We start from the raw sequence: 47,267 nt of genomic DNA on the forward strand, positions 1-47,267 counted from the left end.
GTCGCTTTTTTTAATATTTCACGCTCCATTTCTAAGCGTTTTACTTGAGCTTTTAATTTTCGGATTTCTTCCTGCTCAGGTGTCAGCTTGCCGTTCCCTCTAAATGCATGACCATCATCATTTTCGGCTTCTTTGATCCAGCGACCAAGAATCTGAGCGCTAACCTCTAAGTTTCTTGACGCTTCTGCAATACTGTAATTTTGCTCTCTTACCAGTGAAATGGCATCAAGTTTGAATTCTTTTGAATAGGTTTTACGTTTTTTCATTTAAATCTCCAGTTAAATCAATTATGTCTTAACTGGGTTAGTCGTATCAATTAAACCACGTCACAAGCCACAGATGACGATAAACTTACCATACTAGATATTTCTATGGAAAAGAATATCAATGGGTTAGAAAGTGTCTTAGATAACGGGGCAAGTGTATTTTATGTGGATCATCATCGCGCTGGTGATATTCCACAGCATCATAACTTACAAGCTCACATCGATCTTGATGCAAATATCTGTACCGCGTTGATTGTTGATAAGCAGTTAAATGGTCAATTCCACGATTGGGCTATTACGGCTGCGTATGGTGATAATTTAATAGCTAAAGCGGGGCAGTTAGCAAAGCAGGCTGGGTACTCAGCAGAGCAGGCTGAGCAGCTTAAAGAACTAGGTACGTTGATTAACTACAATGGTTATGGTGCAAATGTTAATGATCTTCATTTTTCGCCGGCTGAATTATTTAAAGCGTTATTAAAGTACTCATCCCCTTTTGAGGTCTTTGCGGATAAGACATCTCCTTTTTATACCTTACAGCTGGTATATCAGTCGGATATGGATAATGCGCTAGCTGCTGCCGCTAAGCATCAAAGTGAAAAACTGAGCGTGTTTGAGCTGCCTAATGAAGCCTGGTCTCGTCGTATTAGTGGTGTATACGGTAATTTATTAGCCAATCAATACCCAAATTCGGCTCATGTTGTATTAACGAAAAACCGCGATGGTTCTTATCTTGTCTCTCTTCGGGCTCCGCTCAATAACAAGCAAAGTGCAGATGATATCTGCAGCCAGTTTGCAACTGGTGGTGGACGCGCAGCGGCCGCTGGAATCAATCAGCTTCCTAATGAAGAGTTAGCAAACCTGATTTCGGTTATTGAAGAAACCTATTAGTGTTAGCCTTATTGTTGGTAAGCTGTTGATTTGTAATGCTCTTTCGTTCTTGTGGCGTTTTTCTATATGTTTGGGCTGAGGTTTTAACCTCGGCGTTTTGAGGTTGTACTTTCAGAGCAATGCCGGAGCTCGGTTCTGCAAGAGAGGGGCTCTTTTTAAGAGCCAGGTGTTTTTTTGGTTGTTTTGTGATTTAAAGTGTGATTATGTCGATTTAATCGGGTTATATTGGTTTTGTTTATTTATTCTTGGAATAAAAAATGTGAAACTTATCAATAGCGACTTTGTCTTAAAGTCTCATGATGGACAGAAAGATGTCACAGGCTCTTGTTATGAGTTAAGTGCTGATGGTAATCAGTTTATTAGTGGTTTGCGCTCTGTTCCAGTGGTAGGGAGGTCATAGTTCTGAGTACCCCTGTTAGATTAATTTTGATATCACCCACATTAAAGCGCTATTGAACACTCATTGCCATATCGACCTCCTGCACTATTGGTGATTGTTTCTGACGGCCCTATCTATTGCACTAAGGCAACTGTACTTTTCTGCGAATGCGTTCGCGAAGTAGATTTTATAAAAACAAGAGATATAGTTAAAGGTAAAAAAGTGGAATCAAATTTTTAGTGTTATGTTTTTTGATATACTGAATATTTATCAGAGAATACTTGTTTAAAAGATTGAAAATTTGTTGTAGTTTTGTCGTGCCTACTATCAGTTAATACATTTTCCTGTTCTATTTTGTTATTCAGATTGAATTATTTATGGCGGTATTCGGTTATTCATTTTAGGAATTATTGGTTTTATGATTTTTGCTTTTTTTCTTCTTGTTATTGCATTTTGCAGTTCGTTGACCGCAATTATAATGTTACGTCCCTTGGGAATAAAAATAGGGCTTACGGATAGACCTAACGCGCGAAAAAATCATGTCGGGCATATTCCATTAATCGGCGGCATTTCTGTATACATAGGCTTGTTTGTTACCAGCCTAATCATCCTTGTTTTTTATCCGCATCATGTCAGTGAGTTAATGACTTATCTGTTTGCTTCATTACTGATAGTTCTTACCGGCGTATTAGATGATCGTTTCGATTTGAGCGTTAGAATCCGTATTATTGTTCAAATAGTGATCACTTCAATTATGATGTTTGTTGCTGGTGACGCCCTTTTTAATGTGGGCAATTTATTTGGTTTTGGTGATATTAATATGGGCTATTTTGCTTATCCGCTTACCGTTATCATAGTTATAGGCTCAATTAGTGCCTACAACATGGTTGACGGCATTGATGGTTTAATTGGTGGGATAAGTGTTGCGACCTTTATTCCTTTGTCGGTTTTGTTTTACCTTTCTGAAGATATCCATGAAATGTTTTTCTGTTTATTATGCTTAGCAGTTTTAACGCCTTATCTTCTGTATAATTTACAGCTAACTAAGTACTGTTCTAAAAAAATATTTATGGGTGATGCCGGAAGTATGTTTCTTGGTTTGACCGTCGTGTGGTTGATCGTTATCGGAGGTCAAAAGCACTCATCTGGTTTATCAGCAGACACTTCGGCTTTTTCTCCCATTATAGGAGTCTGGATCCTTGCTTTACCTTTATTGGATATGATTTCCATTATGCTTCGCCGCATAAAAAAAGGTTTTTCTCCTTTCAAACCGGATCGAGACCATTTACACCATATATTTATGAGGGCTGGTTTTAGTTCAAGAGAAACCCTGATAATAATTACCATTATATCTTTACTGCTAAGTTCGATTGGTGTTTTAACAACACTTTACTCGGTTCCTGACTATTTACAGCTAGGTGCATTTTTAAGTTTATTACTTGCCTATAATTATTCACTCTCTCGCGTATGGGTACTGGTGACTATTTACCGCGGAGGTACAACGGTCAATCGATTATCCAGATAAAACAAGAATAAAAGACAGGTGATAGATAAAATGTAAACGACCTGATTATGTGAAATGGAATAGTGTTCTACGAAACTGGAGGGGATAATCCTAGCGTTTTTATTTTGTACTTTCAGCACACCCCTGGAGCTGGCAATTATTCTGATGCTGAGGAGTGTGTTACACATTTTAAAAGATATTCATAAGTTGTAAAGTGAGTTAGTGATAAATTATTCTCCTATTATGCTTAAATGTAGCGCTGGATATTGGCCGGGCCACATTGGTAATGCTCTAAAAGCAGAACTAATGATAACTTTCAAATCTTCGATTTTTCACCTGAATAATTATGGGTAGATATGTGATAGACTTTAGCAATTTCTATTTTTAATTTTTTAACTCAGGAATAATTATGATTTTAATCACCGGTGGTGCCGGCTTTATAGGCAGCGCAGTTGTGCGTCATATTATCGGCAACACAAATGATTCTGTTGTTAATGTGGACTGTTTAACTTATGCAGGCAATGTTGAGTCTGTTGCGACTGTTTCTGACAGTGACCGTTACCATTTTGTACAGGCAGATATTTGTGACGCTAAAGCTATGGCGGACGTTTTTAAACAATATCAGCCAGATGCAGTAATGCATTTAGCGGCCGAGTCACATGTGGATCGTTCAATCGATGGTCCTGCGGATTTCATGCAGACTAATATTATCGGTACATTTACCTTGTTAGAAGCTGCACGTAGTTATTGGACTATTTTGCCTGAAGACAAAAAACAGGCTTTTCGTTTTCATCATATTAGTACTGATGAAGTTTATGGTGATTTAGAAGGTACGGATGATTTATTCACCGAAGAAACGCCTTATGAACCAAGCTCACCTTATTCTGCTTCTAAAGCTTCAAGTGACCACTTAGTCCGAGCATGGAACAGAACTTATGGTTTACCGGTTATTGTGACTAACTGCTCGAACAATTATGGGCCGTATCATTTTCCTGAAAAATTGATTCCACATATTATTTTAAATGCACTAGGGGCTAAATCGTTACCAATTTATGGTGACGGCAGTCAGATTCGTGACTGGTTGTATGTAGAAGACCATGCTCGCGCGCTTTATAAGGTTGTGACTGAAGGTATTGTTGGTGAAACCTATAATATTGGTGGCCATAATGAAAAAAAGAATATCGAAGTCGTGCAGACCTTATGCGAATTATTAGATGAATTAGTGCCAGCTAGAAGCAATGCCGCCACTAGTCATTTAACTTCATATAGTGAGCTGATTACTTTTGTAAAAGATCGGCCAGGTCATGACGTTCGTTATGCTATTGATGCTTCGAAAATTGATAAAGAGTTAGGCTGGACGCCGAAAGAGAGTTTTGAAACAGGTATTCGCAAGACTGTTGAATGGTATTTAAATAATGAAAACTGGTGGAAGCGCGTGTTAAGCGGCGAATATCAACTAGAGCGTATTGGGGATAAATAAGCATGGCTAATTATAAAGGCATTATTTTAGCGGGTGGCTCAGGCAGCCGCTTATACCCAATTACACTAGGTACTTCTAAACAGTTATTACCTATTTACGATAAACCGATGATTTTTTACCCGCTTTCTGTTTTGATGTTGGCAGGTATTAAAGATATTTTAATCATCTCAACACCAGAAGACTTACCAAACTTTGAGCGTATGTTAGGTAATGGTAATCAATTTGGTATTAAAATTAGTTACAAAGAACAGCCAAGCCCTGATGGATTAGCACAAGCCTTTATTATCGGTGAAGAGTTCATCGGTAATGATAATGTCGCTTTAGTTTTAGGGGATAATATCTTCTATGGTCAACATTTTTCTGACAAACTACTTGCTGCAGCAAAAGTCGAAAAGGGGGCTTCAGTATTTGGTTATCATGTCACTGATCCTGAGCGCTTTGGTGTGGTTGGATTTGATGAAGGTGGTAAAGCATTAAGTATTGAAGAGAAGCCGGAACAACCAAAATCAAATTATGCAGTAACGGGTTTGTATTTTTATGACAATGATGTGGTTGCTATAGCAAAATCTATTAAGCCGTCACTCCGTGGTGAGTTAGAGATTACTGACGTAAATATTGCGTATTTAGAGCGTGGTGATTTAAATGTTGAGTTACTCGGGCGTGGTTTTGCTTGGCTTGATACAGGTACACATGATTCACTCTTGGAAGCGAGTCAATTTGTGCAGACTATTGAGCATCGCCAGGGGTTCAAAGTAGCCTGCTTAGAAGAAATTGCCTATGTACAGGGCTGGTTAAGTAAAGATGAACTACTTGTACAGGCAGAAAAACTGAAGAAAACAGGTTACGGCCAGTATTTATTTGATATTGCAAATGGAATAATTTAATGAAGTTTATTGACACTGAGATCGCAGATGTAAAAATTGTTGAAGTCAATGTGTTTGGCGATGAGCGTGGTTTTTTTATGGAAACTTTTCGTGCAGATAAGTTTATGAAACAAACGGGTGCAAAACCATTTGTACAAGATAACCAGAGCAAGTCAACTAAAGGAATTTTACGTGGTTTACATTATCAGCAAACACAAACACAAGGTAAGTTAGTGCGTGTTACATCAGGCAGCGTTTATGATGTTGCTGTGGATATGCGTCAGTCGTCTCCTACTTTTGGTAAAGCGGTTGGGGTTGTACTTTCGGCTGAAAATAAACGCCAGTTATGGGTGCCAGAAGGGTTTGCTCATGGCTTCTATGTAATGACTGAGTTGGCCGAGTTTGCTTATAAATGCACTGATTATTACCATCCTGAGTCTGAAGTGTCACTGCGTTGGGATGATGCTGACATTGCTATTGAATGGCCGTTAGCTGATGGTGAACTGCCGCAATTATCTGAGAAAGATGCAAGCGGTTTGTCATTTAAAGATGCTCCTAAATTCGGTTAAAGAGTCGATTAAGTATGAAAGTATTAATTACAGGTAAAGGCGGGCAGCTTGCTTGGGAGCTTGAGCAATTAGCGCCTAAAGAGTTTGATGTTATTAGTGTTGGTATTAATGAGTTAGATATAACGGATGAGCATTTAGTCGCGCAATATATTGCGGCAACGAAGCCTGATTTGGTGATCAATGCCGCTGCTTACACGGCTGTAGATCAAGCAGAGAAAGATGTTGAGGCAGCTTACGCAGTGAATGAATCAGGTGTTAAGTATTTAGCACAAGCCTGTAAAAAGATTAATGCGCGTATTTTACATATATCTACAGACTTCATTTTTGATGGAACCAGTACTAGCCCGTATAAAACTGATGCCAAACCTAATCCGGTAAATGTGTATGGCGCTTCAAAACTAGCTGGAGATGCAGCGCTTCAAGAAATATTGCCTGAAGCAAGTGTGATTGTTCGTACTGCTTGGGTTTATTCGGTCAATGGTAATAACTTCGTAAAAAGCATGTTGCGTTTAATGCAGGAAAAACCACAGCTTGGCATCATTTATGACCAGGTAGGCACGCCGACATGGGCAAAAGGCCTCGCACAATGGTTATGGGCAATTGCAGATAAATCTAAAGTAAAAGGTATTTATCACTGGACGGATGCAGGTGTTGCCTCTTGGTATGATTTTGCGATTGCGATTCAAGAATTAGGTTTAGAAAAAGGTCTGCTCACTGAAGCGGTTCCTGTGTTGCCAATACCAAGCTCTGCTTATCCTACGCCTGTAGCAAGGCCTGCATTTTCAGTGATTGATAAAGCAAGTGCAGAAGCCGTTTCTGGGTTGAATACTGTGCACTGGCGCAAGCAGTTATCTGCTATGATGGATGGGTTACTTTAGTTGTATTATAAATTATGACTCTGCCCAACCGCATGAGTAATGACTTAAGCGATGTGGCAGATAAAGTTTAGGTACGTTATTTGTTTGGTAGTGATTAGTGTTGATGCATATTTGAAACGAGAGTTTTAACCTCTGCTTTTTTTGCTTTGTATTTTTATGTCTTCAATATGGTCTCGTTTTACTGACTCCTGCTTCAAGTGGTTTGGGTATATACCTCTTGCTTAATTCTTCCCTGTTTACAACGTAATAAAATAATACTGAAATGAAGTCATTATCAGCCTTACGTTTTATTGTAGCTGACTTAAATGTTATGTTTTGCGGTGAGTCTGAAAAATTATAGACATTTTTTTTCAGATACAGGTAAAATTCTGCTCTTTGACCTTGTGAATAAGTGACATGCTCCCATTAAGTACGTTTAAAACAGTTATTGCTTCAACCCCTTTGGTTTCTATTGATCTGATCGTTAAAAATAAAGACGGCAAGGTGCTGCTTGGAAAACGGACTAACCGTCCTGCTAAAGGTTATTGGTTTGTACCCGGTGGCAGAGTACTTAAAGATGAATCTTTAGACCTGGCATTTAATCGCCTTATAAAAATTGAGCTTGGCTTATCTGGCGTAAAAGCAGGTTTTAAAGGTGTTTATCAGCACTTTTATGAAGATAACTTTTCAGAAGATAACTTTACGACTCATTATGTTGTTTTGGCTTATGAAATCATCTTTAATGGTGAGTTATCTTCATTGCCAGATGAGCAGCATTCTGGATATAGCTGGTTTAGCGAATCAGGTTTATTAGAAGATAGCGACGTTCATACTCATACAAAATGGTATTTTCAGGCTGATAAGCAAGCCGATTTTTTGTTCAACTAAAATTAACACTCCGTTTTACTACAAAATGGAGGGAATTCAAAATCACAAGATTGGATAAATATTAATATGATCACTCCTGTTATTATGGCCGGTGGCTCCGGTTCTCGTTTATGGCCCCTAAGTCGTTCTTTATATCCTAAACAGTTTTTAGCCCTGACGGGTAAACAGACAATGCTGCAGGAAACCGTGCAGAGATTAGTTGGATTAGACGTTAGTACTCCAGTGGTTATTTGCAATGAAGAGCACCGCTTTATTGCTGCTGAACAGTTGCGGGAAATAAATAAGGTGGGTTCAATTATATTAGAGCCAGTAGGGCGCAATACGGCACCGGCTATTGCATTGGCTGCTGAGGTGCTTCAAAGCCAAGAGCAAGGCAATGATCCGTTGCTGCTTGTTTTAGCGGCTGACCATGTTATCCAGGATCAGGTTTCGTTCAGAGAAGCGGTAAAGAACGCTATCCCATTAGCAGAGCACGGGAAATTAGTGACCTTTGGTGTCGTGCCGACAGAGGCGCATACAGGTTATGGATATATTAAACGTGGTGACAGTGTCCCTAATTCAAACGGCTACGATGTAAATAAATTTGTAGAAAAACCAGATGCTGAAACGGCTTCAAACTATTTAGAAAGTGGTGAGTATTACTGGAACAGCGGCATGTTTTTATTTAAAGCAAGCCGTTACTTGCAAGAATTAGAAAAATTTCGTCCGGATATATTCACAGCCTGTAAAAAATCGCTTGAAAACCGCTCACAAGATCACGATTTCGTCCGCCTTGATATCGCTGAGTTTAAAGCATGCTCTGATGAATCAATTGATTATGCCGTGATGGAAAAAACTGATGATGCAGTGGTTGTGCCGTTGGATGCAGGCTGGAATGATATCGGTTCCTGGTCAGCGCTTTGGGAAGTGAATGTCAAAGATGCAAACGGCAATGCATGCAAAGGTGATGTTATGCTGGAGGACAGCAAAAACTGCTTGGTTCATGGCGGGGAGCGCTTAATTGCAACGGTTGGTCTTGAAGATATTGTTATCATTGATACTAAAGATGCGGTCATGGTTGCTCATAAAGATAAAGTTCAAGAAGTTAAACAAATTGTAGAAAAATTAAAAGCGGATGGTCGAGATGAATTCAAACTTCATCGCGAAGTGTACCGACCTTGGGGGAAATATGACTCCATTGATAACGGCCCTCGCTACCAAGTGAAAAGAATTACTGTGAAAGCCGGCGAAAAGTTGTCAATGCAAATGCATCATCACCGTGCAGAGCATTGGATTGTCGTGTCAGGTACTGCGAGTGTCACTAATGGTGATAAAACTTTCTTAGTAACAGAAAACGAATCAACTTATATCCCAGTCGGCACTATTCATGGGTTAGAAAATCCGGGTAAAGTGCCTTTAGAAATGATTGAAGTGCAGTCAGGCTCGTATTTAGGTGAAGACGATATTGTTCGTTTTGAAGATCGTTACAGTCGAGTATAAGGATTCAGCATGCGAGTCAATTCAAAATTAGTTAGTTCAACAGTTATTGCTGAAAGTGGAGTTGCTTTTGGTACCAGCGGTGCGCGTGGTTTAGTTACGCAATTTTCCCCTGAAGTCTGTGCCGCATTTACTCATGCATTTATTGCCGGTATGAAATGCGGCTTTAGTTTTAATCAAGTCGCCATTGCAATTGATAACCGTCCGAGTAGTTACGCTATGGCGATGGCTTGCGCAGCCGCCTTACAGCAGTTAGATATAAAGGTTGTTTACTACGGGGTGGTACCAACGCCTGCTTTAGCTTATGTTGCTCAAGAAGATGCGATTCCTGCCATTATGGTAACAGGCAGTCATATTCCCTTTGATCGAAACGGACTTAAATTCTATCGCCCAGACGGTGAAATAAGCAAGGCTGATGAGCAGGTGATTATCTGTGAGCAAGTTGAGTTTGCAAAACTTGATGAACTACCTGAATTAACTGTGAGTAACCGAGCCACTGAAACATATATTACACGTTACACCTCACTGTTTGCGACATCTTGTCTTACTGGTAAGCGCATTGGTATTTACGAACATTCAAGTGCAGGCCGAGACCTCTACTACCGTATTTTTGAAAAACTAGGTGCTGAAGTTATTGCGTTAGAGCGTAGTGATGAGTATGTACCCATTGATACCGAAGCTGTTTCTGAAGAGGATAAAGCTAAGGCGATTACTTGGTCCAAAGAACATAACCTTGATGCTGTTTTCTCAACTGATGGAGACGGTGACCGTCCGCTTATCTCCGATGAAAATGGAAATTGGTTACGCGGTGATATTCTTGGTTTATTGAGTGCAGAAGCCTTAAATATAGAAGCGCTAGCTGTGCCTGTTAGTTGTAATGCGGCCATTGAGTCGTGCGGACGTTTTACTTATGTAGAGCGCACTAAAATCGGTTCTCCTTATGTGATTGCTGAATTTTCTGATCTAGCCAAGAAATTTAATTCAGTTGCCGGCTTTGAAGCAAATGGTGGGTTCTTGCTGGGGAGTGATGTGCAGCTGAACGGTCAATCGTTAAAAGCGTTACCGACTCGTGATGCGATTCTTCCTGTCATTATGCTGTTAGCTGCTGCAGGCGAAGGAGGCATTTCAACATTAGTTAATGCACTGCCGCAGCGTTTTACGCATAGTGACCGCATTCAGAATTTTGCTGCTGAAAAAAGCCTGGCGATTCTCACACAAGGTAAACAGGAGCCGGCAAACTTATTAACTCTACTGGATTTTGATGATGTTGTGATAAAAAGTATTGATGAAACTGATGGTTTAAGAATTACATTAGCAGATCAGCGAGTTGTTCATTTACGTCCATCAGGTAATGCTCCGGAACTGCGCTGTTATGCCGAAGCAGATAGTTATACTAAGGCTGAAAGTACAGTTAAATTAGCATTACGAAATATTCAACAGTTATAACTTCGCCATGATTACTGGAATATATTTTGATTCAGATAATTGTGAGTTTAATGTATATTGCGCTGTTTAAATTAAAATAATTTAAAGGCCATTGAGCAATAATGATGGTGAAAAGAACTCCTTAAGGAACATAAAGAATGACAAAGAATAAAGTTGCATTAATTACAGGTGTTACCGGTCAAGACGGCTCGTACCTTGCTGAGTTATTGTTAGAAAAAGGTTATGAGGTTCACGGTATTAAACGTCGTGCGTCGTCATTAAATACAGAGCGTGTTGACCATATTTATCAAGATAATCATGAAAAAAACCAGAAGTTCTTTTTACATTACGGTGATTTAACAGATTCTTCTAATTTAACGCGAATTATTAAAGATGTACAGCCTGACGAAGTTTATAACTTAGGGGCTCAGTCCCATGTCGCTGTTTCTTTTGAATGCCCGGAGTACACTGCTGATGTCGATGCAATGGGAACATTGCGCTTACTTGAAGCTATTCGTTTTCTAGGCTTAGAAAAGAAAACCAAATTTTACCAAGCTTCTACCTCTGAATTGTATGGCGAAGTACAAGAGATTCCGCAAAAAGAAACTACACCATTTCACCCTCGTTCACCTTATGCTGTGGCTAAAATGTATGCCTACTGGATAGTGGTCAACTATCGTGAATCTTATGGTATGTATGCTTGTAACGGTATTCTATTTAACCATGAGTCTCCTCGTCGTGGTGAGACCTTTGTTACTCGTAAAATTACTCGTGCCATTGCTAATATTTCTCAAGGTTTAGAGAAATGTTTATACCTTGGTAATATGGATGCTCTGCGTGACTGGGGACATGCGAAAGATTACGTGCGTATGCAGTGGATGATGCTGCAGCAGGATAAAGCCGATGATTTTGTCATTGCAACAGGTAAGCAGATCAGTGTGCGGGAGTTTGTGACCTTATCTGCTAAAGAAGCGGGTATTGAGCTGGAATTCAGTGGTAAAGGTGTCGATGAAGTTGCTGCTGTTAAGTCGATTACTGGTGATAACGCGCCGGCTTTAAAAGTAGGTGATATCATCGTTAAAGTTGACCCGCGTTATTTCCGCCCGGCAGAAGTCGAAACACTGCTTGGTGATCCGTCTAAAGCAAAAGAAAAACTTGGCTGGGTTCCTCAAATTACCGTTGAAGAAATGTGCTCTGAAATGGTTGAAAACGATTTAAATAAAGCCAAGCAGCACGCAGTTTTAAAAGAGCACGGCTTTGATGTTTCTGTCACAATTGAGAGCTAAATGATGGGAAATACTATGAAACGTGTATTTGTTGCTGGCCATAGCGGTATGGTTGGATCCGCTATAGTTCGTCAATTAGGTCATGAAGATAATGTTGAAATTATAGTTAGAACTCGTAAAGAGCTGGATTTAGCTAATCAGCAGGCTGTTTTTGAATTTTTTAAAAATGAAAAAATAGATCAAGTTTATTTAGCCGCCGCTAAGGTGGGAGGTATTGTTGCGAACAATACCTATCCGGCTGATTTTATTTACGAAAACCTAATGATTCAGTGCAATATTATCCACAGTGCACACTTGGCTGGCATTCAGAAGTTACTGTTTTTAGGCTCATCATGTATTTACCCTAAATTGGCAGAACAGCCGATGTCAGAATCAGCACTGTTAACTGGTACGTTAGAAGAAACTAACGAGCCTTATGCCGTTGCCAAAATTGCAGGTATTAAGCTTTGTGAAAGTTACAATCGTCAATATGCTCGAGACTACCGTAGTGTGATGCCAACAAACTTATATGGTGCATTTGATAATTTTCATCCAGAAAATAGCCATGTTATTCCCGCATTATTACGCCGCTTTCATGAAGCAAAATTAAATAACGACAAAGAGGTTATTGCCTGGGGGAGTGGTAAGCCAATGCGTGAGTTTTTATATGTAGATGATATGGCTGCGGCCTCGATCCATGTTATGGAGCTAGATAAAGTAATTTACGACGAAAATACGGAACCTATGTTAAGCCATATTAATGTTGGAACAGGTGTTGATTGTACAATTCGAGAATTAGTTGAAACTGTCGCTAAAGTAATTGGTTTTGAAGGTGAAGTTAAATTTGATACCACTAAGCCGGATGGTGCACCTCGTAAGCTGATGAATATAAATAGACTTGAATCACTAGGGTGGAAGCACTCAATTTCCCTTAAGGACGGTCTTGAATTAGCTTATAAGTGGTTTTTAGATAATCAAGATCAGTTTAGAAAATAAGTTGTTTTATGAATATTCGCAATAAATTGATAGGGTTAAGTAAGCATGACGGTACGATGAGGTACTTGAAAAATACTTCATGGCTTCTAGCTGAAAAAGTACTGAGAATGTCAGTCGGCTTAGTTGTGACTGTATGGGTAACACGATATTTAGGGCCTGAAAATTTTGGCATTTTTAGCTATGCACAAAGTTTTGTTGGCTTGTTTGTGGTTATTGCTACGCTTGGATTGGATTCTATTGTTGTTCGAGAGTTAGTAAATAGTAAAGAAAAAAGAGACCAAATACTTGGGACAGCATTCTATTTAAAATTAATAGGAGCGTTACTAGTTTTAGTGTCTTTGTGCATCGCAATGCAGTTTACTGAACACTCAAACCAGCTAAATATATACATTTTTATTATTGCTGCAGGTACTGTTTTCCAAAGTGTTAATGTTATTGATTATTATCTGCAAAGTGAAGTTTTAAGTAAGTATGTCGTATATAGTCATTTAATCACGTTACTTTTATCATCTGTTATTAAATTAGCCCTTATTTATTTCGAAGCTCCTCTGGTGTATTTTGTATTTGTTGTTTTATTCGATTCGCTCGTGATTGCTGTTAACCAAGTGTGTTTTTATTTTTATTTAAAGTTGAGCCCTTTAAAGTGGGGATTTAATAAGGCAACTGCAATTTCTATGTTAAAAGAGTCGTATCCTTTAATTCTTGCTGGTGTTATTAACTCGATTTATATGAAAATTGATCTGGTTATGATTAATAGTATGCTAAGCGCTGAAAGTGTTGGCTACTACTCTTCAGCGGTTAAGTTGAGTGAGGTATGGTTTGGAGTTGGAGTTCTAATTTGTAATTCGTTATTCCCTGCAATAGTAAATGCAAAACAAATTTCTGAGCAGCTGTATTATTCAAGAGTATACAAACTTTTTAGGTCACTAACTTTTGTCGCATATATACTGGCCTTAATCGTGTGGCTTCTATCTGAACAAATTATTCTTGGGCTATACGGGGAAGAGTTTATTGATGCTTCGCCTGTTCTTTCTGTACATATTCTTTCTGCTATTTTTGTATATTTAGGAGTGTCTAGTGGGCGTTGGCTGATTAGCGAGGGACTGACTAAGTTTAATTTATACAGAAATTTAGCAGCCTTATTTGTTAACATTGGCTTAAATATTGTTTTTATAAATAAATTTGGAATAATAGGTGCGGCTTACGCTAGTTTAATCTCATATATTGTTGGATTTTATTTATTCGATTTATGTTTTAAAAATACTAGATATATACTTTTGTTAAAAACCAAAGCGTTGCTCTTAATTTTTCCTTACACTCCTTCAAAATCGGTGAATACGCGTGTTAAAAACTAAAATACTGACTTTCGTAAAACAGAATAAATATCTTCTTTTACTATTTAAAGCTTTAAGGTTAATCCAACAATCTTCATTGTATAAGGTCGATGGTAGCAAAAAGAAGTATCCAAAGGTTATACAGCTGCCCCTTACTTATAATTGTGACAGCAAGTGTGTTATGTGTAATATTTGGAAAATGGATCATAGTAATGAAGCTGATGCATCTGAGTTTTCAACTTTTATGCAAAATGATTTATTTAAAGAAGTTGAATCGGTTGGCATTAATGGTGGAGAGGTATCACTGATTCCGAATTTGGTTGATTATGTTGAAGAGATATTGAAGCTTCCCTCAATTAAACACTTAAACGTCATATCTAACGGCTTTAGGAAAAATGTATTGTTAGATTCGGCATCAGAAATCTATAAACACTGTCAAGAAAAAGGTGTTTCTTTTCATATTGCAATATCTTTAGATGGCGTTGAGCAAGTTCATGATGACGTACGTGGGGTGAAAAATGCATTTACGAAAGCGACATCGACAATTGATGAGATTATAAAAAATCAACACTTATACTGCGACAGCTATGATATAGGCTGTACCGTGATAAGCCAAAATATTGATTATTTAATTCAATTAGACTCTTATGCAAAAGAAAAAAAATATAATATAAAATATAGATTGGGCATTGAAAATCTTAGAATTGAAAGCAATAAATTAGTTGAACAGTTCTCTGTGGTTTTTAATGATGAACGGCAAGCCGCGATGGAATTTTTCCACTACAAGTACTCAGAGACAAAATTAAGTGATTTAAAAGTAAAGTTCAAATACTTCTCCATATTTTATTGGTTGAAAGAAACAACTCCACGACGTTTATTAGGGTGTCATTGGAAAGATGAAGGTGTGACATTAGATTCTAGAGGAGAGTTATATTACTGTGCTGTTAAGAGTAAAAGCATCGGTAGTCTAAGAGCACAAAGTGGAGAAGATATCTTTTTTAAGCCTGAGAACATAACTTATCGAAGCTCATTAGTTAAAGAGAGCTGTGATAGTTGTATCCATGACTATCACGGAAAACCTGCTCTGAAGGATTTAATTGTTTTTTTTAAATCTCTTTTTATGGATAGATTAGCAATGAAATTATATAAATTAAAGTTAGGGTTTATGAAATGAGAATAACAGTCATTGGTTGGTATGGGACAGAAACAATAGGTGATAGAGGAATTCTAGCTGGTTTAGTGTCCATTTTTAATCAGTCATTTAAAAATTTTGAAATTAACTTAGGCAGCTTGAATCCATTCTTTACTAAAAGAACTTTAGCTGAAGACGCCTCATTTTTTGAAGAAATAACTGGAAAACCAGTTAGAATAGAATTATTCAATACAAAATCTTCTCAGGATCTCATAGAAGCTATTACTAACTCTGACTTATTAGTTATGGGAGGGGGGCCGCTAATGGATCTCAGCGAGCTTTGCATGGTTGAATATGCATTTAAAAAAGCTAGAAAGTTAGGAGTTAAAACTGCAATACTAGGTTGTGGTGTAGGCCCGTTATTTTCAAAAAATTACCGTCAATCCGTATTAAATATCTTTTTAAATTCGAATATTTCTATTTTGCGAGACAGTAAGTCTAAAGGCTTCTTACGAGGTATATATAAAGAGTTTGATCAAAAATTTGAGGAAGATAATGTCTTTGTTAGTTTTGATCCTGCTGTTGAGTGTACTCTTAAGTCAAATCAATTTGTTAGTAAATTAATTCCAGTAAACTGCTCTCCTGATTATATTGCTGTAAATTTAAGAGAGTTCCCGATTGAATACTCTGGAAGGTTGTCAGGTCACGATATCAATAGAGATTTAGTTAAATTTGTTGCCGATTTAGCGGATGAATTTCCTCAAAAAATAATAAAGCTGTATCCAATGCACTATTTTCATATCGGTGGTGATGATCGGATTTTTCTTAATAATATTGCTAGACAACTTAATCGTCCCAATATTTATGTTCAAAACTCTCCTTTAACATTAGATGAAACAATCGATGTTTTTAGAAAAGCCTTCTTTAACGTAGGAATGCGTTTTCATTCAGTAGTCTTACAAACTATAGCATCAGGGAAGAATTATGTTTTAGATTACACTGAGCCGAATAAAGGTAAAATTAATGGTTTTTTGAAGGACGTAGACAAAATCAATTTTTATAAAAATAGGTATATATGTTTACAGGAAGGTAATATTTCAGCTTCAATTATTAATATTGACGATATAGATTCTAAGTTTAAGTTTGATGATAAGCATATTTTATCGAGTTTAAGTATTTATAGCGACCAATTAAAAGCATTGATAAAATGAAAGTATTAATTGTCAATGCTTCTGACCTTAAAGGTGGAGCCGCTAGAGCTGCTTATCGCTTACACTTAGCTTTATTAAGTGAAGGAGTAGATAGTCACATTCTTGCTCAGTCCAAAGCCGGAAGTGATTTTCGGGTGCATTCCCTACAGTCCAAAAAACAAGCTTTATTTAATAAATTTAGACCTGTTCTTGACTCTATTCCGACTCGGATGTACGAGAGCAGATCACTGTTTAGCTCCTCATGGGTTCCTTCCTCCAGTTTTGTTAATTTTATTAATGATTTTAATCCAGATATTGTGCACTTACACTGGATAAATGATGGAATGATTAAAATAGAAGATCTAGCAAAGATAAAAGCACCGATCGTTTGGAGTTTACATGATATGTGGCCATTTACTGGTGGCTGCCATTATGATGATAACTGTGATGCATTTAAAAATAAGTGTGGAAATTGCATTATCTTAAACAGTAATAAACAGAAAGATCTTAGTAGGAAAGTTTTTAATAGAAAAGCTAAAACATATTCAAAAATTAAAAAACTCAATATCATCGGGTTAAGTAAGTGGTTGGAAAAATGTGCTAAAGATAGTGCTTTATTCAATGATAAAAAAATACATAATTTACCTAATCCAATTAATTCAGCCGTATTTAAACCATCTAATAAACTTGAATCTCGACTGCTCTGGGGGTTGCCTAAGGAAAAAAAATTAATTTTGTTTGGGGCTGTAGGTGCGACGAGTGATGAACGGAAAGGGTTTGCTGAATTATCTAAGGCACTGCGAATAATAGATAAAAGTAATATTGAGTTTGTTATTTTTGGTGCAAGTGAACCTGTTAATCCACCTGATTTAGGTTGCAAAACTCATTATGTTGGAAATTTACATGACGATATTAGTTTAGTCACGTTATATAGTGCCGTAGATGTCATGATTGTTCCCTCTATTCAAGAAAATTTGTCTAATGCAATTATGGAAAGTATGGCTTGTGGTAGACCTTTAGTTAGTTTTAATATTGGGGGGAATTCAGACCTGATTGAACATAAAGTAAACGGTTATCTTGCGAAGCCATTTGATACTAGTGATTTAGCGAATGGAATTAAATGGGTGCTGGAAAATGAAAATTATTCTTTACTATGCAAAAATGCTCGTTTGAAAATAAAAACAGAATTTGATGAGAAAATTGTAGGGAAAAATTATGTCAAATTATATAAAAAAATATTAAACACTAATGAATGATTATTTTATATTGAGAGTTATATTCGCGGGGTATAAGCATATTTATGCTAAAAAAGATTAACAATATACGAGTGATGCTATTTTGGTTGACTATATTCAATTTTACCCCATTTACTTTTTCCCAGGCTTATCCGTCATTATTTGGAAAACATGTTTTTGTAGGTTTAGTTTTAGTTCTTATTTTAGATTTATTAATTAATCAAAAAATAAAATTCAACCGATATATTCTCTTCATCTCCGTGCCTGTCATTATTTATCAGTTCATACTTTTTTATGTTCATGATGATTCGTCTTATGTGGGTTTTTTGTTCGCACTTATAATGACTTATATTATTTTTTGTTATGGATTGACATTTATTGGTTTGAGTCGAATGGCCAATTCATTTATTTATATAATGATGACTATGCTGGCACTTTCAGTGATTGGGAGTTTTCTAGCTTTAATTGGAATTTTAGAGCCATTTAGTACTTTTTCAAATCCAGATGGCAGGGTTGCATATAATTATCTATTAACGTTTACAAATTCTCAAACCATAACTAATGGTGGGAGCTTTATTAGAGCCGCCGGCTTTTTTGATGAGCCTGGGGCTTTAGCCTTTTTTTCTTTTTATGCAATAGTAGTAAATGAGTTATACCTTAAGAAAAATAAACTTACAGCCATTATTGCCCTAAGCACTGTTATAGCAACCTGGTCTATGGGGTTTGTAATTATTATTAGTTTGTATTTCTTATTCATTAAATGCCGTAAGTTAAGTGGAGTTGTTATGCTATTGCTTACTATTGCCTTTTTGCTGATGACATTTAGCTATTTGAAAGCAGACTCAAGTCCAATGTCCAAACGTGTTTTAAGGCTCACAATTGATAGAGTAGTTGTTAACGATAATGGTTCTTTTCAAGGTGATAATAGATCACATTTGCTCTACAGAGCTGCAGAAGAATTTGCGAATAATCCATTAATAGGTGCAGGCCGGAATGGGTTACGTGATGGTGATTATGCAGGGGCAAATGTTATGGCACCATTTGCTCGTGACGGAATTGTAGGGGGCCTATTATATTTCTCTTTATATATATTCTTAGTAGGTATTGTTATGTTGAAAATAAGAGTGAACAAAGGTTTTATTTCTTATAAAGAGGTCGTGTTAGTCTTCCTTTTAGGAGTTAACTTTCTCCACAGGCCAAATTTGGATGCTGGATTTGAGACAATATCAATGTTGATTGTGATTATTGTATTACTTCAAAGAAATAAATTACTTCATATAAGGAATAATGATGAATGCTCTAAACAGCTTACAGAAAATTTATAGTACCCAAAAAAATATAACAACTATCAAGCCTAAGGTTAAAAAATCTACGAAAGATTTGTTTGAAACTAATATATTTTTGACAGAAAGCAAATCTCGGCTATACGAAGGCGGAATGCGCACGCAAGGCAAGTTTAAAGAAAATCGTCCAGGTAAACCTCTTATAACGATCATTACGGTTGTTTATAATGGTGATAAATATCTGGAAAAAACGATACAAAGTGTTCTTATGCAGTCTTATGATAATATTGAATATATTATTGTTGATGGAGGATCTACTGATGGGACTCTTGATATAATTAAAAGGTATTCTGATGCTGTTGATTACTGTGTAAGTGAAAACGATAATGGTATATACCATGCGATGAATACAGCCCTAACGCTAGCCGTTGGTAAATATATTGGTATTCTAAATGCTGATGACTGGTACGAATTAAATGCAGTGCAATTATCTGTTAATCATTTGAAAAATAATGATGCTCTTTATTCTTATGGAAATATTAGGTTTATTAAAGAAGGTGCAACTTTTGAGAAAAAACCTATAGAAAAAAAGTTGCTTAGGGAAAAGGTACTTCAAGAAATGGCTATCCCTCATATTTCATTGTTTATAGGGAAGGAGGTGTATAAAAGTCTTGGGCTATTTGATACGTCTTTTAGGATTGCTGGTGATCATGAGTTTCTTGTTAGAATGGTCCACAATGAGATCAAAGGTATTTATACGGGTGAAATAATCGGTAATGCTTATGATGGAGGGATAAGTCAGCATGGTTTAGGTGCTAATTTAGAATCACTAAGAATTGCTTTGAAGTATGGGAAAAATCGATATTCAGCTTACTGGTCTTTCGTAAAATTTGTATTCAAAAAATTTCTTGCTAAGTTACTAGGTCCAAAAATCAGTTATTACTTGATGAAGTTAGTTGGCAGCAGGCATGTATAGAATTATAACATTTATTATGTTTACTCCTAATAAATTTAATTATCTCAATATATCTATTGATGCCTTACTTTGTTACTCATAAATTATTATATTAATAATTCACAGTTTCTATAATGGGTGCTCCATGAAAAAAATGACAATTGGTCTATTAAAATCTGAAAAGGCCTTTTATCCTGAAAATAAAGCATATAAACAATATTTAGAATTAAAGTTCGGGTACATAGTAAAAGAGTTTGAAAATATATCCGAAGCTGATAAATATAGTGATTTAATTATTTTTCATTGTGGCTTTTTACCTTTTTGGATTAAAACTAAAACCCCAATTATTATGGAATATCATTCTCTATCAGTTACTAAATTCCCCAAATTTAAAAATATATTAAAAAGGGTATTAAACCGAAAAGGGGATGCTTATATATTCTTGAGCGAAGTTGTACAAAATGGTTTTTATTTTAATTCATTGCCTAAGGATAAATATATTATTCGAGGGATGGGAGTTGATACTAGTCTAGCTAATGATAATGTATGTGAAAAGCTTTATGACTTTATTTATATGGGGACTCTAAGTCGTACTGATGTAAAAAGTTATATTTTAAAAATAGCTCAGAGTGGATTTTCAATTATCGTTGCCGGGTGTAGCTTAGAAGACAAAGATTTTTTTAAAGAAAACAATAACGTAATATGCTACGGTCGAATTCAGCAAGAAGAGTTGTTTTTACTAGCTAAAAAATGTAAATACGGGCTAAATTATACCCCGGATGTATATCCATTGAATATACAAGATAGCACGAAGGTAATAGAGTATTGCGCGTTGGGCCTAAAAGTAGTTACAAACAAGTATTCTTGGGTTAATTCATTTGAGTTATCTACAGGATCACAGTTTATGAATTTAAATGATTTTTTATCCTTACCATCTTCTATTGAAAATTTTGAGTTTAAGAATGGTTGTGTTGATAAATTTGGATGGGAACGAATACTATCAGAGTCAAAAATTGAAAACCTGATTCAAACGGTGATGAGATGATGCACGATACTTGGCGTTGGCAGTTAAATAACCCGAATAGCTATAATTAATCTTAATTTAGCACCATCCTCTGTGCAATGCGCTATGGCAGCTGGCTGCGAGGGGATATTAAACTATATAAGCTGAAAGCAGCTATTATAGGAACTGGATTCTGTCGACCTATTATATTCAGTGTTATTGATGCAATTAGTCTCTCGCATAAAGATTTTGTAGCCGACTCTAAAGTTGGAGTATATCCCTGAATGATGAACTCTGCTTCTGTTCACTGTAGAGCTTCTAGTCTTCAATACTTGATAAAGCGTATCAAAGCGAAAAGTATCGAAGTGTTTATTTATGAGTCTGTTTGAGCGGAAATGAATTTTCCATTCTGGTGTAATTCAAGACTTAAATGTATTCAAAATTAAAGCTGATGTAATCGTCTCTAATCACATGACTGAAGAGTTAAAAGATGTTGCTGATAAGGTTTATACTCGTGACCTATTTGGCTAAGATTTAAGGATTAAGTAAAATGAAGTATTTAGTAACCGGTGTAGCTGGTTTTATCGGTAGTGTAGTTGTTGAGCGCTTGGTGGTAGCTGGGCATACTGTTATTGGTATCGACAATGTTAACGATTATTATGATGTTGCTTTGAAAGAAGCGCGTTTGGCTCGCATTGAACATGATAAGTTTACTTTTGTTAAATTGGATTTAGCTGATCGTGGTGGAATGGCAAACCTTTTTAAACAAGAGAAGTTTGATAAAGTTATTCACTTAGCTGCACAAGCTGGCGTTCGTTATTCAATTGATAACCCTATGGCGTATGCGGATAGTAACCTTATTGGTCACCTGAATATTCTTGAAGGTTGTCGCCACAACAAAGTAAAGCACCTTGTTTATGCCTCTTCCAGTTCTGTATATGGATTAAATGAAAAAACACCTTTTTCGACTTCGGATTCAGTTGACCACCCGATATCTTTATACGCGGCAACAAAAAAATCTAATGAGTTAATGGCTCATACCTATTCTCATTTATATGATGTTCCGACTACGGGTTTACGTTTTTTCACTGTGTACGGCCCTTGGGGACGTCCTGATATGGCGTTGTTTAAGTTCACTAAAAAAATCCTAGATGGCGAATCTATTGATGTGTATAACAATGGAGATATGCGCCGAGACTTTACATATATTGATGATATTGTAGAAGGTATTATTAGAATTCAGGATGTTATCCCAACTAAAAATGAAAAATGGAGTTCTGAAACAGGATCTCCTGCTACAAGCTCTGCACCATACTGTATATATAATATTGGTAATGGCAGCCCCGTTAAGTTGATGACTTTTATCGAAGCACTTGAAGAAGCTTTGGGTGTTGAAGCAATGAAAAATTATATGCCAATGCAAGATGGTGACGTTTACCAAACTTATGCAGATACCTCTGATTTGTTTAAAGCGACTAATTACACTCCTAAGGTAAAAGTAAAAGATGGTGTAAAAGCCTTTGTTGATTGGTATAGAGAATTTTATTCATCATGAAAAAAATATTATTTATAGTTAACGTAGACTGGTTTTTTGTTTCTCACCGTTTACCTATTGCCTTAAAAGCGATGGAGGAAGGTTATGATGTTCATCTCGCCTGCAGTTTTACCGATAAAAGACAGGAGTTAATTCGTTATGGAATTCATACTCATGAGATAAATTTTTCTCGAAGTGGTAATGGATTGTTTAATGAATTGGGTACATTAATAAATGTCAGAAAATTAGTTAAAAGTATTAAACCGGATTTGGTACATTCTATAACTATTAAGCCAGTTATTTATTCTGGTATGGTTATCCGCAGCCTCATTAATAAACCTGCGTTCGTAGCTGCTATCTCTGGGTTGGGTTATGTATTTTCTGCTAATAACTTAAGAGCTAAGCTTACAAAGTTGTTAGTTTCTTTTTTATACCGCTTTGCACTTTCTCACCAGAATAAAACAATTATTTTCCAGAATAATTCCGATGAAAGTATTTTAACTGATGTTGCCAACCTTAATGTATCGCAAAAGGTGTTAATCCGTGGTTCTGGTGCAGATCTAGAACGTTATTCTTTTCATGAAGAACCTGACGATTCCACAATAAAAGTTGTTATGGCGTGTCGCTTATTGAAAGAAAAAGGTGTTTATGAGTTTGTAGGTGCCGCTAAGTTATTACATAAGCAGGAAAAAAATGTAGAGTTCGTGCTTATCGGCTCTCCTGATCCTGAAAACCCTAACTCTGTATCAGTTGCTGAAGTTGAATCTTGGCATAAAGCTGGAGTTATTAATGCGTTAGGCCATCGTAATGATGTCCATCAAATCTTCGCTGACTCCCATATTGTGACTCTCCCTTCTTATTACGGAGAAGGTGTCCCTAAAGTACTGATTGAAGCCGCTGCCTGTGGTCGCCCCGTTGTAACTACAGATAACCCTGGATGTCGTGATGCAGTTATTCCATTGCGAACTGGCATGTTGGTACCGATAAAGAACTCTGAAGCACTGGCTGAGGTAATTCAAAAACTAGTTGAAGACAAAGAACTTCGAATTAATATGGGCTCTAGAGCAAGGGAATTTGCTGAACAAGAGTTTGATATTAAAAGTGTTGTTAATAAGCACATGGATATATATTTATCTTTGTTAAGGGGAAAGTTTGAGCCACTTTAAATCGAAATTATTATTAACAGGAGGAACAGGTTTTCTTGGAACAGCGCTGTTTAATGAACTAAGTAGATTTGAAGTCATTGCTTATGGGCGAAGCAAGCCTAAAAAAATACATTCGAAGTGTTTTATTAAGGGGAATATTGACTCTTTTTGTAAATTTAATAGTGCACTTAAAGGGATCTCTGTAGTTATTCACTGTGCTGCTCGCGTTCATGTAATGAATGATCGTTCATCTAATCCTTTAGAAGAATTCAGAGAAGTGAATACATCCGGTACATTGAATCTTGCGCAGCAAGCCGCAGACGCCGGTGCTAAACGCTTTATCTTTATTAGCTCGATTAAAGTAAATGGAGAATCAACAGAGCTTGAAAACCCATTTAATCCCGATGATGATTTTATACCTACTGATCCTTATGGGTTAAGTAAATATGAAGCAGAAGTTGGTTTACGGAAAATAGCAGGAGAAACGGGGATGGAGGTTGTTATTATTCGCCCTCCGTTAGTTTATGGGCCAGGTGTAAAAGCTAACTTTGCTTCTATGATGAAATGGATTAATAAAGGAGTTCCATTGCCTCTAGGTGGCATCAAAGAGAATAAACGCAGCTTAGTGTCTGTAGATAATTTAGTTGATTTGATAATTACCTGTATTGACCACCCGAATGCGGCAAATCAAACATTTTTAGTTTCAGATGATGACGATGTTTCAACATCGCAATTGTTATCTAATATGGCTGCCGCATTCGAAGTACCAAATAGATTACTGACTATCCCTAGTTTTTGGTTTACTTTTGTTGCAAAATTAATTGGTAAACCAGCAGTATCACAACGGTTATGCGGTTCTTTACAAGTTGATATATCCAAAACAAAAGAGCTGTTAAACTGGAAACCTCCCTATAGTACTGCTGAGTGTATGAAAAAAACAGCAGATGCATTTATTGAAAACAGTAGAAAGTAGTTATGATGATGAACTTTTTTTTTATTAGAACTCTAGATCTTGTGATGGCTTTTTGTGGCCTTGTGGTTACATCCCCAATACTTATAGTCGTGACCGTTATTGGTTATTTTGATACTAAGTCTCCAATTTTCATTCAGGAGCGGGTTGGAAAAAATAAGCGTCCTTTTAAATTAATAAAATTTCGCACAATGTCGGTTGATACTAAATCAGTGGCAAGCCACCTGGCAAGCACTGCATCTATCACTAAGTTCGGTTCATTTTTGCGAAAGTCTAAAATCGATGAATTACCACAATTGATTAATGTATTAAAAGGCGAAATGAGTTTTGTCGGACCTCGCCCTAACTTATTTAATCAAGAAGATTTGATTGTAGAGCGTGACATTCGCGGTGTTTACGATGTGCTTCCAGGTATTACCGGTCTTGCACAGATAAATACTATTGATATGTCTACGCCAAAGCTGCTTGCTGAGACAGATCAAAAAATGATTCAAACATTAACGATTAAAGACTATTTCAAATATATCATTATGACAGCAACAGGCAGTGGTTCTGGTGATCGAGTTGATGGTGGCAAGTAGTTTGACATTTAAGAGAAGATTATGAAAATAGCGATTGCAGGTACAGGGTACGTTGGTCTTTCAAATGCGGTATTGTTAGCACAAAATAATGAAGTTGTTGCCGTTGATATCATTCCTGAAAAAGTGGATTTAATAAACAATCAGCAATCACCAATTGTCGATACTGAGATTGAAGACTTTTTAGTAAATAAGAAGTTAAACCTTGTTGCGACCACAGACAAACAGTTGGCGTATCAAAATGCTGAATACGTGATTATAGCAACCCCGACAGATTATGATCCGCAGACGAACTTTTTTAATACTTCGTCAGTTGAAGCCGTGATCCAGGATGTGATGAATATTAATTCAAATGCGGTGATAGTGATTAAATCTACTGTACCTGTCGGTTATACAAAATCAGTGAAGGAAAAAACGGGGTGTGAAAATATATTATTCTCACCTGAGTTTTTACGTGAAGGGCGTGCATTGTTTGATAACCTATACCCTTCGCGTATTATCGTTGGTGAGCAAAGTAAGCGTGCTGAGGTATTTGCAGCCTTGCTTGTTGAAGGCGCAGAAAAGGAAAATATAGATGTTCTGTTTACTGATTCAACAGAAGCTGAAGCAGTAAAACTTTTTTCTAATACCTACCTTGCTATGCGTGTGGCTTATTTTAATGAGCTGGATTCTTACGCTGAATCACATGAGTTGAATGCCAGCCATATCATCCAAGGTGTCGGCTTAGATCCTCGTATTGGTCGCCATTATAATAACCCTTCATTTGGTTATGGTGGTTACTGCTTACCAAAAGATACAAAACAATTACGTGCAAATTATGTTGATGTTCCAAACTGTATCATTGGTGCAATTGTTGATGCCAATACCACCCGTAAAAACTTTATTGCTGACTCAATTCTCAAACGTAACCCTAAAAAAGTCGGTGTTTATCGATTGATTATGAAGTCCGGTTCAGATAACTTTAGAGCATCGAGTATCCAGGGGATTATGAAGCGTATCAAAGCTAAAGGGATTGAGGTCGTGATTTATGAACCTGTGTTAGAAGAAGATAAGTTCTTCCACTCTCGTGTGATCAAAGATCTTAATGAGTTTAAAGCCGAAGCGGATGTGATTGTTTCAAATCGTATGGCTGAAGAATTAGCAGATGTAGTCGATAAAGTTTATACTCGTGACTTATTTGGTGCTGATTAATAGTTAACCAGCTTGAATGGCTGCTAGTGTAGTTTCTGGAAAATTCGACAGCCACTCACGTTATCTAGTTTTTATTATGATATATTCCAATTTCCATAAGCCTTACACTAGGTGCGAGGCTTTCTTGTTTTATTCTGTTTATGCAGGGCTCCATGCTGTTAATTGATTCCATTTTATCAACACCGCGCATCTATAAACGTTTTATTAGCATTATTGTTGATACGGTTTTTATCTGCGCTGCTTTTTTTACCTCTTTTTATACGCGTTTGTCTGATGTAAGTTTTCTCGCGCATAATGAATACCGCTTGTTATTAACAGTACTTTTGATCTGCACACTTTTATTGTTTACAAGAGTTGGCCTTTATAGAGCTATATTACGTTATTTAAGTGTACATGCATTATTGACCATTATTGCGAGCTGCTTTGCATCTGCTTTACTGTTTGTCATTTTTGGTTATTTTGCAGATGTATTTGTTCCTCGCTCTGTGCCTATTATTTATGCCACTTATCTTATTCTACTTTGTGGAGGGGCGCGTTTATTTGTACGAGTGATTGTTTCTCAGCAGAATAATAAATACAAAGAACGGGTGATTATTTATGGTGCTGGTGACTCCGGGCGCCAGTTGGTCAATTTACTGCGTCAGGGAAATGAGTTCCACCCTGTTGCATTTATTGATGATGAGAAAAAACTGTTTAAAAGTGTTGTTAACGGCCTGACTGTTTTTAATAGCAAAAACTTAAGCTGTTTAGTTTCTAAAACGCGAGCCGCTAAAATATTGTTAGCTATGCCTAGTGCCACTCGTGCACAGCGTAAAGCAATTATCGACTCTCTTATTGATTTACCTATTGAAGTGAAATCAATCCCTAACTTTGATGAAATTTTAAACGGTTCAGCAGCAATTGATCAACTGCGTGATGTACCTATTGATGATCTATTAGGGCGAGACAGTGTTCCTGCTCGGGCTGAATTACTTGATGCAAATATTAAAAATAAAGTAGTTATGGTAACCGGGGCCGGTGGCTCGATTGGTTCAGAACTTTGCCGGCAGATTGTTCGACAACAACCTAGGGCACTGATCTTATTTGAGCTTTCGGAATTTGCTTTATATCAGATAGAAAAAGAGCTTTCTGAGTTTGTTTGTATACAAGATTTAGATGTGAAAATTATTCCTTTATTAGGCTCAGTACAGCGTTTAACGCGATTAAAAGCGGTGTTAAAAAGTTTTAAAGTACAGACGCTTTATCATGCCGCTGCATACAAACATGTCCCCTTAGTTGAGTACAATGTCGTTGAGGGAGTGCGTAATAATGTATTTGGTACTTATTACACTGCGTTAGCTGCAATTGAAGCTGAAGTTGAGTCGTTTGTTCTAATCTCTACTGATAAAGCGGTACGCCCTACTAATGTAATGGGGACTACTAAGCGCATGGCTGAATTAACACTGCAGTCTTTAGCCGCTGAAAATAATAAAACACGTTTCTGTATGGTGCGCTTTGGCAATGTTTTAGGCTCATCTGGGTCGGTTATTCCGTTGTTTAAACGACAGATAGCTGAAGGCGATCATGTCACCATTACCCACCCTGATATTATCCGTTATTTTATGACCATACCCGAAGCTGCTCAATTAGTTATCCAGGCCGGTGCAATGGGAGTTGGTGGTGATGTATTTGTGCTTGATATGGGGGAGCCGGTTAGAATTGTTGATTTGGCCAAAAACCTTATTAAATTATCCGGTTTAGAAGTGAAATCGGAAGATAACCCGCACGGCGATATTGCAATTAAATATACCGGTTTACGTCCCGGCGAGAAATTATTTGAAGAGCTGTTAATTGGTGACAATGTCGGAAAAACTGCTCATGAACGTATTATGACCGCGAACGAAAGTTATTTACCCTATTCTGAATATGAAGTTATTTTAAATAAGCTTGATAAAGCCTGTCATGAATTTGATCATGAAACGATTCGTAAAATATTACTGGAAGTACCTGCCGGGTTTAACCCGACCGATGAGATTGGTGATTTAGTCTGGAAAGCAACTCACTGTTAAGTTAAAAATTGAATATTAGGAACAGCTATGACCATTTTAGTTACAGGCGGTGCGGGATACATTGGCTCGCACACTGTTTTGGAGTTATTAGAAGCGGGGCAGGAGGTTGTCATTGTCGACAACCTTTGTAATTCATCGCAGGAGTCTTTGAAGCGAGTAGCTGAGATCACCGGTAAAACGTGTGCTTTTTATCAGGGAGATATTTTAGATAAAAGCTTCCTGGATTCAGTTTTTACTAAGCATGAGATTCAGAGTGTTATTCATTTTGCAGGTCTAAAAGCGGTTGGTGAGTCAGTTGCTAAACCTGTTTCTTATTATCAGAACAATGTTCAGGGCACCTTAACTTTATTAGAGGCGATGGCGGATGCCGGCGTATTTAATTTAGTATTCAGTTCTTCTGCAACGGTTTACGGCGATCCGGCCAGTTTACCTATCCGTGAAGACTTTCCGGTCGGCGGCACAACTAACCCGTATGGTACATCGAAGCTGATGGTAGAGATGGTACTGCAGGATGTTGCCAAATCGGATCCGCGCTGGTCATTTGCCATCCTTCGTTATTTCAATCCAGTTGGCGCGCATATATCAGGTTTGATCGGCGAAGATCCAAACGGAATTCCAAATAATTTACTGCCGTATATTGCACAGGTGGCGGTGGGTAAATTAAAAGCACTTGCTGTTTTTGGTGATGATTATGATACTAAAGATGGTACAGGCGTTCGTGATTATATTCATGTTGTTGATTTAGCGCTTGGGCACTTAAAAGCATTAGATAAAATAACGGCTTCAACAGGTGTTCATATTTACAATCTTGGTACGGGTAATGGTTACTCGGTACTTGAGATGCTAAAAGCATTTGAACTGGCGAGCGGCAAAGAGATTGCTTATAAGATATCTCCTCGACGTGAAGGGGATATTGCCGCCTGTTATGCTGCTCCTGAGAAAGCCTCTATTGAGCTGCATTGGCAGGCTCAGGGTGGTTTAGCTGAGATGATGCAGGATACCTGGCGCTGGCAGTCGAATAACCCTAATGGTTATACTGACTGATAAAAACCTATTAGCTTATTTAAACTATCAAAAGCCGCTTTACAGCGGTTTTTTGTTTTTGCCGCAATGTATTATCCGCCTTTACGAATCAGGTAACGGTAGGGTACATTTTCAATATCAGACTCCAGCAGAGTATGGTCCATAAATCGACAAAAACTGGGTATATCACGTGTTGTGGCCGGATCGTCTGCGATGACGGCTAACAGCTCACCCGGCTGCATTTTTCTAACTGTTTTTCGAATCATCATAACAGGCTCCGGGCAGCGTAAACCTAACGTATCTAATTCCTGGGTGTTTTCTTCACTCATTGTAACTCTCTGCTATATCTAATCTGTTTTAAGTCGTAAATGCTCTAAAGGCGATACTCAAAGCTTACTAGACTTATTTAATATAAAGCGATCATATTGCAAGGAGGCCTTATGTTACAAGCTGAACATCGAATTTATATTTATCTTTGTATCGTCATTGCTTTGCTTGTTATTCCTATTCTGCCTTTTGTTTATATCACTTCCAGTGCCTGGCCGATGGCATTGTTAATGTCATCTCTGGCATTGTGGATGGAACTAGGTGAACGGAATAAGCCTAGATCTTAACTCTATATAAAGAAAAAAGACTTAAACCTGTAACAGATTTAAGTCTTTTTAGCTGTTGCTTATGATTCAGATCTTATTAACCCGTATTACGTAGTCCAGCTGCAATACCTGCAATTGTCACCATTAATGCCTGATCGATAACCGGACAGATTTCATCACCATTTTTGCGCGAACGGGAAAGAAGCTCTGCCTGCAGCATATTAAGCGGATCAACGTAAGGGTTACGCAGCGAAATAGACTCTTTAATCCAAGGCTGTTCCTGCATTAATTTATGCTCTGGAATAGTCTCAAGAACTGTTTCACGCGTTAATACTAAATTCTCACGTAAGCGCTCACCTAGCGGCCATAGCTCTTTAGGGACAAGGCGTTCTTCATAAAAACGAGTCAGCTCTTCATCTGCTTTCAAAAATACCATTTCAAACATTTCTAAACGTGTATGGAAGAAAGGCCAGTTACAGTACATCTCCTGCAGCAGCTCTTTTTTACCTTCATCTAATAATGTTTTCAGAGAAGTACCTGCCCCTAACCATGCCGGCAGCATTAAACGGTTCTGGCTCCAGGCAAAGATCCACGGAATTGCACGTAAACTCTCAACACCGCCGTTAGGTTTACGTTTTGCAGGACGGCTGCCTAGTGCCAGTTTACCTAATTCCAGCTCAGGTGTTACGCTGCGGAAATAAGGAACAAATTCCGGCTCTTCCTGGATGAAATGACGGTACTCCTGACAAGACTGCTCAGCAAACTGTTCCATCAAATCACGCCACTCCTGTTTAGGCGCTGGCGGTGGAAGAAGGTTGGCTTCTAAAATAGCGGCTGTATAAAGGTTTAAGCTTTGCACTGCAACTTTAGGAAGACCGAATTTAAAGCGGATCATTTCACCCTGCTCAGTAACACGCAGTCCGCCTTTAAGCGATCCAGGAGGCTGTGATAATAATGCCTGGTGAGCCGGAGCACCGCCACGGCCGATTGTGCCGCCGCGTCCGTGGAATAAGACCAGTTTTATATCATTTACTTCGCTGAGTTTAACCAGGGCTTCCTGCGCAGTATATTGTGCCCAGTTAGCCGCCATTACGCCGGCATCTTTAGCTGAGTCAGAATAACCGATCATGACATGCTGCTCGCCATTAATGTAGCCGCGGTACCAGTCAACGGCAAACAGACGCTCTATAACTTCAGCCGCATTATTTAAATCATCTAAAGTTTCAAATAATGGGGCAACAGGGATCCGGAAAGGACAGCCTGTTTCTTTTAATAAAAGCTGCACTGATAATACATCGGATGCCTGGCGAGCCATTGAGATGATGTAGATGCCTAATGCATCAGGATCTGTTTGTGCAACTACTTTACAAGTATCTAATACTTCTTGAACTTCAGCAGACGGTTCCCAAGATGCGGGAATAAGCGGGCGTTTACTGTTTAATTCCTGCAGCAGGAATGCCTGTTTATCTGCTTCATTCCAGGCATTGTAATCGCCAAGTCCCAGATAACGGGTTAATTCAGACAGCGCATCACCATGGCGCTCACCGTCTTGACGGATATCAAGTTTTACCAGGTTGATACCAAAACAGGCCAGACGGCGCAGGATATCTAAAATCAGTCCGTTTGCAATGGAGTGCATACCCATAGCTTTGAGTGACTGATAACATAATTCAAGCGGCTGTTTCAGCTGTTCGGTGCGGGTGATCAGGTCCTGTGCATTACTATGCTGTCCTTGTAATGTCGCACTCAGTGAAGCCAGTGTTTCTTTTAACTCTTCACGTAATTTACGTAAAACAGCGCGGTACGGTTCATCGGTCTGATCACCTACAACTGCACGTAGAGTTGGATCGCAGTTGTCCATCGACAACTCTTTAGTCAGTAGTTCAATATCCCGCAGGTATAAATCTACAGCGACCCAGCGGCTGGTTAATAGTACTTCCTGAGTCACTTTTGCGGTAACAAAAGGGTTACCGTCACGGTCGCCGCCCATCCACGAGGTGAATTTAATTGGGGATGCATCAAGTGGAAGTGATAAGCCTAAGTCATCTTGTAGTTTCTGATCAAGCTCACGAACATATTGCGGAACAGCTTCCCATAAACTGTTCTCAATAACAGCAAAGCCGCCTTTCGCTTCATCCACCGGAGTTGGGCGTTTTTTACGAATATCATTCGTATGCCAGGCTTGAGTGATTAACTGTTCAAGGCGAACCAGCAGTTGATCTCGCTCTTTTTCAGATGTATCGCTAATTTCAAGCAGACTTAAACAGTCATTAATGGCGATGTGTTTGTGAATAAGTGTACGACGCGTTACTTCAGTTGGATGAGCTGTAAGCACCATATCCATCTGTAGTTCATTAACCGCCTGCTGCATTGTTTCTTGAGAAAGATCTGCTTTTTTTAACTTATCAATCAGCTGGTTCATCGGGTCTGGTGAGCAGACGCCGCTGTCGCAATGCCGGGAAATGCCGTGAAACTGTTCGGCGATATTTGCTAAGTTTAAGAAATGCGTAAATGCACGCGCCACCGGCAGTAGTTCATCATCGGAAAGATTAGCTAATACTTCAACGAGTGTGCTGCCGTCATCCTGATTACCGGCCCGTGAAGATTTAGATAGTTGACGGATAGATTCTATTTTATCCAGAAAATCTTTGCCTAAATGTTCACCAATACTTTTACCTAGTAATTGACCTAATAAACCAACGTTACTACGCAAATTTGCATATTGTTCTGTCATATAAACCCCATGAATTCTGTAATAAAATTACACTTTAAAAATAAAACTAGTTAAATAACCTACCACAAAAGATTGTATAGTCAATGTACTATCACATAAGTTTTGCTTTCATTTGATTTGAAAGGGGGGGCGTGTAATTAAATTACATATTGGTGAGTGGTTGATTTTTTACTGAGCTAAGCTGCGGCCCGCTTTATAACTGTTAAAGGCTATGAGCATCTCTTTCATAGCCTTTACTGCATGCACAGTGCTCCTAGATATTAAACGGTGCAGTAATGTGTAATTAACTTTTTAATCACTTCCTTGGTAGGTTTAACAAAGGACAGATCTAAGTATTCGTTAGGCTGATGAGCCTGGGCGATATGTCCAGGGCCTAATACTATGGTGTCACAGCCTAGCTCTTGTATAAAAGGTGCTTCAGTACAATAGTTGGCACTTTGCGCCTGATTACCGGTATAGATTTGTGTTTTCTCAATCAGGTCTGAATGCATCGGGCATTGATATGAAGGGATAGGCTCATGTAAATGGTATATCTCTAGGCAGTTAGGGTAGCGCTTCTCGATTTCTGTCAATGCATCTTTTAGAGTAATAAACAGTTCATTGGTGCTGACCCCTGGAATAGGGCGCATATCAATATGCAGGTCACAGCAGCCGCAGATCCGGTTTGGACTGTCACCGCCGCTGATCGCCCCGAAATTCAGTGTTGGATAGGGAACCTCGAAATGTTTGTTGGAATATTTATCCTTAAACTGCTGTTGTACTTTTTTTAATTCCCCAATCACTAGGTGCATTATCTCAATGGCGTTAATGCCTTTATCGGGATCTGAACTGTGCCCGCTTCGTCCGGTAATACGAATTGCTTCAGACATATGACCTTTGTGCATTACCACCGGTACCATGCCCGTCGGCTCTCCAATCACTGCATAATCAGGTTTGATACTTTTTTGCGTCGCAATATCCTGTGCACCGGACATCGTTGTTTCTTCATCTGCAGTTGCTAATATGCGCAGTGGTTTATCTAACTTAGTTAAATCGAGTGTTTTTAATACTTCAATTACAAAAGCAAAAAAGCCTTTCATATCAATAGTACCTAATCCGTATAGACGATTGTCTTTTTCAGTCACTTTAAACGGGTCGCTTAACCACTTACCTTCATCATAGGGCACGGTATCGGTATGTCCTGCAAGCAGCAGGCCGCCGTCACCCTGACCTAAACTAGCAATTAAATTATATTTACCCGGAGCACTGCTGACTTCTTTAATTTCACAGTCGAAATCCAGTTCTTCTAACCATGAAGCCAGCTGGTTAATGACTTGTAAGTTGCTTTGATCCCACGACGGGTCGGTGGAGCTGATTGATGGAATGGCAATTAGATCTTTATATAAGTTGATAAAATCAGGTAGTGACATGAGACCCCTTTAATAAGCAAATTAATATTGATAAAAATGATAGTACACTTAATAGCAGGAAAGGGTAGCTGCAATAAGAAAAAGCCCTATGAAGGTGATAACCGCACTTAAGGCTTTTTTAGGATAGGTGCAGTGCTTTATACGGTGAAACTGCTCACTTCTTTACTGAGTTTATTGGCCTGCAGTGCCAGTTCATCACTCATCTGTTCATTTTGATGAGCAGACTCTCCAGATTTCTCGGCCACATCGCGTATTGATACTACATGGCGGTTAACTTCCGATGCCACTACACTTTGCTCCTGAATCGCAGCTGCGATGGTGGTCGTCATATCCATTATATCGACGATATCGCGGTTAATCTCCTCCAGCATCTGTCCTGCCTGGCCTGCCTGTTCGGCGCTTTCCCTGCCTTCATTGCGGCAGTCCGTCATTAGGCAGACAATACTTTTAGTTCTTGTCTGCAGCGAGCTGATAATGTTTTCAATCTCCTTGGTAGATGATTGTGTGCGACTTGCCAGAGTACGAACTTCATCAGCAACAACCGCAAAACCGCGTCCTTGTTCACCGGCTCGAGCTGCTTCAATAGCCGCATTTAATGCCAGTAAATTTGTCTGTTCCGCGATACCACGAATAACATCAAGTACCGTACCGATTGTTTCACTGTCTCTGGCAAGGTCATTTACCACATCTTCAGATTCAATTAATTTATCCGACAATAAACGGATCTGCTCAATGGTGGTTTCAACGCCGAGTTTACCTTTTCCTGCATTGAGGTTGGTCTGTTGCGCTTTATCTGCGGTATCTGTGGTATTGCCGGCAATCTCTTCAATGGTTGCTACCATTTCAGTAACTGCGGTGGCAACCATATCTGTTTCCTGCATTTGTGATTCAACACCTAAATTAGCCTGGTGTATATTAGAGGCGAGAATGCCGGTTGCCTGGCTTACATTCGCGGCTGACTGCTTTACTGATAAGATCAGGCTGTGAAAGTTTGCAATCATGCCGTTAAAGGATTTTGCCATTTCGGCTAATTCATCATTATTTTTAGTGGGAACAACAATGGTTAAATCATTGCTTCGTGCAATTTCAACCATTGAATTTTTAATATGTGAAATACCGTTCATAATATTACGGCTGACGATTGAGCCGATAACAATAGATAAGATAAGTGCACCGGCAAAAAGGATATAGGTCACTTTGCTGATAGACTGTACATAATCTGTAATTGCCTGGTCTGTACTGCTGACTAGTGTGCCCTGGGTTTCAATTACCTTTGCCGCACTGTCAAATAATGCTTTACGCAGGCCGCTGTGTGCATCGTAACCTAGTACTTTCTGCTCTTGTGCAAGTGCCTGGAAGGCTTTCTGGTAGTTATTTAGAGAATAGTTGATGCTTGTTTTTTGGCTAAGGCTTAAACTGCTTGTCTTAATGCCGGCTGCGAATTTTTTGAATAGCCTTTCAAATTTTCTAATGTGCTTGCGGTCATTCTCCATCAGAAAGTCTTTTTCATAACGGCGTAACTGCAGTGTCTGGCTTAATGCTTCAAAGTCATCAGTGCCTATGACGCGTTCAACCTGACGAACGGCCGCAGTTAATTTTCCGTATAATCCGTCCCGAGTGTTTAATCCGATACGTTTTTGTGAGTCGACCAGGTTAGAAAAATGCTGACGATACTCGTTAAGAGCTGCGGATAATACCGGAATTTCTGCCGCAGGAATATTCATCTGTTCAAGAGTCAGGGCAACGCTGTCGAGCTGTTCGGCTAATTGCTGTGCTTCGCTGTTAAAATGTTCAACATGTATTACTTTTTTCCGGCTTATAAAGTCCTTTTCATAGTGCCTTAGCTGCAGAATACCTGATTCGATAGCGCCAATATCCTGTGCCAATGTGATATCTTTTTTCAAAGAGGATGATGAAAAGTTAAGCAGGAGCAGCATTGTCAGCATAGCGACAATAGAAATAAGGGTGTTCGCAATTAATTTATGTTTTATCAGCATGATAATGTACCTAAGTCCTTTATTTACATTAAGAGTGGTGATGTCAATAAATACTCTCTGACACTTTTCAGGCTATAAACTAGCAGAGAACAAGAAGCTTGGCGCGAGATTTTAAAAAACAGTTGTGATTATTTGCGGTGCGTAGAAACTATGTGATTATTGTTGTGAGAGGCAGGCAATAATCACAATGAACAGTTGAATTTTATTTGTTTTTAGTGCAAATAAAGTTTTCGGCAGGTTGACGTATTTACAGTGAAAACGTCGGTTTTATCAATAATAAGGGGATGGCTGGAATGCCTTAAACTGCTGTGATGCATTTAAGGCATAGCGCGATTCAATAAAGTTAAATTGTAAATGTGCTGATTTCTTTAGTTAATACCGTTGCCTGTTGTGATAACTCTTCGCTCATTTGTTCATTTTGGGATGCAGAGTCACTGGCTGCCTCCGCTACGTCGCGGATGGATACAACGTGGCGGTTAACTTCTGATGCCACTGCACTCTGTTCTTGAATCGCAGTCGCGATGGCATTGGTCATGTCCATAATACTGACTACATCATTATTAATCTCTTCCAGCATTTGTCCCGCTTCCCCTGCCTGAACGGCACTTTCCTGCCCTTCATTACGGCACTCGGTCATTAGCTGCACTATGTTGGTGGTCCTGCTTTGTAATGAACTAATAATGTTTTCAATCTCTTTGGTGGACTCCTGGGTGCGGCTGGCAAGTGTTCTTACCTCATCGGCAACGACGGCAAACCCTCTACCCTGTTCGCCAGCCCGGGCTGCTTCAATGGCTGCGTTAAGTGCCAGTAAATTGGTCTGTTCAGCAATACCGCGAATAACGTCAAGTACGGTACCTATGGTAACGCTGTCCTCTGCAAGTTTATTCACAACCGATTCTGATTCGCTTAATTTGTCAGACAGCACACCAATCTGAGCTATGGTGGCATCAACACCAACCTTGCCTTTACCGGCATTTGTATTGGTCTGTTGTGCTTTATCGGCCGTATCTGTGGTATTGCTGGCAATCTCTTCAATGGTGGAAACCATTTCTGTCACTGCCGTGGCAACCATATCAGTTTCCTGCATCTGCGAGTCAACGCCTTCATTGGCCTGGATAATATTTTGCGCCAGTGTATCCGTTGCCTGATTGACACTGCCGACAGACTGATTAACGGAGATGATCAAATGCTGAAAATTAGAAATCATATGATTGAAGGCGTTTGCCATAACGGCTAATTCATCATTTGTTTTCGAGTTGACGCTGATGGTTAAATTATTGGTATCAGCCACTTCCTGCATAGAGTCTTTAATCAGTGTAATTGCACTTAAAATACTTCGCCCGAGAAACCAGCCGATGATTGTGGATAGGATTAGTGCAATGCTAAAAACGGCATAGGTTAGTTTATTAATAGAGCTTACATATTCAACAACCGCTTCATTGGTTTTACTGACCAGGCTGTTTAATACAGCATCAACTTGATGAACACTTGCACGCATTTTTTTCTGCAGTCCTTCATTGGAATTGTAGCCTAATATTTTCTGCTCTTTGACCAGGGCTAAAAATGCATTTTGATAAACTTCTAGTGCGTTATTAATGATTGTTTTTTGTGTGTCGGGTAAATAACCGCGGCGAATGACATTTTTTAATTTTTTAAAGTTACCTTGAAATTTAGTGACGTACTTGTCATCAATGCGGAGCATATAATCTTTTTCATTGCGTCTTAGGGTGAGCATCAGGCTTAATGCCTGAAAATCATCTTCGCCGATGGCCTGTTCAGCGCTGTGTACTGCCTGCCTTAACCTCCCGTAAAAACCGCTTTTAGGATCAAAGCCGATACGTTTTTGGGTATCAACCACATTCGTAAAGTGGGTCTGATATTCGCCTAGAATATTGTGCAGCTTTAAGGCTTCTGCATTAGAAATACCCAGAGCAGTTAAGTTATTTGTTAAGTGGCTGAGCTCATCGTTTAAAACGGCAATACCTTCATTAAAACGATCTAAATATTTACTGTCTTTACGGGCTAAAAAATCTTTTTCATGCCGCCGCAGCTGCAGTGTATTAGATTCGATTTTACCGATACCTTGTGCGAGAGTAATGTCTTTCTGTAGTGAAGAAGACGAGTAGTTGATCAGCAGTAACATGACCAGCATGCTTAATATGGAGACTGTAACGTTAATAATTAACTTGTGTTTAATAAGCATCTGTTTCGTCCTTGCGGTTATAAACAAGTAAAAAGACTTTACATTCCGTCTTATCGTCAAGTGTATGAAGCAATTAGCGGGGGAGCCAGCATCGGTCTAACAAAAAGATGTCAAATTATAGGGCGTGATATGCTTGAGTTAAGCGCCGGAAGATGAATTTACAAGCGTATTCTACAGTGCAGATATGATCTGCTCACATTTCTAAAAGCTTGTCAGGTAAGGTTAATTAAAAATGCTGATATTCAATATGGAATGATTCATACTCACTTATCAACAACATCAGAATGGTGCTGAAATTCTTAATGCTGAACGACTTAATGATTAAAGTTAGGCTGGTTGAGTTAATGCAGGAATGGAATTAAATGGAATGATTGATTTAGAAGATATAATCACTAAGCAAAGGATCTTAGTCGTGGATGACTGTCCTGAAAATATTCAGGTGCTGGATGAAATTTTAGAGCCTTATTATCAGGTTGATATTGCACATAATTGTTCGCAGGCACTTAAAAATGCATGTGCAGCAGATAAACCCGATATGATTTTATTGAAAACCAGCCTGCCTGATATCGATGGTTATAGGATCTGCAGGCAGCTTAAAAGCATGCCGGAGACATCGCAAATTCCTGTTATTTTTGTCAGCACGACAAGAAATGTGGAAGATGAAAGACAGGGTTTTTCATTGGGTGCCGTTGACTACATTACTACACCTTTAAGCCTGCCGATTGTTTTAGCTCGTGTGAGCGCGCACCTGAAACTCGCAGATCAAAAGTCACATTTAATGACTCTGGTGAAAGAAAGAAGCAGTGCGTTAAGTCATACTCGTATGGAAATTCTGCAGACCCTAGGCCGGGCTGCTGAATTTAAAGATAATGAGACGGGCATGCATGTTATCCGTATCAGCTGGTACAGCCGTTTTCTGGCCAAACGCTTCACAGGAAATAATGCCTGGTCGGAACTGCTTTTTAATGCTGCTCCTATGCATGATATTGGAAAAATTGCTATTCCCGATAAAGTATTATTAAAGCCCGGCAGGTTAGATAAGTATGAATGGGAGGTAATGAAAAAACATGTTGATTTCGGGGTGCAGATTCTTGGTGATCATGAATCTGATTTACTACAGATGGCGGTAGAAGTGATCCAGAATCATCATGAAAAGTGGGATGGAACAGGTTATCCGGCCGGGCTAAGTGGTGAAAATATCCCGCTAAGTGCACGTATTGTCGCAATTGCTGATGTGTTTGATGCACTGACTAGTGAACGGCCCCATAAAAAAGCCTGGTCCATTGAAAAAAGCATCGCATTGATTGAAAGTGAATCGGGAAAGCATTTTGATCCGCAGCTGGTGCCTTTGTTTGTGGCCTGTTTACCTAAAGTGCGGCAGATAAAAGAGCAGTACCAAGATGAATGACAGTTTCCTTAAAATGATTCGCTAGTAATAAGCGCATTATTTAATCACAAATGGATGCCATTGCTGTATTTTTCAGCTCAAATGAAAAAAGTTTGAAATAGTTATGCACTAATCTTGCATAAAAACCCACTCAAAGATAAAGTGGTGTCCTAAGCATTAATCTCTCTCTTTAGCGGCTGTTATTGAGAGCATAATCATTCTATTAGACTATTAATCGAAACAGGAACTTCTTATGTTAAAAGCCATTATTGTGGGCGCTAGCGGTTATACCGGCGCAGAATTAGCACATTTTTTAACACGTCACCCAGAGATTGAACTGGCGGGCTTATATGTTTCGCAAGGTAGTTTAGATAAAGGTAAAAAATTGTCTGCGCTGTACGGTAATTTATTAGGTGTGGTGGATCTGCCGCTGCAGCCTTTAGGTAATGAAGATATTGCAGACGCATGTGCAGGTATCGATATTGTTATTCTGGCCACGGCGCATGAAGTGAGTCACAATTTGGCTCCTCTGTTTCTTGCCCAAAATACTGTGGTGTTTGATCTCTCCGGTGCATTCCGTGTTCAGTCTGCTGGTTTTTATGAGCAGTTTTATGGATTCACTCACCAGTATCCTGAACTGCTAGATAAAGCGGTTTACGGTTTAGCAGAGTGGAATTTTGAAGCGGTTAAAAACACCGACTTAATTGCCGTCCCCGGTTGTTATACAACGGCTTCGTTAACGGCATTAAAGCCGTTAGCACAGGCTGGGTTAATTAAAGAAAGCACTAAGCCGACTATTAATGCAACCAGCGGTGTAAGTGGTGCAGGGCGTAAAGCAAATGTTGCAAGCAGTTTCTGTGAAGTAAGCCTGCAGCCTTATGGGGTTTTTACTCATAGACACAAACCGGAAATTGATCAACATTTAGGAATGCCTGTGGTATTTACCCCGCATTTGGGTAGTTTCAAGCGTGGTATTTTAGCGAGCATTAATGTGCAGTTAAAGGAAAGCGTGACAGCTGAGCAGGTTAAACAGGCTTACCAGGATGCTTATGCAGATAAATCGATCGTGCGTTTAATGGCTGACGGCAGTTACCCTGCACTTAAAAATGTTGTTGGTACCCCTTATTGTGATTTAGGCTGGGCGGTTGACGGTCAGGACATGGTTGTTTTCAGTGCCATCGATAACTTGTTAAAAGGTGCGTCTTCTCAGGCAATGCAGTGTATTAATCTACGTTTTGGTTTTGCTGTCACTACTTCACTTTTATAAGCAGGATTTTTTAGAAAATGACACAGACAATATTAAAGCACGATTTACTTAAACCCCTGCTGATCAAGCTTGGCGGTGCAGTACTTGAAAACGAGCAGGCATTAAGCAATCTGTTTTCAGCATTAACCGCATACCTTGAAAAGCAAAAGCGCCCATTGTTATTAGTACATGGCGGTGGCGTGATTGTGGAAGATGTTTTAAATAAAATGAATATCGTCAGCGAGAAAAAAGACGGGTTACGTATTACACCTTTCGAACAGATCCCCTATGTAGCGGGAGCGCTGGCAGGTACGTCAAATAAACTGTTAATGGCGAAAGCACTGCAGGCCGGTCTTTCCGCTGTCGGTTTATCACTGGCAGACGGTTTCAGCTGCAGTGTTACTCAACTTGATCCGGAACTGGGCGCCGTGGGTGTTTGTTCTGCGAATAACCCTTTATTAATCAACGGCCTGTTGTCTGGTGGCTTTCTCCCGGTAATTTCATCTATCGGTATTGGAGAAGATGCGCGTTTGTATAATGTTAATGCGGATCAGGCGGCTGTTACTATTTGCGAGCTGGTGGATGCTGAGCTGGTTTTTCTTTCTGATGTTGACGGTGTATGGGATGCACAGAAGCAGGTTATTCCTGAATTGAATACACAGTTAGCTGATACACTGATTGCACAGAATGTCATCAGTGACGGTATGGCTGTAAAAGTAAAAGCTGCACTGCAGGCTGCTGATTCATTAGGTTATGTCATGTTGGCAAGCTGGAAAAGTCCAGAGAAATTAGTATCACTGCTTGCCGGTCATGCAGTGGGCACAAAAGTAGTTAAATAGTTATTTAAAGCACGTATTTACGTAGAGAGTTGAATATGAAAAATTTACTGACAGGTATGGAAATGACTCAGCAGCAGGCGTTAGATCTGATTGCACTGGGTAAAGATTTAAAAGCGAATCCGGCTAAATATGCACAAGAGTTAGCGGGTAAAAGTGTTGTTACACTATTCGAGAAACAGTCATTACGCACGCGTGTCACTTTTGATATTGGTGTGAATAAACTTGGCGGTCATGTCGTATACCTGGATCAGGCAAATGGTGCAATGGGAAGTCGTGAAGATGTTAAAGATTTCGCCGCGAATATTTCCCGCTGGGCAGATTGTATTGTTGCGCGTGTTTATGATCATAAAACACTGCTTGAAATGCAGCAGTATTCAAGTGTGCCTGTTATTAACTCATTATGTGATCTTTACCATCCCTGTCAGGCAATGGCTGACTTTTTAACTATTTCACAGCAGTATGATGATGTTTCTAAAGTAAAATTAGCTTATATTGGTGATGGTAATAATGTCACTCACTCACTGTTTATTGCCGGCGCAATTTTAGGGGCAACGGTGACAGCGGTTTGCCCTATCGGTCATAGCCCGGATGCGCAGGTTATGAAAGCGGCAGAAGCGATTGCCGCTGAAAACGGCGGTAGTATCAGCGTCACTAACAATATTGAAGATATTAAAGGTTATGATGTGGTTTACGGGGATACCTGGCTGTCAATGGGAGATGATACGCCGCTTGAGCAGATTAAAGCCAAATTTATGCCCTATCAGATTAACCAGGAATTATTAGATTTAACTGGTATTAAACATGTACTACATTGCCAGCCTGCACATCGCGGCTTGGACATCACCTCTGAGGTGATGGATGGTCCTGCTTCGTTAATTTTTGACCAGGCAGAAAATAGAATGCACATTCAAAATGCTATCATGCTGACATTGATGAAAGGAAAATAATCAAATGACTAAAGTAAAAAAAGTTGTACTCGCTTATTCTGGCGGCTTAGACACTTCTGCAATCATTCCATGGTTAAAAGAAACTTACGATGATTGTGAAATTGTAGCTTTCTGTGCCGATGTTGGTCAGGGCGAAGAAGAGCTGGTGGGACTGCACGAGAAAGCTATTGCTTCTGGTGCTTCAGAATGTCACATTGTGGATCTTAAAGAAGAGTTTGTTAAAGATTATATCTACCCGACAATTGCTGCCGGTGCGGTTTATGAAGGCACTTATTTATTAGGTACTTCAATGGCTCGTCCGATCATCGCTAAAGCACAGGTTGAAGTTGCGCTTAAAGTCGGTGCTGATGCAGTTTGCCACGGTTGTACTGGTAAAGGTAATGATCAGATCCGTTTTGAAAGCTGCTTTGCCGCACTTGCTCCGGAGCTGCAGGTTATTGCTCCATGGCGTGAGTGGGACATGGTTTCGCGTGAAGATCTGCTGGATTACCTGGCTGAGCGTAATATTGAAACAACAGCAAGTGCGACAAAAATTTATAGTCGTGATGCAAATGCATGGCATATCTCTCACGAAGGCGGTGAGTTAGAAGATCCGAATAACGAGCCGAGCAAAGGAGTTTGGACATTAACGGTTGATCCGCTTGATGCGCCGAATGAGCCTGAATATTTAACGCTTAAAGTTGAAAACGCACGTGTTGTAGCGGTAGACGGTGTTGAGCTTTCTCCATATGATGCATTAATGCTGCTTAATGAAAAAGCGGCTAAACATGGTGTTGGCCGTGTTGATATTACAGAAAACCGTACAGTGGGCATGAAGTCTCGCGGTTGTTATGAAACTCCCGGCGGTACTGTTATGGTAACAGCTCTGCGTGGTATTGATGAACTAGTACATGACAAGCCGTCTCGCCGCTGGCGTGATCAAGTGGGTCAGGAATTTGCTCACTTAGTTTATGACGGCCGCTGGTTCACGCCGCTTTGTGGTTCTTTATTAGCGGCTTCTGAGTCTCTTGCTCAAGATGCAAACGGCGAAGTCGTTGTGCGCCTATATAAAGGTCAAGCAGTTGCGGTTAAGAAACAGTCACCAAACAGCCTTTACTCTGAAGAGTTTGCGACATTTGGTGATGACAATGTTTATGATCAGAAACATGCAGAAGGATTTATTCGTTTATATTCACTTTCAAGCCGTATCCGTACGCTGAACAGTAAATAAGCGAAGCAGACAGTCGTCATACAATTCCTGTCCGGCTTGGTCGTCGGACAGGAATTTCTATTTATATACGCTTTAGTTTTAGAGTGAATATAAATAGACCTTGTTTAAAACAAGAAACTAACTACTAGAAACAAGCGACGGAGCATTAACATGGCATTATGGGGCGGACGTTTTAGTCAGGCGGCAGACGTAAAATTTAAACAGTTCAATGATTCATTAAAATTCGATTACCGTCTTGCAGAGCAGGACATTATTGGTTCAATTGCTTGGTCTCAAGCATTACAAACGGTTGATGTTTTAACGCAGGACGAACAAAAATATTTAGAAGCTGCATTAAATGAGTTACTAGCTTCAGTACAGGCAAATCCGCAGCAGGTCTTACAGTCTGATGCAGAAGATATTCATTCCTGGGTGGAAACGCAGCTTATTCAGCGTGTTGGTGATTTAGGTAAAAAACTGCATACGGGCCGAAGCCGTAATGACCAGGTAGCGACGGATTTAAAACTATGGTGTAAAAAAACGGCACAGGATCTGATTGTTCATCTGGATAATTTAGAAGCTAAGTTAATTGAACTTGCCCGTATTCACCAGGCAGTTGTGCTTCCTGGATATACGCATTTACAGCGTGCGCAGCCGGTGACGTTTTCACACTGGTGTTTAGCTTATTTAGAAATGTTAGAACGGGATCATAGCCGCTTGGAAGGCTGCCTTGAACGTTTAAATACCTGTCCGCTTGGAAGCGGTGCACTGGCCGGTACTGCATACGCCATGGACAGAACCGCATTAGCGCACTCTTTAGGTTTTGCCCGGGCAACGCGTAACAGTTTGGATTCCGTATCAGATAGAGATCATGTTGTTGAATTGATGAGTTGTGCAACGCTTTCTATGGTGCATCTATCGCGTATGGCTGAAGATCTAATTTTCTATAATAGTGGTGAATCTGCCTTTATCGAAATGTCTGACCTGGTGACTTCTGGTTCATCGCTAATGCCGCAGAAGAAAAATCCGGATGCGATGGAGCTTATTCGTGGCAAATCTGGCCGTGTATTTGGATCACTAGCGGGAATGTTAATGACACTGAAAGCATTGCCGCTTGCTTACAATAAAGATATGCAGGAAGACAAAGAAGGCTTATTTGACGCATTAGATACGTGGGGCGATTGTCTTGAAATGGCTTCCATGGCGCTGACGGATCTTAAAGTTAATGAGAAGCGTACTAAAGAAGCGGCGCAGGGCGGTTATTCAAATGCAACTGAACTTGCAGATTACTTAGTCGCGAAAGGCATTCCTTTCCGTGAAGCTCACCATATCGTTGGTATTGCAGTTGTTGTGGCGATTGAAAAAGGTGTGCCGCTGGAAGAGTTGACGGTTGCTCAGTTTAAAGAATTCTCTGATGTGATTGAAGATGATGTTTATCCGGTATTAACGCTGGAAGCGACATTAGCTGCGCGTAAAGCACAAGGTGGTGTTTCGCCGGAGCAGATCGAATATGCACTATCAGAAGCAGAGCAGCGTTTAGCAGATCGGGATACTTCAGGCCTTATTATTCGTACCGCACGTTTGACAGATTTAGAGCGTGTTGAATCAATGGTCAACCATTGGGCTGTTAAAGGCGAAAACCTGCCTAGAGATAAATCTGATTTAGCACAATCAGTCGGAGAGTTTGCTGTCACTGAATGTGAAGGGCAGGTAACAGGTTGTGGTTCATTATATATTTACGATACTGGTCTTGCTGAAATTCGTTCGTTAGGTGTTGAACCGGGCTTTGAACGCCGTGGCCAAGGTAGTGCGCTGGTGGAATTGTTAGTTAAACGTGCAGAGAAGTTAGCGATTAAGCGTGTCTTTGTATTAACACGCATGCCGGAGTTCTTTATGAAACTAGGCTTCAGCCCGACGAGTAAGTCCATGATGCCGGAAAAAGTAATGAAAGACTGTGCTATGTGCATACGTCAACATGCGTGTGATGAAGTGGCTTTAGAGTTTCATATCAGCAGCAGTACCTTAATTCATAAAGAAACTATTTAGAATAAGTTCTTCAATATTAAGAAGTGGGGCTCCTGCTATATAGTAGAAGCTCCATTTTTATATCTGTCAGTAGCTTTCAGTATTACTTGCTCTCTGCTTCTTCTATATATTCATTCTTAAGTTTTACATAATGACAGGCAGAGCGCTTGAGAAAGGCAAACTCTTGTTCGGTTAGTTTTCTGGCTGCTTTAGCAGGGGACCCCACATAAAGGTAACCTGATGGTAAATGTTTGTTGGGAGGAACTAATGCCCCGGCTGCTAAAATAACATCATCATCGATACGGGCATTATCCAATACAATAGCGCCCATCCCGATCAAAACCCGATCGCCGATTTGGCAGGCATGAAGCATCGCCTTATGACCCACGGTTACATCTTCACCAATATGTAGAGAATATCCCTCAATGCTTGCTTCGCCTTTACGAGCGACATGTAAAACACTGCCGTCCTGAATGTTAGTGCGTTTACCTACCTTTATATGGTTAACGTCTCCGCGTAAAACACACATGGGCCAAATACTGACATCATCAGCTAATTCAACATCACCAATAAGAGAAGAAAAAGGGTCGATATAGACAGAATCCCCGATTTTAGGAAAAGTATCCCTATAAGCACGTAAGACAGGAAGCATAGAAACCTCATTATTAAGAAAGAAAGGCAACTATACGATAAGAATGTGTGGATAACAAAAGCAAAGTTGTGGATAACTTGTTTGCAAAACAGGTATAAAAATTAATTGCAAAAATAAGCCGTTTTTGTGCAATAAACACTTGCCAATGATCGCGCAATCCCTATAATGCGACCCCACAGACACGGGATGCAGCGCAGGCTAATCACCAAGTCTTAGAATGAAAGAGGTTTGCTTTTAAAGTTAAAATAAACCGTTGACATTGTTCGCTGGTGACGTAATATACGCACCTCGCCGAAAGGCACGCTCTTTAACAATTTAATCAAACAATCTGTGTGGACATTCATTGTTGATGTGATTTCAAAAAAAATCAAAGTAACTTTTCACTTCGTGAAAGAGTTACATTATCAATAGAATGACACACGAATTAATTCATTAATTCAGAATAACAAATCACTTCGGTGATTAGTTTTAGTCAGTAATATTGAGCTAGGTTCTCTTTTTCTTACGAAAAAGAAACCGCATTAAACTTTAAATTGAAGAGTTTGATCATGGCTCAGATTGAACGCTGG

The 47,267-nt window shown here is 39.1% G+C and carries 39 protein-coding genes; 32 read left to right on the plus strand and 7 right to left on the minus strand.

Features of this window, described 5'->3' with window-relative positions; all coding sequences use genetic code 11:
* A partial coding sequence (locus G327_RS0116435) for an IS3 family transposase (protein ID WP_019615895.1) occupies positions 1-266 on the minus strand: 266 nt, incomplete at its 3' end.
* Positions 267-371: 105 nt separating this feature from the next.
* On the opposite strand from G327_RS0116435, the gene G327_RS24950 reads away from it, so the two are divergent.
* The 25 genes from G327_RS24950 to galE all read left to right on the plus strand — a co-directional run bounded on the left by G327_RS24950 (position 372) and on the right by galE (position 29,498).
* Entirely contained in the window at positions 372-1,154 is a 783-nt protein-coding gene (locus G327_RS24950; RefSeq protein ID WP_019615896.1) for a DHHA1 domain-containing protein, read from the plus strand.
* A gap of 797 nt (positions 1,155-1,951) precedes the next feature.
* Complete coding sequence (wecA, locus tag G327_RS24955) at positions 1,952-3,058, plus strand: UDP-N-acetylglucosamine--undecaprenyl-phosphate N-acetylglucosaminephosphotransferase (RefSeq protein WP_019615897.1); 1,107 nt, start codon at positions 1,952-1,954, stop codon at positions 3,056-3,058.
* Positions 3,059-3,443: 385 nt separating this feature from the next.
* Positions 3,444-4,517, plus strand: coding sequence for a dTDP-glucose 4,6-dehydratase (gene rfbB, locus G327_RS0116450; RefSeq protein ID WP_026339409.1), 1,074 nt, complete (start codon positions 3,444-3,446; stop codon positions 4,515-4,517).
* A 2-nt stretch (positions 4,518-4,519) separates the two neighbouring features.
* Positions 4,520-5,401, plus strand: a complete 882-nt coding sequence (gene rfbA / locus G327_RS0116455) for a glucose-1-phosphate thymidylyltransferase RfbA (RefSeq protein ID WP_019615899.1) — start codon at positions 4,520-4,522, stop codon at positions 5,399-5,401.
* Positions 5,401-5,949 carry a dTDP-4-dehydrorhamnose 3,5-epimerase gene (gene rfbC / locus G327_RS0116460; RefSeq protein WP_019615900.1) on the plus strand — a complete coding sequence of 183 codons (549 nt, stop codon included), beginning with the start codon at positions 5,401-5,403 and terminating at the stop codon, positions 5,947-5,949. The genes rfbA and rfbC overlap by 1 nt, the downstream gene beginning before the upstream one ends.
* 14 nt (positions 5,950-5,963) lie before the next feature.
* On the plus strand, positions 5,964-6,827 hold the full coding sequence (gene rfbD / locus G327_RS0116465) for a dTDP-4-dehydrorhamnose reductase (RefSeq protein ID WP_019615901.1): 864 nt from the start codon (positions 5,964-5,966) through the stop codon (positions 6,825-6,827).
* Positions 6,828-7,223: 396 nt separating this feature from the next.
* Entirely contained in the window at positions 7,224-7,694 is a 471-nt protein-coding gene (locus G327_RS0116470; RefSeq protein WP_019615902.1) for a GDP-mannose mannosyl hydrolase, read from the plus strand.
* A 66-nt stretch (positions 7,695-7,760) separates the two neighbouring features.
* On the plus strand, positions 7,761-9,173 hold the full coding sequence (locus tag G327_RS0116475; protein WP_019615903.1) for a mannose-1-phosphate guanylyltransferase/mannose-6-phosphate isomerase: 1,413 nt from the start codon (positions 7,761-7,763) through the stop codon (positions 9,171-9,173).
* Positions 9,174-9,182: 9 nt separating this feature from the next.
* On the plus strand, positions 9,183-10,616 hold the full coding sequence (locus G327_RS0116480) for a phosphomannomutase (protein WP_019615904.1): 1,434 nt from the start codon (positions 9,183-9,185) through the stop codon (positions 10,614-10,616).
* A gap of 137 nt (positions 10,617-10,753) precedes the next feature.
* Complete coding sequence (gene gmd / locus G327_RS0116485; RefSeq protein ID WP_019615905.1) at positions 10,754-11,881, plus strand: GDP-mannose 4,6-dehydratase; 1,128 nt, start codon at positions 10,754-10,756, stop codon at positions 11,879-11,881.
* Positions 11,882-11,896: 15 nt separating this feature from the next.
* Positions 11,897-12,856: a GDP-L-fucose synthase gene (gene fcl, locus G327_RS0116490; RefSeq protein WP_019615906.1), complete on the plus strand. Its 960-nt coding sequence runs from the start codon at positions 11,897-11,899 to the stop codon at positions 12,854-12,856.
* An 8-nt stretch (positions 12,857-12,864) separates the two neighbouring features.
* Positions 12,865-14,211, plus strand: coding sequence for a flippase (locus G327_RS0116495; RefSeq protein WP_019615907.1), 1,347 nt, complete (start codon positions 12,865-12,867; stop codon positions 14,209-14,211).
* Entirely contained in the window at positions 14,198-15,364 is a 1,167-nt protein-coding gene (locus G327_RS0116500) for a radical SAM protein (protein ID WP_019615908.1), read from the plus strand. The genes G327_RS0116495 and G327_RS0116500 overlap by 14 nt, the downstream gene beginning before the upstream one ends.
* On the plus strand, positions 15,361-16,533 hold the full coding sequence (locus G327_RS0116505; RefSeq protein ID WP_019615909.1) for a polysaccharide pyruvyl transferase family protein: 1,173 nt from the start codon (positions 15,361-15,363) through the stop codon (positions 16,531-16,533). Before G327_RS0116500 ends, G327_RS0116505 begins: the two co-directional genes overlap by 4 nt.
* Entirely contained in the window at positions 16,530-17,768 is a 1,239-nt protein-coding gene (locus G327_RS0116510) for a glycosyltransferase family 4 protein (protein WP_019615910.1), read from the plus strand. The genes G327_RS0116505 and G327_RS0116510 overlap by 4 nt, the downstream gene beginning before the upstream one ends.
* 44 nt (positions 17,769-17,812) lie before the next feature.
* Positions 17,813-19,072: a hypothetical protein gene (locus tag G327_RS0116515; protein ID WP_019615911.1), complete on the plus strand. Its 1,260-nt coding sequence runs from the start codon at positions 17,813-17,815 to the stop codon at positions 19,070-19,072.
* Positions 19,038-20,006, plus strand: a complete 969-nt coding sequence (locus tag G327_RS24960) for a glycosyltransferase family 2 protein (RefSeq protein WP_019615912.1) — start codon at positions 19,038-19,040, stop codon at positions 20,004-20,006. Before G327_RS0116515 ends, G327_RS24960 begins: the two co-directional genes overlap by 35 nt.
* Before the next feature lie 124 nt (positions 20,007-20,130).
* The gene (locus tag G327_RS0116525) at positions 20,131-21,030 is read left to right on the plus strand and encodes a glycosyltransferase family protein (protein ID WP_019615913.1); all 900 of its coding nucleotides are present in this window, start codon (positions 20,131-20,133) and stop codon (positions 21,028-21,030) included.
* A 508-nt stretch (positions 21,031-21,538) separates the two neighbouring features.
* Positions 21,539-22,543: an NAD-dependent epimerase gene (locus tag G327_RS0116530; RefSeq protein WP_019615914.1), complete on the plus strand. Its 1,005-nt coding sequence runs from the start codon at positions 21,539-21,541 to the stop codon at positions 22,541-22,543.
* Positions 22,540-23,688 carry a glycosyltransferase family 4 protein gene (locus tag G327_RS0116535; RefSeq protein ID WP_019615915.1) on the plus strand — a complete coding sequence of 383 codons (1,149 nt, stop codon included), beginning with the start codon at positions 22,540-22,542 and terminating at the stop codon, positions 23,686-23,688. The genes G327_RS0116530 and G327_RS0116535 overlap by 4 nt, the downstream gene beginning before the upstream one ends.
* Entirely contained in the window at positions 23,675-24,640 is a 966-nt protein-coding gene (locus G327_RS0116540; protein ID WP_019615916.1) for a UDP-glucose 4-epimerase family protein, read from the plus strand. Before G327_RS0116535 ends, G327_RS0116540 begins: the two co-directional genes overlap by 14 nt.
* Before the next feature lie 8 nt (positions 24,641-24,648).
* A complete protein-coding gene (locus tag G327_RS0116545; protein WP_026339410.1) occupies positions 24,649-25,218 on the plus strand; it encodes a sugar transferase in 570 nt (189 codons plus the stop codon).
* 21 nt (positions 25,219-25,239) lie between these two features.
* Positions 25,240-26,406, plus strand: coding sequence for a nucleotide sugar dehydrogenase (locus tag G327_RS0116550; RefSeq protein ID WP_019615918.1), 1,167 nt, complete (start codon positions 25,240-25,242; stop codon positions 26,404-26,406).
* A 152-nt stretch (positions 26,407-26,558) separates the two neighbouring features.
* On the plus strand, positions 26,559-28,454 hold the full coding sequence (locus tag G327_RS0116555) for a nucleoside-diphosphate sugar epimerase/dehydratase (RefSeq protein ID WP_019615919.1): 1,896 nt from the start codon (positions 26,559-26,561) through the stop codon (positions 28,452-28,454).
* A gap of 27 nt (positions 28,455-28,481) precedes the next feature.
* Positions 28,482-29,498, plus strand: coding sequence for a UDP-glucose 4-epimerase GalE (galE, locus tag G327_RS0116560; RefSeq protein ID WP_019615920.1), 1,017 nt, complete (start codon positions 28,482-28,484; stop codon positions 29,496-29,498).
* A gap of 71 nt (positions 29,499-29,569) precedes the next feature.
* Here the strand turns inward: galE and tusA are convergent, their stop codons facing one another.
* Entirely contained in the window at positions 29,570-29,806 is a 237-nt protein-coding gene (gene tusA, locus G327_RS0116565) for a sulfurtransferase TusA (protein ID WP_019615921.1), read from the minus strand.
* Positions 29,807-29,917: 111 nt separating this feature from the next.
* On the opposite strand from tusA, the gene G327_RS26910 reads away from it, so the two are divergent.
* Positions 29,918-30,091, plus strand: coding sequence for a hypothetical protein (locus tag G327_RS26910; protein WP_019615922.1), 174 nt, complete (start codon positions 29,918-29,920; stop codon positions 30,089-30,091).
* 76 nt (positions 30,092-30,167) lie between these two features.
* On the opposite strand, the gene ppc is transcribed toward G327_RS26910, so the two are convergent.
* From ppc to G327_RS0116590, 4 genes are all read right to left on the minus strand, one after another.
* Positions 30,168-32,804, minus strand: a complete 2,637-nt coding sequence (gene ppc / locus G327_RS0116575) for a phosphoenolpyruvate carboxylase (protein ID WP_019615923.1) — start codon at positions 32,802-32,804, stop codon at positions 30,168-30,170.
* 260 nt (positions 32,805-33,064) lie between these two features.
* The gene (gene argE / locus G327_RS0116580) at positions 33,065-34,213 is read right to left on the minus strand and encodes an acetylornithine deacetylase (protein WP_019615924.1); all 1,149 of its coding nucleotides are present in this window, start codon (positions 34,211-34,213) and stop codon (positions 33,065-33,067) included.
* Positions 34,214-34,350: 137 nt separating this feature from the next.
* Entirely contained in the window at positions 34,351-36,210 is a 1,860-nt protein-coding gene (locus G327_RS0116585) for a methyl-accepting chemotaxis protein (RefSeq protein WP_019615925.1), read from the minus strand.
* A 343-nt stretch (positions 36,211-36,553) separates the two neighbouring features.
* On the minus strand, positions 36,554-38,413 hold the full coding sequence (locus G327_RS0116590; RefSeq protein WP_019615926.1) for a methyl-accepting chemotaxis protein: 1,860 nt from the start codon (positions 38,411-38,413) through the stop codon (positions 36,554-36,556).
* A 367-nt stretch (positions 38,414-38,780) separates the two neighbouring features.
* On the opposite strand from G327_RS0116590, the gene G327_RS0116595 reads away from it, so the two are divergent.
* The 6 genes from G327_RS0116595 (at position 38,781) to argH (ending at position 46,067) form a co-directional block, all read left to right on the plus strand.
* Positions 38,781-39,821 (plus strand): HD domain-containing phosphohydrolase, encoded by a 1,041-nt coding sequence (locus G327_RS0116595; RefSeq protein WP_019615927.1) that lies wholly within the window; start codon positions 38,781-38,783, stop codon positions 39,819-39,821.
* 232 nt (positions 39,822-40,053) lie between these two features.
* The gene (gene argC / locus G327_RS0116600; RefSeq protein ID WP_019615928.1) at positions 40,054-41,067 is read left to right on the plus strand and encodes an N-acetyl-gamma-glutamyl-phosphate reductase; all 1,014 of its coding nucleotides are present in this window, start codon (positions 40,054-40,056) and stop codon (positions 41,065-41,067) included.
* A gap of 17 nt (positions 41,068-41,084) precedes the next feature.
* Positions 41,085-41,885, plus strand: a complete 801-nt coding sequence (gene argB / locus G327_RS0116605) for an acetylglutamate kinase (RefSeq protein ID WP_019615929.1) — start codon at positions 41,085-41,087, stop codon at positions 41,883-41,885.
* 35 nt (positions 41,886-41,920) lie between these two features.
* Positions 41,921-42,832: an ornithine carbamoyltransferase gene (locus G327_RS0116610; RefSeq protein ID WP_019615930.1), complete on the plus strand. Its 912-nt coding sequence runs from the start codon at positions 41,921-41,923 to the stop codon at positions 42,830-42,832.
* Positions 42,833-42,836: 4 nt separating this feature from the next.
* Complete coding sequence (locus tag G327_RS0116615; RefSeq protein WP_019615931.1) at positions 42,837-44,042, plus strand: argininosuccinate synthase; 1,206 nt, start codon at positions 42,837-42,839, stop codon at positions 44,040-44,042.
* Between the two features lie 150 nt (positions 44,043-44,192).
* A complete protein-coding gene (argH, locus tag G327_RS0116620; RefSeq protein WP_019615932.1) occupies positions 44,193-46,067 on the plus strand; it encodes an argininosuccinate lyase in 1,875 nt (624 codons plus the stop codon).
* Positions 46,068-46,149: 82 nt separating this feature from the next.
* Here argH and G327_RS0116625 read toward each other — a convergent pair whose 3' ends face one another.
* Positions 46,150-46,698, minus strand: coding sequence for a gamma carbonic anhydrase family protein (locus tag G327_RS0116625; RefSeq protein ID WP_019615933.1), 549 nt, complete (start codon positions 46,696-46,698; stop codon positions 46,150-46,152).
* Positions 46,699-47,267 lie beyond the last annotated feature (569 nt).

Source organism: Psychromonas ossibalaenae ATCC BAA-1528 (genome assembly GCF_000381745.1).
Classification (GTDB): Bacteria; Pseudomonadota; Gammaproteobacteria; order Enterobacterales; family Psychromonadaceae; genus Psychromonas; species Psychromonas ossibalaenae.

Excerpts from the sequence above, each read along its gene's own strand:
- G327_RS24950 (WP_019615896.1), top strand. The coding sequence starts at position 372 with ATGGAAAAGAATATCAATGGGTTAGAAAGTGTCTTAGATAACGGGGCA.
- wecA (WP_019615897.1), top strand. The coding sequence starts at position 1,952 with ATGATTTTTGCTTTTTTTCTTCTTGTTATTGCATTTTGCAGTTCGTTG.
- rfbA (WP_019615899.1), top strand. The coding sequence starts at position 4,520 with ATGGCTAATTATAAAGGCATTATTTTAGCGGGTGGCTCAGGCAGCCGC.
- rfbC (WP_019615900.1), top strand. The coding sequence starts at position 5,401 with ATGAAGTTTATTGACACTGAGATCGCAGATGTAAAAATTGTTGAAGTC.
- rfbD (WP_019615901.1), top strand. The coding sequence starts at position 5,964 with ATGAAAGTATTAATTACAGGTAAAGGCGGGCAGCTTGCTTGGGAGCTT.
- G327_RS0116470 (WP_019615902.1), top strand. The coding sequence starts at position 7,224 with ATGCTCCCATTAAGTACGTTTAAAACAGTTATTGCTTCAACCCCTTTG.
- G327_RS0116475 (WP_019615903.1), top strand. The coding sequence starts at position 7,761 with ATGATCACTCCTGTTATTATGGCCGGTGGCTCCGGTTCTCGTTTATGG.
- G327_RS0116480 (WP_019615904.1), top strand. The coding sequence starts at position 9,183 with ATGCGAGTCAATTCAAAATTAGTTAGTTCAACAGTTATTGCTGAAAGT.
- gmd (WP_019615905.1), top strand. The coding sequence starts at position 10,754 with ATGACAAAGAATAAAGTTGCATTAATTACAGGTGTTACCGGTCAAGAC.
- fcl (WP_019615906.1), top strand. The coding sequence starts at position 11,897 with ATGAAACGTGTATTTGTTGCTGGCCATAGCGGTATGGTTGGATCCGCT.
- G327_RS0116495 (WP_019615907.1), top strand. The coding sequence starts at position 12,865 with ATGAATATTCGCAATAAATTGATAGGGTTAAGTAAGCATGACGGTACG.
- G327_RS0116505 (WP_019615909.1), top strand. The coding sequence starts at position 15,361 with ATGAGAATAACAGTCATTGGTTGGTATGGGACAGAAACAATAGGTGAT.
- G327_RS0116510 (WP_019615910.1), top strand. The coding sequence starts at position 16,530 with ATGAAAGTATTAATTGTCAATGCTTCTGACCTTAAAGGTGGAGCCGCT.
- G327_RS0116515 (WP_019615911.1), top strand. The coding sequence starts at position 17,813 with ATGCTAAAAAAGATTAACAATATACGAGTGATGCTATTTTGGTTGACT.
- G327_RS24960 (WP_019615912.1), top strand. The coding sequence starts at position 19,038 with ATGAATGCTCTAAACAGCTTACAGAAAATTTATAGTACCCAAAAAAAT.
- G327_RS0116525 (WP_019615913.1), top strand. The coding sequence starts at position 20,131 with ATGAAAAAAATGACAATTGGTCTATTAAAATCTGAAAAGGCCTTTTAT.
- G327_RS0116530 (WP_019615914.1), top strand. The coding sequence starts at position 21,539 with ATGAAGTATTTAGTAACCGGTGTAGCTGGTTTTATCGGTAGTGTAGTT.
- G327_RS0116535 (WP_019615915.1), top strand. The coding sequence starts at position 22,540 with ATGAAAAAAATATTATTTATAGTTAACGTAGACTGGTTTTTTGTTTCT.
- G327_RS0116545 (WP_026339410.1), top strand. The coding sequence starts at position 24,649 with ATGAACTTTTTTTTTATTAGAACTCTAGATCTTGTGATGGCTTTTTGT.
- G327_RS0116550 (WP_019615918.1), top strand. The coding sequence starts at position 25,240 with ATGAAAATAGCGATTGCAGGTACAGGGTACGTTGGTCTTTCAAATGCG.
- G327_RS0116555 (WP_019615919.1), top strand. The coding sequence starts at position 26,559 with ATGCTGTTAATTGATTCCATTTTATCAACACCGCGCATCTATAAACGT.
- galE (WP_019615920.1), top strand. The coding sequence starts at position 28,482 with ATGACCATTTTAGTTACAGGCGGTGCGGGATACATTGGCTCGCACACT.
- tusA (WP_019615921.1), bottom strand. The coding sequence starts at position 29,806 with ATGAGTGAAGAAAACACCCAGGAATTAGATACGTTAGGTTTACGCTGC.
- G327_RS26910 (WP_019615922.1), top strand. The coding sequence starts at position 29,918 with ATGTTACAAGCTGAACATCGAATTTATATTTATCTTTGTATCGTCATT.
- ppc (WP_019615923.1), bottom strand. The coding sequence starts at position 32,804 with ATGACAGAACAATATGCAAATTTGCGTAGTAACGTTGGTTTATTAGGT.
- argE (WP_019615924.1), bottom strand. The coding sequence starts at position 34,213 with ATGTCACTACCTGATTTTATCAACTTATATAAAGATCTAATTGCCATT.
- G327_RS0116585 (WP_019615925.1), bottom strand. The coding sequence starts at position 36,210 with ATGCTGATAAAACATAAATTAATTGCGAACACCCTTATTTCTATTGTC.
- G327_RS0116590 (WP_019615926.1), bottom strand. The coding sequence starts at position 38,413 with ATGCTTATTAAACACAAGTTAATTATTAACGTTACAGTCTCCATATTA.
- G327_RS0116595 (WP_019615927.1), top strand. The coding sequence starts at position 38,781 with ATGATTGATTTAGAAGATATAATCACTAAGCAAAGGATCTTAGTCGTG.
- argC (WP_019615928.1), top strand. The coding sequence starts at position 40,054 with ATGTTAAAAGCCATTATTGTGGGCGCTAGCGGTTATACCGGCGCAGAA.
- argB (WP_019615929.1), top strand. The coding sequence starts at position 41,085 with ATGACACAGACAATATTAAAGCACGATTTACTTAAACCCCTGCTGATC.
- G327_RS0116610 (WP_019615930.1), top strand. The coding sequence starts at position 41,921 with ATGAAAAATTTACTGACAGGTATGGAAATGACTCAGCAGCAGGCGTTA.
- G327_RS0116615 (WP_019615931.1), top strand. The coding sequence starts at position 42,837 with ATGACTAAAGTAAAAAAAGTTGTACTCGCTTATTCTGGCGGCTTAGAC.
- argH (WP_019615932.1), top strand. The coding sequence starts at position 44,193 with ATGGCATTATGGGGCGGACGTTTTAGTCAGGCGGCAGACGTAAAATTT.
- G327_RS0116625 (WP_019615933.1), bottom strand. The coding sequence starts at position 46,698 with ATGCTTCCTGTCTTACGTGCTTATAGGGATACTTTTCCTAAAATCGGG.